The organism is Komagataeibacter xylinus (genome assembly GCF_031081985.1).
GTDB classification, from domain to species: Bacteria; Pseudomonadota; Alphaproteobacteria; order Acetobacterales; family Acetobacteraceae; genus Komagataeibacter; species Komagataeibacter xylinus_E.
The window spans coordinates 1-57671 of record NZ_JARWSK010000009.1 but is presented as its reverse complement, the minus strand read 5'-3'; the positions used below and the strand labels follow the sequence as shown (position 1 = coordinate 57671).

Sequence of the window (57671 nt, the reverse complement as noted above, 5' to 3'; positions counted from 1 at the left end):
GCGGGGGCCAGCAGCCCCGCCCGCGCGCAGGATGCGGCCCGGCTTACCCTCAGATGCCCCGGCAGCACCGTCATGGTCGATGGGCAGGGACAGGCCTCGTGCCCGCCTGCCGCGCCAGCCCCTGCCCCCGTGGCAACCCCCGCAACCGTGGTGGACAGCGTGGAAGACGCCGCCATGAAGCGCAGGCTCGGCCATGACTTCACCTTCGCCACCCCCGTGGCCGATACCCCGGCGGCCACACCTGCTGCGGCCACGGCGGCCACCAAAAGCGACAACCCGCTCCTGACCCGCCTGCAGCCCGAGAGCACGCCTACCACCCATGCCAGCCTGATGCACGGCCAGAACCTGATCGTGGGCAAGGGCACGCTGATCCCGTGCGGCACGATCAACGAGATCAACACCACCCTGCCCGGACTGGTCACCTGCCGGGTCAGCCATGATGTCTATTCCATCAACGGCAAGGTGCGCCTGATCGACAAGGGGGCGGTGGCGGAAGGCGAGGTGACATCCGCCCTGCAATATGGCCAGAAGCGTATTTTCGTGAACTGGCTGCGCCTGCGCAACCCCGAGGGCGTGACCATCGACCTGCTCAGCCCCGGCACCACGCCGCTTGGCGGCAGCGGGGTAAAGGGCAAGGTCAACACGCATTTCTGGGCGCGCTTTGGCGATGCGATCATGGTGTCGATCATCACCAATGTGGGGCAGATGATGGTGCAGGCCATCACCAACCTCGCCTCCAAACCGGGCACAACCAGCATCACCACCAGCAGCGACAACACCAATTCAGTCGTAAGCGAGGTGGAAAAGGTCATCCTGGCCCAGACCAGCAACGTGCCACCCAGCCTGTATGTGCAGCAGGGCAACATGGTGCAGATCTATGTGGCGCGCGACCTTGACTTCAGCAGCGTCTATACGCTGGCCGAGCAGTAGCCATGCACGCTGGCGGTGAACCATGCCCCTGCCCCGCGTGTTGTCTGCGCATGGCCCACCCGGCCCCCAACACGACACGAAAGGCAGGCCCATGCCGCGCTCAATGAATGATGATGACCGCCCCGGTGATGATGGCGGAAACAAGCACGCAGCCGCCCGCCATCTGGCCGAGGCGGGCCTGCGCGCCGAACGCGCGGGCGATCAGGCCCGTGCCGATGAACTGTTTGATGAAGCCGAACGCACCGACCCCGAGGCGCTGGCCACCGTGCTGGCGGAAAACCCCGCCCCCCGCCGCCGTGTGTCGGGCCAGGGGTTTGGCGATGATGCCGGTGTTGCCCGCATGAGCCGCACGATGGAACCCGGCGCGGATGCCCCCTCACGCGCGGGCATTACCGATGAGGGTAGCGGCGCGGATTCGGAGCGCCGCTGAAAGGCCGCCCCTGCGTGGGTGGAAAGGCAGGGTGCGGGCGTTGCGATACGCCGTGCAAAGCGGGTGGAAATACCCCCGCCATGCGTTACCCTGCCCTTGCGGCGCGCCCTTCAGCCGGGGCGCAGGCAGGCTTTCAGAACAGCTTTTAAGGAGAAGCCAGACACATGTATATCGCCATGAACCGTTTCCGTATCCCGCCCGAGAACGAGGCCGAATTCCGTGAGCGCTGGCTGGGCCGCGAGGTGCACCTGCGCACCGTGCCCGGCTTTGTCAGCTTCCAGTTCCTCAAGGGCCCCGCGCACGAGGACTACATCCTCTACGCCTCCCATACCGTATGGGACTCCTATGAAGCCTTTGTAGGCTGGACCCAGTCGGAGCAGTTTCGCGCAGCCCACGCGCATGCAGGCAACCGCAAGCCGCTCATGGCAGGGCCGCCGGTGTTTGAAGGCTTTGAAGTGCTGCAGGATATCCAGAACTGAAAACCGTCTTTTTTTTAAAACTTCGACCTATATTTTCACGATCGCCTTTCATGCGGCGTCACTTGGCCCCTGCAGGGGCCGGATTGTCCTGTCGTGATCCATCATCATCAGAGGGAGGCTTCCATGCCGCCAGTCATCCATCCGTTCAATCCTGGCCGACGGGCCATGCTTGCCGGAGGGCTGGCCACGGAAGGACTATGGAGCATCGGCCGACGCGCCCGGGCCGCCAGCCCTGATGGCCTGCCCCAGCCGCCCAGCGTGGTGTCGAACCCGCCGCGGCAATGGGGTGCTGATGCGCCTGTCACACCCCTGCCCGACCCCGATATTCTGGTGCTCGACCCCAGCTTTGGCAATCTGGCCTATGCCAATGCCAGCCTGAAACTGACATGGCGCGGCGGCGGCTGGCTGGAAGGCCCGGCCTGGTGCAGCGAGGGGCGCTTCCTGCTGCTGAGCGATACAATCCGCGCCGTGCAGTACCGCTATCTGTGGGAGAACGGGGCTGTCTCCATCTTCCGCAGCCCGTCCTATCACAGCAATGGCAACATCTTTGACAATGAAGGCCGCCTGGTCAGTTGCGAGCACGGCCTGCGCCGCGTAGTGCGCTGGGAGCATGACGGCTCGTGCCGCGTGCTGGCCGACCGCTACAATAACGCCCCGCTCAACTCGCCCAACGACCTTGCCGTGCACCCTGATGGCAGCATCTGGTTTACCGATCCCGGCTATGGCGACACGATCGTGGAAGGCCACCCCGATGCGCCGGGCAACCCGGCCAACCGCGCGGGCGTGGAACGCTGGAACCTTGATGGCGAGGTCATGACCGAGTTTGGCGGCAGCAGGCGGCAGGAGGACCATGTCTTCCGCATCGACCCGACCACGGGCGAGGTCAAGGCCGTGCTGACCGAAAAGCAGCTGCCCGACCCCAACGGCATTGCGTTCTCGCCCGATGGCAAGATCGTCTATGTCATTTCCGACGGGCCGGGACCGGGGCAGAACGGACAGGGCGGCGACGGGCGCATCCATGCCGCTGACGTGGCAGGCGGCGAAGTGCGCAACCTCCACCCGTTTGCCGACATGATGCTGAACGGGCACGCGATGATTCCCGATGGCATGCGCACCGACATTTTCGGCAACCTGTGGTGCGGGGCCAACGGGCCGCTGGGGCTGTGCGGCGTGGTGGTGTACAACCCCCACGGCCACATGATCGGCCGCATCCGCCTGCCGCGCGGGGTGTCGAACCTGACCTTCGGCGGCCCCAAGCGCGATGTGGTGTTCATGTGCGCGGGCGATACGCTGTTCACGCTACAGGTCAACACGCAGGGCGCAGCACCTTCGTAAATGAGACAGGTTTATCCCTGCGTGTGCGGGGAACACTCTTTGTGGAACCCATTGATTCCACATCCTTATTTTACTGTTAAAGAAACTACCAACCAAAGCGTCCTTTTCACCTCCCCCTTTTCATGCCCACGGGAAAGGATCATCGTCAGGGTTCGCGCCACAGCGCAGGCAGGCATCATCCGGGTGCGGCTTTTTTCAACAGGCTTCGAGGAAAGCCGCCTTTTTGAAAAAAGGCGGCACCCGGAAATGTTTATCCTGTCAGGCCCCGCCTACGCCCTTGCCCACCATGTCGAGCGGGCGGACGAGGCGGTCGAAAGTTGCGCCATCGACAAAGCCGGAGGCCAATGCGGCCTCGCGCAGGCTGATGTCGTGTTCCATGGCCTGATGGGCGATGGCCGAGGCCCGGTCGTAGCCGATTTCGGGGCTGAGGGCCGTGACCAGCATGACCGAGCCCGCCACGTAAGACTCAATGCGCTTGCGGTTGAGTGTGGCGCCTGCCACCGAAAACACACGGAAGTTGTGGCAGCCATCGGCCAGGATGCGGATGGCATGCAGCACATTGGCCACGATCACCGGGCGCATCACGTTCAGGTCAAGCTGGCCCTGGCTGCCCGCAAACGCCACCGTGGCGTCATTGCCAAGCACCTGCGTGCAGATCATCACCATCGCCTCGCACTGGGTCGGGTTGACCTTTCCGGGCATGATGGAGGAGCCGGGTTCGTTTTCCGGCAGGTGTAGCTCACCCAACCCGCAGCGCGGGCCGGAGCCGAGCAGGCGCATGTCATTGGCAATCTTGAGCAGGGTTACCGCAACCCCGCGCAGCCCCGCCGAGGCCCGGACCATGGCATCCAGCCCGCCAAGGGCCGCGAATTTGTTGGGTGCGGTCACAAAGGGCTTGCCCGTCAGCGCGGCAATGCGCCCCGCAATGGCCCGGCTGAAGCCCGGCGGGGCGTTCAGCCCGGTGCCCACCGCCGTGCCGCCCGCCGCAAGCTGCAACAGGCCGGGGCGCGCGGCCTCGACCGCCTCCAAAGCATCTTCCAGCTGCTGCGCCCAGCCCGACCATTCCTGCCCCACCGTAAGCGGCACGGCATCCTGCAGATGGGTGCGGCCTATCTTGACCACCTGCATCCATTCCTCCGCCTTGCTGCGCAGGCATTCGATCAGTTCACGCACGCGCGGCAGCAGGCGGCTGTCGATTTCAAGCAATGTCGCCACATGCATGGCTGTGGGGAACGAGTCATTGCTCGACTGGCCCATGTTCACGTCATCATTGGGGTGAACCGGGCTTTTGGAGCCAATGGTGCCTCCAAGAAGCTGGATGGCGCGGTTGGCGATCACCTCGTTCACGTTCATGTTCGTCTGCGTGCCCGAGCCGGTCTGCCAGACAAAAAGCGGGAATTCGGAATCCAGCCTGCCCGCAATCACCTCATCGGCCACGCGACTGATGGCGTCGGCCTTCCATTGTGGCATGCGCCCGTCAGCGGCATTCACCTGGGCCGCCGCTTTTTTCACGATGCCATAGGCATGGCATACCTCGATGGGCATATGGTCGCGCCCGATCGAGAAATGCACGAGGCTGCGCTGGGTCTGGGCACCCCAGTAATGGCTGGCGGGCACGTCAATCTCGCCCATCGAGTCCTTCTCGCGCCGCGTGCCGGTGGCGTCGAGCCCGATGGGGCAGTCAGTCAATGTCGGGGGTGTGGGTTCGGTCATGGTGGCGTTCCTTCCCTTATGGTTGCAGGGAATATGGGCACACCACCCGCCTTTCGCGCCCCTGCCCGCCATCACAAGCGGGTGCGCGGCACTTCATAAAAAAATGCCGCCTTTTTGAAAAAAGGCGGCACCCAGAAACGTGTACTGTTTTTTGAACGGCGTTTTTAGAAATCAGCTTCCAGCGTGAAGTGGAAGGCACGCGGCATGCCGGCATAGGCGGCGCTGCCACTGTTGAGCGACGTGGCCGTGGCATCCTTGGTCGTGACACCCGCACTCGACACCGTGCCATTATAGACCGAGGACCAGTAGCGCTCATTGGCCACATTGGTCACGCCAAAGCGGGCCATCCACGGATGCTTGGCCGCACGGAACGGATAACGCACGCCCAGATCCAGCGTAACGTAGGAGCCGGCATAGGTCGTGTTTTCAATATCGGCAGCCCTGCGGCCGGTGTAATGTACGTTGGCATTGACCGCCAGGCCATTGAGCGCGAAGCCACGCGGGAACGGAATGCGGTAGTCCATCAGCGCATTGGCCTGCAGCGGGGCCACACCCACAACTTCCTTGTTGTTGAGGGCGGCAAAGGCTGCATGCGTCACCTCCGCATCGATCCACGTCATGCCACCGATAACCGACAGGCGCGGCGTGATGTGACCCATGGCCTGGAACTCAACGCCATAATTGCGCTGCGTGCCGAAATTGCCATACAGCGTGTTGCTGCCTTCATAGAAAGCATAGCTGCGCGTGGCGCGGAAACCCGCCACGTTGAACTGCATCTGGCGCCACTGCATCTTGTAGCCCACCTCATATTCCTCGCTATGCACGGGGGATGTGAGACCATTGGCATTGAGCGCATCGGCCGGGGCGGTCGTGCCCGCCTGCAGCGAACGGCCATAGGTGAAATAGGCGGTCTGGTTGTCGGTCGGCTTGTAGACCAGGCTGGCCATGGGGCTGAAGGCCGCATTGGCACGGCTGTTGGTGGTGGCACCCTTGGCCAGATGGGTAGTGGTGACGGTATAGCCGTTTTCGATGCTCGTGGTGTTCTTGGCCGCCGTGGTGGTGCTCGTGGCGTCCTGATCCAGCCAGCTCCAAGCCAGCGTGCCCATGACCGACCAGTGCTTGTTGAAGTGCACCGTGTCACCCAGGATCATCGACTGGTAGCGCACGTACTGCGATTCATACTTGCCGCTGTAATAGGGCTGCGGGCCATTGGCCGCAACCGTGGGGTTATTCAGCGTGCCCGCCTTGATATCGGTATAGCTCTGCCCACTCAGCGGGTTGTAGCCGCCTTCCATGTAGCCATTGGTGCCAATGACCAGATCATGCCTGATAAAGCCGGTGCGCACATGGCCGTTGACATAGGCCATATTACTGCCGACCTTGAAGTCATTGACCGTGGTGGCAGCCGAGAGAGACTGGGTGTAGCCACCGGAATTGTTGATCAGCGAGTCCGCTGATTCAAACACCTGCCGCCCGGAATCCTGGTACAGCCCGCCGATGACGAAGCTCCAGTTATCGTTGATGCGATGCTTGAGCTTGGCGAGGAAGACGTTGTTCTCGGAATTGTAGCCCGAATAGTCCTGCCCCATATGGGGCTTGCTCAGGTCAGGGGCCGAAGGCAGGCTGTAGCCCTTGAGGTTGACGCCCGCAGGCATGCCGCGCTCATCAAAAGTGTAATGGCTGGCATCGAGTTCCAGCACGGTATCGCGGTCGAAATGGATATCGAAATCGGCGCTGACCATGTTACGGCGCACCCAGCTATCCTGCACATAGGACGTGCCATCGCCATGCAGCAGGTTGATGCGGTAGCCAAACCAGCCATGCTTGCCCGCGCGGCCCGATGCATCGACGTTTTCCATCAGCGTGCCAACGGAATCCACACCCACCACAAGGCGGTTGATGCGCTCGTCGGTCGGGCGCTTGAGGCCGTATTCAAACGTGCCCGCCGGGTTCTGGGGTCCATACATGGCGCCTGCTAGGCCGTTGAGCACCTGCACGTTGTCGAACTGCTCGGCAGCATATGGCGTGACCGTAAAGGCGTTCAGCCCGTCGATGCGGCTGTTGGAGATCACATCCGCCTCGAACCCGCGCGACTGCGGGCGGCTGGTGCCGGGGTCGGCGCGCGTTTCAAGCTGCACCGAGGGGATGTACTGCATCAGGTCGTTGATGTTGCGCGCCTGCTGGTTGACGATCACGTCATGCGGCACGGTCATGATCGACATGGGCGTATCAAGCGTGCGGCGCGTGCCCAGCGGGCCGAGATTGGCCATCTTCTTGTTATAGTTGGCCGCAGCGCCCGCCACCATGCGATGGTGGCCGATCACGGTCATTTCCTCCGCATTGGCGGAGCCTACAGCGTCATCTGCAGCGGGGGTGCTTTTGGCGGTGGACAGGGCTTTTTTGCCCTTGTCCGCATCCGTGCCGGTGCCCTGTGCGTAAGCGGAGGGGATGAGCAATGCGCCAAGACTGGCCGAAAGCATCCACGCCATACCTGCGGTCATTCTGGCCATGCTGATTCCATTTCGTTAGCCATTTTGAACATGCATGGCCGTATATAACCCACCTGCCGCAGCGTCTATATCAGCATAAATATATTAATCACGTAATCGTCATATACTGCATGACTGTGTCCTTATAGATACAGATGTCTATATATGACTGTATATAGATGCACCTACTTTACCAACCACCCCTGATGACCCGGCTTTTGCAGCCAGCATAAACCGATGCAGCACAACTATATGGAATCGATAATAAAAAACACATGCCGCCTGCGGCGTTTCCAGATGTATACGCCGTAATACTGTGCGCAGGCGGAAACAGGCGCCGTCATTGCCGGATTCCATGCCTTTGGGGTGCGCAACGTGGACCATGCCCAGCCGGGCCGGACGCCATCAGTAGAAAGTTTCTGGCGACGCTTTTTTCAAACAGGTTCCCTAAACCCGCGCCAGCAGCAGCATGGCCCCGAACCCCATGAACACCAGCCCGGTCACGATGCCAAACACCCGCCGCACCACCGGCGTGCGCAGCCAGGCCGACAGCATGCGCCCGCCGCCCGCGTAAACCAGGTACCAGAACGCCTCGACAAGCACGAAGGTGGTGACGAGCAGGACATATTGCGGCATGTGCGGGGCTGCCGGGTTGACGAACTGCGGCAGGAAGGCTGCGGCAAACAGCAGCAGCTTGGGGTTGCTGATACCGGTCAGGAATCCATCACGGAACAGTTCACGCCACGGCGCGGCTGTTTGCGGGTCCGCCGCCTGCGCATCCTCGCCTTCCGTGTCGCGCGCCATCCACACGCGCACGCCCAGAAACACCAGATAGGCTGCTCCCACCACGCGCAGCCCCGCAAACAGCCGGGGCGAGGCCGCCAGCACGCCCGCCATGCCCGCAAGGGAGGCGCACACCACCAGCACGATGGCCAGCATGCACCCCGCCATGACCCCCGTGCTGCGCAGCAGGCCGTGCCGCACGCTGATGGACATGACATGCATCATGTTCGGCCCCGGCATGGCCGAGAGCAGGAAGGCGGTGGCGGCGAACAGCAGCCATGTATGAAAGCTCACCCGTTTCACCCCGATCATGCCGTGCGCATGACGTAACAATGCAGCCTTCGCTTGACGGATGGCAAGCCCGTGCTGTAGACGAATGTTATATTATAACACTTTGGGCGTTCCCATGCCATTCCCCTCAGCCACCCGTCACGCCCTGCAGGACCACAACACGACAATGCCCCACCCTGCCCCCAAGGCGGCAACGCCCCTGCCGCTGACATGGATGGCCCGCGCAGGCTGGCAGCGCCTGGTGTGCATGGCACTGCCCTGTGGCCTGTTATGGGGGCTGGTGGCCTGGGCCGTGGCCCAGCCATGAGCCATGGCGCCATCGGGCTGGATGATGCGGGTGTCGTACTCAACGGCACGCCGGTGTGGCAGCATGTAACCGGCAGCTTCGCGCCCGGCAGCATGACCGCCATCGCAGGGGCCAATGGCGCGGGCAAGTCCACCCTGCTGCGCGCCATACTGGGCGAAGTACCGCTGAGCGCGGGCAGGATCACCCTCGGGGGGTTGCGCGCGCAGGATTTTGGCTACCTGCCGCAGGCCCGCATCATTGACCGCGCCTTTCCCATCAGCGTAACCGACATGGTGCTCGGTGGCGCATGGCGCCAGACCGGGGCTTTTGGCGCGGCCAGCCGGGCCGTGCGCCAGCGCGCGGCCGATGCGCTGTGCCGCGTGGGGCTGGAAAAACAGGCCGGGCGCATGATCGATGCGCTCTCGGCAGGGCAGTTCCAGCGCCTGCTGTTCGCGCGCCTGCTCATGACCGATGCCACCGTCATCATGCTCGATGAACCGTTCACCGCACTTGATGCCCCCACCACGCAGGACCTGCTGGCACTGGTGCGCGAATGGCACGCGCAGGGCCGCACCATCATTGCCGTGCTGCATGACATGCACCAGATCCGCACCTGCTTTCCGCATGTGGTGCTGCTCTCGGGCGGGCAGGCCATCTGGGGCGAGACCGCGCGCATCCTTACGCCGGGCACGCTGCAACGTGCGTATGACACGCCTCAGGCCACCCCGTGGGCAGGCGGCCCGGCATGAGCATGCTTGTCGGGTTATGGGAGCCGTTCGCCACCTTTGGCTTCATGCGTCGCGCGCTGGTCGCCTCCATCACGCTGGGCATGGGGGCGGGGCCGGTGGGCGTACTGCTGCAACTGCGCCGCATGAGCCTGATTGGCGATGCGATGAGCCACGCCATCCTGCCCGGTGCCGCCATAGGCTTTCTGGCGGCGGGCGGGCTGTCGCTTACGGCCATGGGGCTGGGGGGCATCGCGGCGGGGCTGGGGGTGGCGCTGCTGGCGGGGCTGGTGAGCCGCCGCACGCATCTGGCGGAAGATGCGAGCTTTGCCAGTTTCTACCTCACATCACTGGCGCTGGGCGTGCTGATCGTCTCGGCGCGGGGATCGAACATCGACCTGCTGCACGTGCTGTTCGGCACCATTCTCGCCATTGACGGGCCTGCCCTGTACCTGATGGCGGGCATCACCACGCTCAGCCTGTTCCTGCTGTCCTTCATCTGGCGGCCGCTGGTCATGGAATGCGTGGACCCCGGCTTCATGCGCATGACCGGCAGCCGGGGCGCGCTGTACCACATGGTGTTCCTGTTCCTTGTGGTCATCAACCTCGTGGCCGGGTTTGAAGCCCTGGGCACGCTCATGTCGGTGGGCATGATGATGGTGCCCGCCGCCACCGCGCGGCTGTGGACGCGCCGCCTTGTGCCGATGATGGCGCTCTCGGCCACGGTGGGCATGCTGGCGGGCTATACGGGGCTGCTCGTGTCCTACCATTTCAGGCTGGCGGCGGGGCCGTGCATCATCCTCACCTGTTCGGCAGCTTACCTGTTCTCCCTTCTTGCCTCCCCCGCCGGCATCCGCGCGGGGGGTGGTTCATCCCCCTTCCGGAGTCACTGACATGCGCCGCCTCACCTGCCTTCTGGGCTTCTGCGGTTTCCTGTCCATCCAGCCTGCCCATGCAGCCCCCGCGCCGCATGTGGTGCATGCCGTTGCCAGCTTTACCGTGCTGGCCGATGTGGTGTCGCATGTGGGCGGCGCGCATGTCGCGGTCACATCACTGGTGCCACCCGATGGCGACCCGCATGAATTCGAACCCGCCCCCGATGATGCCCGCGCCCTGCGGCAGGCCGATGTCGTATTCATGAGTGGCGAGGGGCTGGAAAGCTGGTTTGCCCGCCTTGCCCATGCGGCGGGCTATCAGGGCAGGCCCGTCATCGTCTCGGACGGGATCGACATCCACACCGAACACGATGGCCAGCAGGTGGAAACCGACCCGCATGTGTGGAACAGCGTGCCCAACGTGATTGTATGGACCAACAACATCCGCGATGCGCTGATCGCCGCCGACCCGGCGGATGCCGATGACTTCCGTGCCTCGGCGGCGGCCTATACCGCGCAGTTGCAGGCCCTTGACCATGACATCCGCACCGCGATCGACACCATCCCGCCCGCGCGGCGGCGCGTGCTGACAAGCCATGATGCCTTTGGCTATTTTGGCCGCGCCTATGGCGTGACCTTCATGGCGCCGCAGGGCCTTTCCACCGAGACCGAAGCCTCCGCCGCCGATGTAGGCAGGCTGATCGCGCAGATCCGCGAAAGCGGCATGACCACCTATTTCCTTGAAAACGCGACCGACCCGCGCCTTGTGCAGCAGGTCGCCCGCGCCACCGGGGCACAGCCCGGCGGCGAGCTTTATGCCGAGGCCCTCTCCACCGCGGGCGGCCCCGCGCCTGACTACATCAGCATGATGCGCCACAATACCGAGCTGATGGTCAGGGCGATGCGTCCGCACTGACCATGTCGGTCGCACCCACGGCAAAGGGGGTGAGGTCAATGGCATTTTCATGCATGCCCACCACTGACTGCCGGTGCGTGATCGACACCACCGTCATGCCCGGGCAGGCCTCGGCCAGCAGGGCATAAAGGGCGGCCTCGGACGCGGCATCGAGGTTCGAGGTCGATTCATCGAGAAAGACCCAGCCCGGCCGCGCCAGCACGATGCGCGCGAAGGCCAGGCGCTGGAGTTCGCCAGGCGAGAGGATCTGCCCCCACGGCTCCTCGTTTTCAAGGCGCGGCACCAGCGCGCCAAGGCCCACCTGCTGCAGCGCCTGCGCCACCTGCGTTGCGGCATAGGCCGTGCTGTCCGCCGGATAGGCCACGGCCCGGCGCAGCGTGCCAGTGGGCATGTAGGGGCGCTGGGGCACGAACATCATCGGCACGTCAGGGCGCGTGATCGTGCCTTTGGCAAACGGCCAGATACCCGCCAGCACCCGGAACAGCGTGGACTTGCCGGTGCCCGAGGGGCCGGTCACCACCGTCATCTGCCCATGCGGCAGCGTAAGGTTCACATCCCTGAGCAGGGCCGTGCCATCGGGGCGGAACACGTCCAGCCCGCTGACCTGCATGGCCGCCCCGGCGGGGGCTGCAATGAGGCTGACCTCGCTCTTCATGGCCTGCGCGCGGTCCATCACGCGCTGGAAGGTGGCCAGACGCGCCACCTCCGCATGCCATGTGGTCAGCGCGGCATAGGAATTGGACAGCCAGCCCAATGCCCCCTGCACGCGCGAGAACGCCATGACCAACTGCATGAGCGTGCCGAAGCTCATCTTGCCCGCGAAATAGCGGATCGAGCCGATCAGCAGCGCAAAGTTGCCCGACACCACATCCAGCCCCGTGGTGAGCAGGCCCAGCCATTTGGTGCGGCGCATGATGGAAAGGAAATTGCCGTAAACAGAGGCGAAGGAGCGGTCGAGCCCAGCCTGTTCCTCCGCCTCGCCCCGATAGAGCGCGATGCCTTCAGCATTGTTGCGCACATGGACGAGGCTGTAGCGGAAATCGGCCTCGGCGCGCTGCTGGAAGAACTGCAGCCCCGCCAGTTTATGACCGGCAAGATGCGTAACCCACGTCGCCACCACGGAATAGATGAGTGCGGCCCAGAAGAAATAGCCCGGTATGGACATGCCCCATATTTCCAGCGGGCCGGACAGCACCCACAAAAGCCCGACATAGCTGAACAGCGTCACGATATTGGACAGCAGGTTGATGAACTGCGTCAGCGTATCGGTCACAAAGCTGTTCAGGTCCTCCTGTATGCGCTGGTCGGGGTTGTCGGCCCCGGCCTCAATGCCCGACGTGGTGATGGCGATGCGGAAATAGGTCTGGTTTTCCATCCACTGCCGCGTCATGCGCGCGGTCAGCCACCGCCGCCAGCGCAGGCCGAGCATCTGCTGCAGGTAGGTGGCATAGACGCTGAACAGGATGGCCGGAATGGTGATGATGAAGAAGCCGGGCACGTACCCGCTCTCATTATGCACATACCAGAACAGCCCGCGCAGGAAGGTAGTGGCGTCACGCTGCTGCAGCGCGGTGTAATACACATTGCGCGAGAATGACTGGAGCAGGTCCATCCCCACGATGGAGAAGGTCAGCACCAGAACGGCCACGAGCAGGCCCCAGGCCCATTTCTTGTCCTCCGACACGAAATAGGGGCGGGTCAGGTACCAGACATCTTTCAGGAGAAGGCGCAAATGCTGCATGTTGATCCCGTGCAGTGGGGTGAAAGGCAGGAACCCACAGCATTCCCACGAAGTGGGGGCGGACTCAATCATGATTGCGCCACACGCCCGTTTTGCGCGCAAAAAGCCGGGGACATTAAGCATTATCACAACTTATTGACCACATGCGCCATTTGCGCGCGCCCGGCACCCGGCAGCCAATACCGGCTGACAACAGGGGTTTATGGCGCATAAAGCGCATGACAAGAGCGCTATATATCGAAAAGACGAATGCCTGACATATCCGCCGCAGGGGTGCGGCGCGCGCCCATCGTGTTATGCCTGACACATAGATTCACAATTGAGTGGGCCGTGATCGGCCTGCCAGATGAACATGCAAGGAATAATGAATATGGTGTCGTTCGGTCGCGTCCTGTCCGCCAGTGCCTTCGCAACCGTGCTGGCCGCAGCACCGCTTGCGGCCCATGCCGCTGAAGTCTCGCCGCCCACGGGCGCAGGCGTTGCCAACCAGGTCGAGCAGATCAAGCCGGGTTCGCTCTCGGCTGATACGGTGTATTCCGCCGTTGCCTCCGCCAAGCCTGCTGATCTTGGCGGCATCATGAACTACTGCATCCAGTCCAACTACCTGACCGCGTCTGAAGCCTGGCCGGTGCTCGCCGCCTTCAACAAGAAGACCAACGACGTGCCGTCCAACCAGAAGGGCAACATGTCCTACGCCGATGGCTCGACCGGGCTGCTGAAGGTGGGCGGCAAGGCCCCCATCTCGCTCGAGGATGCTTCAGCCGACATCCGCAAGCAGGCCTGCGCCAAGGTGGAAGCCCGCGCGAAGTCCATGCTCTGATTACGGCGGCCTAACGCCCCGTTTTACAGACCCCGCCAGTTAAACTGGCGGGGTTTTTTATTTTAAAGAAGTTTTTGGTGAAGATTTTTTCAAAAAGCTTCGTAAGGAACGCCACCTTTTTGAAAAAAGGCGACACCCAAAAACTTTTGTTCCGTATCTTCCTTACTGCACCCACACGCGTGAAAAGGCCATGTGGTACAGGCTGGTTACAAAATAATGGCCCAGCCGGGGCGAGACGAGATCGACATACCGCGTGCTGATCATGGGGGCGGCGGGGGCGAGGCGGGTGATGCGGTCATCCACCTGCCCCCAGAGCGCCAGGGCCGCCTCCGGGTCGGGTTCGCTGCGGATGCGCGCCACGAGCGCCTGCACCACCGGGTCGCACAGGCCGGACATGTTGATGGAACTGTCGGAACCGGGATGGAAGTTCTCGCAGCCAAACAACGTGTCAAGAAAGTTGGAGGGCGAGGCGTAATCCGCATACCACCCCAGCAGGCTGATCTGCACATGATTGACGGTATTGGCCGCGTAATTGCCCTCCATGGCGGGCGAGAGCGGATGCAGGCGCGCGTGGTAGCCGATCGCCTCGAGCATGTCGCGCAGATAGGTGCCCATGCTCACATACATGGCGGTGGCAGGCACGATCAGGGTCACGTCCATGCCCTCCGTGCCGCTTTCATGCACAAGCTGGCGGGCGCGTTGCAGGTCCGGGTGCGCCCAGGGCGTTGCCGGGTGGTCGGGGTCGGCGCCGCGCGTCCAGGCACACGCGCCATCACCGGGCAGCAGGCCGGGCGGCACCATGCGGCAAAGCGGGGTGGCAATGCCCGACCCGCCATACAGGATGGTCATGGCGCGGCGGTCGAGCGCGTAGTTGACCGCCTCACGCGCCTTGAGCTGGTCAAAGGGCGGGATGTTGACGTTCATCGGCAGGAAGATCAGGCCATAGAGCGGTGATACATGCACCTGCGCCGTGTAGCGGCTGCCGATCTCGCCCAGCCGGTCAAGCGGCTTGAGCCCCGCCATCCAGTCATACTGCCCGCGCTCGACGGCGGTGACCGCATCTTCTTCCGACAGGCCGAAATCATAAACGATGCGGTCCACATACCCGTCGGGCTGGGCCGCCTCGCTCCATTCATGAAAATAGGGGTTACGCTCCAGCACCAGCCCGCGCTCGGGGTCGGAGGACACGATATGATATGGCCCCGTGCCGGGTGCGGCCACATTGCCCAGATCATGCGCGGGCGTGGAAGCGGGCAGGATGGAGGCATGGCCAAAAGCCAGCTTTTGCGGAAATTCGGAATCCGGCCCGGTCAGGTTGATGGTGATGCGGCGGGTGGCGAGGTCGGTTTCCACCCCGCCCTGCAGCGTGCAGTGCGCACTATCGCGCAGGCAGGCATCCGCCCCTACTATGGCGCCGTAAAACGAGCCCGCCGTGGGCGTGCCCACCTTGAAGATGCGCCGCAGCGAGGCTGCCACATCCTCCACCGTAACCGGCGTGCCATCTGAAAAACGGATGCCTTCACGCAGGGTGAATACCCATGTGCGCCCGCCATCACGCGGCGCGGGCATGGCCTCGGCCAGGTCAGGCACCACCTGGTTGCCTGCTGGCCCTTCAAGCTTGGGGTAGGTGAGCAGCCCGTCATACATGACCGTGGCAAGCTGCATGTACTGGCTGGTGTAGCTGATCTGCGGGTCAAGCGTGCCGGAAGCACTCGCCGCCGTCAGCCGCAGGGTGCCACCCCGATGGGGACTGCCCTGCGTGCCTTGTGCAAAGCCCGTGGCAGGCAGCGCGTGCAGGCCGCCGAGCATGAGCACGACAATGCCCAGCCGATGACACAATGCCCGCATGCGCTGGCCCGCCCGGTTCAGTTATGCGCCGCGGGTGACATGAGTTCCGTCATGCGGGCCGTGATGTCGGCTGCCGTGGCGGTGGCGGGCAGGCTGCCCTCATAGCGCCCGGTGGGCGACATGATCACGATCTGGCTGGCAGGCTCCATGCTGTAATCCCCATTGGCGCCATCACGCCGCACGTAAGGAGCATGATACTCCTTGGCCACGGCCTGGATCATCTTGGGCGAGCCGGTCATGACCGTGACATGCGAGCCATAGCGCAGGGCATAGGTGCGCAGCACGTCGGAGTTGTCGCGCATGGGGTCGAGCGTGATGAAGATGGGCACCACCAGCCGCACGCGGTCATGGCCCAGCGCTTCCACGCCCTCGGCCATGGCCTTGACGGTCGCGCCGCATACATCATCAGGGCAGTGGGTATCGCCAAAATAGATCAGCATCCACCGGCCACGGAAGTCGGTGTCGAGCACCGAGCCATCTGCCCCGTTGATCAGCCTGAACGACCCGCCAACCGGGTTGCCATAAGTGGTCAGCGGCACGGGCGCGCTGTCGGAATAACGGTAGCCGAAATACCCCGCAATCGAGGAGACCACCAGTATGGCAAACCCGACCAGCATGAAAAACCGGTCCCGTTCATTTCGCATCATCAGTGTGCATCCGCCCAGTTCGTTCCGGTCCCGGTTTCCACGACCAAGGGCACAGACAGGGCCGCCGCGGATTCCATGACCTGTTTGACGAGGGCTGCCAGACGATCGGCATCATCCTTGCGCACCTCGAACACAAGTTCGTCATGGACCTGAAGGAGCATGCGTCCGTCAAGCCCCGCATCGGACAGGGCAGCAGGAATTCGCACCATGGCGCGTTTGATGATGTCGGCAGCCCCCCCCTGCAGCGGGGCATTGATGGCCTGGCGCTCGGCATAGTTGCGGCGCACCGCACTCTTCTCGGCAATGCCCGGCACAAAGCAGCGGCGGCCAAAGGGTGTCGTGACATAGCCGTTCTTGCGCGCCTCCGCCTTCACGCGCTCCATGTAGTCGCGGATGCCGGGATAACGGGCGAAATAGGCATCAATGTAACCCCGTGCCTCACCGGGGGAAATGCCAAGCTGGCGGCTCAGGCCAAAGGCGCTGATGCCGTAGATGATGCCGAAATTGATCGCCTTGGCGCGCCTGCGCGTGAGCGGGTCCATGCCCTCAAGCGGAATGCCGAACACTTCGGAGGCCGTGCGGGCATGAATGTCCTGCCGTAGTTCGAACGCCTCGCGCAATGCGGGAATATCCGCCACATCGGCCAGCAGCCGCAGTTCGATCTGCGAATAATCCGCCGAGACCAGCACATGGCCCGGTTCGGCCACAAAGGCGCGGCGGATGCGCCCGCCCTCTTCCGTGCGGATGGGGATGTTCTGCAGGTTGGGGTCGTTCGATGACAGGCGGCCCGTTGTCGTCACCGCCATCTGGAAGGATGTGTGCACGCGGCCCGTGGCGGGGTTGATCTGGTTGAGCAGCGCATCGGCATAGGTGCTCTTGAGCTTGGCGAGCTGCCGCCAGGCCAGAATCCGCGCGGGCAGGTCGTGGCCCTGATCGGCCAGGTCCTGCAACACCGCCGAATCCGTGCCCCATGCGCCCGCCTTGGTGCGCTTGCCGCCGGGCAGGCCCATCTCGTCAAACAGGATCTCGCCAAGCTGCTTGGGGGAGCCGACATTGAAGTCGCGCCCGGCCAGCTTGTGAATCTCGGCCTCGATCACCCCCATGCGCTGCGCAAACTCGGTGGACATGGCGCGCAGGTCATCAGCATCGACCTTAATGCCCGCCCGCTCCATATCCGCCAGAATGGGCACCAGCGGGCGCTCCATTTCCTCATACAGCGCCAGTGCCTTATTGGTACGGAGCTGGGGCCTGAGCACCTGCCACAGGCGAAGGGTCACATCCGCATCTTCCGCCGCATACGGCGTGGCGCGGTCAATCGCCACCTGCGAGAACACGACCCGCTTGCGGCCCGTGCCGGTCACTTCATCATAGGGGATGGGCGTATGGTCGAGCGTGAGGCGCGAAAGCTCGTCCATGCCCTGCCCGTGCTGGCCTGCTGACTGCGCGTAGGAGATCAGCATGGTGTCATCAATGGGCGCGGGCTGGACGCTACCTGCCTGTGTCAGCACCAGCAGGTCGAACTTGGCGTTCTGGAATACCTTGAGCACGGACGGGTCGGCAAAAAGCGGCTCGAGGATTTCAAGCGCGGTTTTTACCGGCATCTGGGGCGTGCCCGCGCTGTCCATCAGGTCAACCTGATGGCCTAGCGGAATGTAGCATGCCCGCCCGCAGCGCGGCGCAAGCGAGATGCCCACCAGCGGGGCCGTAAGCGGGTCCAGCCCGTCGGTTTCGGTATCGACCGCGCACACGCCGCTCGTGCGGGCCTCGCTGACCCATTCCCGCAATGCCTCGGGATCGGTTACGGTGATGTAGGGACCATACGGCTCGGGCGGAAAAGGCGGGCGTGGCGCCACCGGCGCTGCTGCCAACGTGTCATGCGCCGAGAGGCGCGGGCGCGGCTTTGCCTTGAGCCCCATGCGCTGCAACAGCGATGAAAACCCCATATCCGACAGCCATGCGCCCAGCCGCTCCATGTCCACATCGCAGCAGCCCAGATCGGCCAGTGGTTCGGGGCAGGGCGCATCCTCGCACAGCGTGACGAGTTTGTAAGACAGGCGGGCCATGTCGGCATGGGCCAGCAGGTTCTCGCGCCGCTTGGACGGCTTCATGCCCTCCGCACCCGCGAGGATGGCATCGAGCGAGCCATATTCCGCCATCAGGGCGGAGGCGGTCTTGGGGCCGATTCCGGGCACGCCGGGCACGTTGTCCACCGGGTCGCCAATCAGGGCCTGCACCTGCGCCACGCGGTCCGGGGTGACGCCAAATTTCGCTTCAACTTCCTTCGGTCCGATCGGGCGGTTCTTGATCGGGTCCATCATCATCACGCCGGGGCGGATGAGCTGCATCAGGTCCTTGTCGGATGAATAGATGGTGCACTGCCCGCCCGCATCGGTGGCCTTGCGGGCGTAGGCTGCGATCAGGTCATCGGCTTCCCAGCCCGCCTGCTCGATGGCGGGCACGCCAAAGGCTGCCGTGGCGTCGCGCACGAGGCTGAACTGCGGGCGCAGTTCCTCGGGTGGTTCGGGGCGGTGGGCCTTGTATTCGCCATACAGGTCATTGCGGAAGGTATGGCGGCCTGCATCGAATATGACCGCAAGGTGGGTGCCCGCATGCTCGCGCAAAAGCCGCGACAGCATGTTGGTGAAACCATAGACCGCGTTGACGGGCGTGCCATCGGGGCTGGTCATGGGAGGCAGGGCGTGGAAGGCGCGGAAGATATACCCCGAGCCATCCACCAGGATCAGGTGAAGCGGCGTGTCGCTGGACATGGATGTAGAGGCTGTCAGTGCGCGTCACCCGCCGATGCATCGGGGTTGAGCACGAACAGGCGGGAGCAGTAGGGGCAGAAGGTCTGGTGATGGCCGATGCGCAGGAACACGCGCGGGTGGCCGAGCGCGCCGAGGCCACCATCACAGGACAGGGTGCGCGAATCGACCACGATGGTTTCAATCGTGCCCAGGCGGGGGTGCGGTGCGGGATCGTGGGACAGGGCTTGCATTCTGATCGGCCTCGGGTTGTTGTCCGGCTTGGATTTGCATGGCGCGCCCCATGGGTGGGCCATGCGCTGGCCCATGATGATACGCAGGATTGCCGTGCTTTCAAACATTCGCCTGTCACGCCTGCTTTATCCAGCGCTTTTTGTGATGTTGACCGCCTGCGCCACCCATGAGGCCCCGGCCCCCACGCCGCCCGCGCGGCATGCCGAACTCGCCCGCCTCATACCGCCTGACCGCGTGGTGGAGATTGCGGGCGTGGGCGCCGTGCCCCTGCGCCTCTGGCCCGCCCATGGGCCGGAACGCGCGGTAATCCTGGCGCTGCACGGCTTCAATGACAGCCGCGATGCATGGGAGCGCCCGGCCCCGACACTCAATGCCGCCGGGCTGAGCGTGGTCGCCCCCGACCTGCCCGGCTTTGGCCAGACACAGGCACGCGGCGGCTGGGTGGGCACGGACGCGCTGCGCCGCACGGTCAGCACTCTGGTCACCACCATCGGGCGTGAACACCCCGGCGTGCCGCTCTACATCATGGGCGAGAGCATGGGCGGCGCACTTGCCGCCGTAATGGCGGCCCAGCCGGACGCGCCGCCGGTAGCGGGCACGATCCTGCTGGCTCCGGCGTTGTGGGATCTGGACGCAGGCGCGCGCCTGACCACCCACCTGATGGCGGCCATGGCCCCGCGCTGGCGACTGAGCGGGCGCGAACTGCCCGTGCATGTGACCGCAGCCGATGACCAGTTGGCCCTGGCCCGCCTGTATTATGACCCGCTGACCCTGCGCGACACCTCAACCACGGCGCTCGCCGGGCTGACCGACCTCATGCATCAGGCCGCCCATGCCAGCGCCCACATGCATGGCCCCGTGCTGGTGGTGTATGGCGGGTGCGACCAGATCGTGCCCGCTGCCGCCATGGCGCGGGCGTGGCGGCACATGCCAGATGGCACAAGGCTGGATTACATACCCGACGGCTACCACCTGCTGACCCGCGGGCGGGCGGGTGAAAAGGTGACGGCGGACCTGACAGGCTGGATCCTGCACCCCACGCTTTTTCTGCCCTCGGGCGGGGATGCGGCGACGGCGGCATGGATGGCCGAACCCGCTGGCCACGACGCGCCGCTGCCCATCCTGCCCGGACGGATGGACGCAATCGCGCCGCGATGATTTTTGCCAATTGGGGCTGGCATTCCGCCTTGTGGCGATGTATGCAGGCGTGAGTGGACTCGTAGCTCAGCTGGATAGAGCGTCGCCCTCCGAAGGCGAAGGTCGAAGGTTCGAATCCTTTCGAGTCCGCCATTCCAAGACAAAATATGATAATGTCATTTATTTAGATGGTAGTTCACCATCAGATAAAAGTTTTTGGGTGTCGCCTTTTTTTAAAAAGGTGACGTTTTTCAAGGATTTTTGATAAAAGCTTTCCTAAAAACTTTTATATTTTCAAGGCATTATTGGTTCAGCCCTTTCAAACAGCCTCTTACCGCCGCAACGTGGCAAAAGGCCGAACGGGCTGCGGGGCAGGCGCGCAGTCATCCGCGCGCCATGACTGGATCAGCCCGTTGGTAATGTGCCGCAAGGCGTCGCGCCCGGCCAGCAGGCGCGTGGCCTCGGCGTGGCGTATGGCGTCGTTCTGGCCAAGCAGGGTGGTTTCATAAGTCGCCTGCCGCGCCATTTCCACATCCGGCATGGAGGAAAGCGGTGCGTAGGAGACCGGCAGGCTGACCTGCTGGCTGGTGGTCCGGCTGGCATCCGCCGCGATGCCAAAGGTGGGCGCGGTTGTCAGCGCGCCCACGCTAAACTGCCCCCCATGCGTAAAACTGCCTGATAGCTGGAGCGCCACATCCCCCACGATCGCGCCAATAACAGGGTCTGCCACGTTCTGGCGACATTGGGCAGCACGGATGGCGGCCGCAAAGCCCGCGGCCTGCGCCTGTGACCAGTCAGCAGGGTGCGAGACGGACACAATGCCCGCCTGCCCCAGCGTGGTTTCGAGCCCGGCCATGGCGGCGGGGATGGTGGTCTGCACGGGCCCGCCCTGCGCGCAGCCCCACAGGCACACCGCAAGAAGCAGTAATGACAGAAGTAATTTCATGATTTATTGCAAATTCCCGCAATCACTTTGAAAAAAACAGACGTTTCCGGGTGCTGCCTTTTTTCAAAAAAGCAACATGATTCCGAAGCTTTTTGAAAAAAGCTTCACCAAAAACTTGTTCCGTTCACACCGCCTCCGGCCCCGCCAGATAGGCTTCATTGGCGCTGACCAGGGCTTCCCAGTCCTGATGGGTGGGGCTGAGCGTGCCCGCGGGCAGCAACTGCCGCCACGCCAGGCCATGCGCTTCCATAAGGCGTGAGCGCACCCAGCGCCATGTCGCCTTCTGTCGCGTGCCCCATGTCAGAAGCGTCACCACATCCGTGTCGGCTGTGCCGGTGTAATCCCACAACAGCAGGCAGTGGCCACCCGCGCTACCAGGGGTGGGATCGCCACGCGCGGCGGGTGCTGGCGTATCCCATAACGGCGGCGGGTTGCCGGCAGCGTCGGTCCACATATCCGCCACGGCAAGCTGCACGCCCAGATAGGCCGCCGACAGCCCTGCTGTTACGTTACGGACTGCATTGAGGTCCGCAGGCTCCAGCGTGCCCCAGAGCGGGAACAGGGTCTGCCGGGCCAGCGCGTAGCCCCGTTGCGCGGCGGTGGTCAGCACATCCACCTCCACGCCACCATGATCCGTGGCCGGGTTGCCGGGCACATAACCGGTGGAAAGCGCGTAGAACCGCACGGCATCAGGCGTATCCACCGCCACCTGGTAGCCCGCAAGTGCGGCGGTGGCGCGGATATGGTTGCCTATGCCCGCCGCCGTGCAGTCACCCAGCACATCATTGCCCAGCATGAGCGGGGCGGGGTCGATGCCATCGCGGATCAGGCACGGCGGCGCGCGGCGGGCCATGAAGCCCCGCATGGTTGTGAGCATGGGCTGGCGCGCACGCCTTTGGGCAGGGCAGCAGCCCAGTTTACGCAGCATCATTTTCGCCCTGCTATTTGTTAAAAAGGCAGTTTTCTTCAGAATCTTTTGAAAAAACCTTCGTCCGAAACCTCTTTACGGCTTCTTATCCGTCGTATCGCCCTTCCTGTCGGAGGGCCGGTTCCAGCCACGCAGTTGCGCCATGGCGGTAACAACGGTCCACACGACCACCCATTTCGACCCGGCTGCGGGCGGCCGCCAGAAGCGCGCGACGAGCGCACAGCCGGAAATGAGGAAGGAGAAGATGACAACCGCATCCGCGGCATATTGAGCTGGCAGGAGAGAGAGGATGGTCTGGGTCGTGAGCATGGTGTCCATGACGCAGGGTTCCGGCAGGGAGACCGCCCTGCAGGGCGGCCTCCCCAATGGCTGGTGTCAGGTGGCGGGGCGCGGGTCGGGCTGGGCGCTTGCGGCCCATTCGTCAAAGGCGAAGATCTGCCCGTAATCATGCACCTCGGTCAGGAAGGTGCGGTCATCCTCCAGAACTATGCGCACGGTGGGGGCAAGCGTGCCGCCAATGCGGTAGGTTGCAGGGTTCTGCGGGTCGGTGCCAGGGGCTGGCAGCGTGTCGATGAAGGACTGCACGTAGCCCATCGGGTCAACAAAGTGGCTGTAGGTCTCGTAGGGCGCGGCAGACGGATTGCCCAGTACCAGCCCCGAACTGTTCAGCGGCGTGTAGGGGCCAAAAATGCCGTGGCGCGACACGAACCCGTACACCCCGTCCGGCCCTTCCAGCCCGCCGGTATAGGTGGAGTGGTGGCTGATGGTGAACAGGTAGGTCAGCCCGTTGCGGAACACCACATGCGGCCGTTCGGTCTGGTCGTTCACCCCCAGGGCGGTGACCAGGGCGGGCAGCATTTCCCAGCGTGAGAAATCACCCTGCGCATAGGACGAAACCAGCCGCGCGATGCCGATGGCGGCGGCGCCATAGCCTGCCCCTTCGCCCACGGTGTAGCCCGGCGGCAGGTGGCCCGCCTCGCGGTCGGTGATGACAAAGTCGCCGCGCATGCCGGGCACGTTGCCTTCAAACAGGCAGTAAACCTGCCCGTCAGCGGGGTTGATGAACGGATGCGGATCCCGGAAGTCGAAATACGGGTCCTGGGATGCATTGGCGTAATGCAGCCCGTCGGCCGAGAACATCTCGGTCGTGGCCGTGAAGCCCTCGAACCACACACCGCTGTCATCGGCATGGATCGTGCCGGAGGAAACGGACGGCACGCTCTGGTTCACATCCGTGTTGACGGAGGTGTAGAACATGTCCACCACGTTCTCGCTGCCGTGGCGCATGACCAGGCTGCCCGACCATTCATCGGGCCGCAGGTCGGCGCTGGTGTTGAGCAGGCGGCCGCCAAAGGTCCAGTCAATGCCGTTGCGGCTGTAGTAATAGCCAATAAAGGCGAAGGCGTTGCGGTTGTGCCAGCCAGCCGCATCATCACCTGTTGCGGCGCGTTCGGCCACGAGTGACCACATGACGTACCAGCCCTTGAAGGTCACTGTCTCGCCGGTGATGCGGCGCAAGGCGCCCGTGTCCCACTGCCACAGGGCATCATCAATAACAGGAAAATCCTGGGCAATGACGGGCATGGTGGTGGTGGGGTCATCGGCATGCACTTTCAGTGCATCGGCGATGGTCCAGGCGGACGGAAGGCGTGCATTGGAGGAAACCATGATCTGATCCTCTCGACAGGGCACGATGACGGCCCTGATCTATTTATATGCAGGTATCTGTTCTGTATAATGCATGAATTATGCCATTATACTTGCGATGTCAGGGTAATCGCGTTGCTTTGTCGCTCCTGACATGATGAAATATAGGGCGCGCCCATGCAGGCAGCAAAAGAAAGCATGCGGCCGCCCGTAAAATGTCATGGCTGGATGATACCTGCCGTCGCGCACCGGCTTGACCCGATCAGGCCATTGTCCCGCCGCAACGCGCAGTCCTGCGGCAGGCGGAACCCCGGCTGCAGGCCACAAGCACGCTGGGCGGGAATCGTGGCCGAACAGATGCATTTCGGGATAAGGGTGCGCGCCCCATGGCACAAAAAGCCAGACTGCGCGGGCGGCCACCAGGCAGGCGGGGAACCCGCAGCTTTTATGGAAGTGTCTGTTAATGCGAGATTTTACAGTCTCCTGCACAGGTGCAGGCAGCGACAATGGTGGCAGTTTAATTAAAAGTGATTGACAGCAGATCGTGTTATTTTTAAGGCAGGATTGTGGTGTTGCTCCACAATTGGGGGTGCTTTTTCCCCTTTCCTTCAGTTTCTAAGGCCCTAAGCGCATGTCGTTTGATGGTATCGCCCTGACACAGACGGTTTCCCAGCCTGCTGCGCAGCAAGTGACTGCCCCTGCCCGCCGCCGGTATTCCGCCGCGAGTGGCATTTTCTTCAGCCTGCTCATGGCCCTGCCCCTGTGGGCGCTGGTGGCTTTCTTCCTGCGCTAGGCCACGCCCGGCTCGGGCCGGGATGGACAGCCATGCCAAAAGCACGATAACGCTTGCCGCGACACGGGCCCCGGCCCGTGAACGCATCTTGGCAGGACGGACTTGAATTATAGACACAGCTATCATGCCGGCAACTTCGCCGATGTCATGAAACACGCCCTGCTTGTGGCCCTGATCAAGGCACTGTGCCGCAAGCCCTCGGCTTTTTCCGTGCTCGATACGCATGCCGGTATCGGCCTGTATGACCTGTCCGGCCCGCAGGCCCAGGCCACGGGCGAGTGGCGCGAGGGCATCGGCCGCCTGCTCGAAGCCCCGCTGAGCGTTGCGCAACAGGCCGCCCTTGGCCCCTGGCTGGACATCGTGCGCGACGTGATGCGCGCACATGAGGGGCGGCTGTTCTATCCCGGCTCGCCCGAAATCATCGCCCGCCTGCTGCGCCCCGATGATGCGCTGACCTGTTGCGAACACCACCCCGAGGACCAGCACGACCTGCGGCGGCTGTTTCGCCATAACCCACAGGTAGCGGTGCATGGCCGCGATGGCTACGGGGCCATTACCGCGCTGCTGCCGCCCCGGCAGGCAAAGCGCGGGCTGGTGCTGATGGACCCGCCTTTTGAGGACAGGGATGAATTTGCCCGCCTGGCCCAGGCCATCATGACCGCACGCAGGCGTTTCCCCGCCGGGATCGTGGCGGCGTGGTATCCCATCAAGCACCGCGCGCCGGTGCGGGCCTTCATGAACGGGCTGAAGGATGCGGGCCAGCGCAAGCTGCTGGCGGTTGAACTGACCCTGCGCCCTCCGCTCGACCCGACCCGCCTCAACGGCAGCGGTCTGCTCATCGCCAACCCGCCTTTCCGCTTCGAGGATGAGGCACAGGCCATTCTCGCAGCCCTGTGCCCGCATCTGGGTGATGGGCAGGCAGAGGGCAACGTGGAATGGGTTGTGGGGGAATAAGCGGCTCGGCGGCACGGCATCATACCATGCGGTCGAAATCCCGCCCGCATGACAGGACAGGCATCATGTTGCCTGCCTGCCGCACTGACCTGACATGATCCTGCGCTTTTTACGCAAACGATGGCATTGGCTGCCTTTTATCATCATCATCGCATACTACGTGATCGTGACCGTTGCGCACAAACTTGGCCCGTTTGTCATTTCCCACAGGGACATGGCACATCAGAGCGGGCCGGATATCGTGGCGGAACATTCATGCTTTGACGGGCAGCGCGTGCCCGAAAGCGAGCGCGTGGCGCTTGAAGCCACCCTGTACCTTTACGTGTCCACCCCCGGTAACAGGAACGACGTCAGTGGATCGGGCATTGTCCTGCGCAACAGCCGCACGCCCCAAGGGCATAACCGCATCCTGACAATACGGCACGTAACACAGCATGCCCTACGCAAGCATCGCAGAATTTATGTTCTTGACCGGTTTGGCAACATACTTGGCGAAGCACGGCAGACGCCGGCCACCATCCTTTCAGAAAGCCGCCTGGCGCAGGAGCCTGACTCCGCCGTGCGCGGCGAGCCGGGCGATAACGCGGTCCTGCTCGACATGCAGCCACGCACGCCCGCGTATGACCAGATCAGCGGCGTTGATGTCGCGCCGCGGCTCTACAGGGGTATCATGTACGCGTGGTTTACCGATCCTGGCGCCCTGATGCCGGGCGTCTCCGGCGCGGCGCTGCTCAATGAGCACAACCAGGTCATCGGAATTGCCGAGGGCACAGGCGGCGGCGACAACCTGCACAGCCATGCCTTCGTAACACAGGTCTCCGCCCATGATATCCAGAAAGTATTTGAGCGGCAGGACAGCGGCGAGAACACCATAGGGTCCGCAACCTTCTTTCACGGCTCCATAGCCGCTTTCATGCCGGTGGCAGGTCCTGGCGTACAGGAGATCCTGCACCTGCAGCCAACCTTTGCCCCACCGGAAAACCGGGTCCATGTTCATGTTTTCGGATACCCTGAAGAATTGTGCATCGCCTATCACGGGCAGATCCAGACCAGCGATCCCGGCCCCATGCAGGAGATGGTGCGGATCATGCACGATCTGAGTGGCCTGTAAGGGCGCCTCCTCCACCACGCAATAAGATATATGTATAAAATTGCATACACGCATAAAATATCATGTATACGCATAAAATATATTGTCATTACATAGTCATTTTCTACAATATAAAATATCATACTCTGGCATATTCGCCTTTTTACCGACGCATATTATGCGCCGCCCGTTCAAGGACATGTCTCTTGCCCATAGCGTTGCTCGCCCTTGCCATCGGGGCCTTTGGCCTTGGCACGACGGAAACCATCGTCATGGGGCTTCTGCCGCAACTCTCGGGGGGGCTGCATGTCTCCATCGCGCAGGCGGGGCTGCTGGTCTCGGGCTATGCCATCGGGGTCACGATCGCCTCCCCCGTGGTGGCCATCCTGACCAACAGCCTCTCGCGGCGCGACACGCTGCTGCTGACCATGGGCATCTTTGTTGCGGGCAATGCATGCAGCGCGCTCGCGCCGGGTTACTGGAGCCTGATGTTGGCGCGCGTGCTGACATCGTTCTCGCATGGCACCTTTTATGGCGCGGCCTCCATCATGGCGTGCCAGATCGTGCCACCGCAAAAACGTGCCGAAGCGCTCTCGCTCGTCTATATCGGGCTGACGCTGGCCATGATCCTGGGCGTGCCAATGGGCACCGTGGTGGCGCAGCTTACCTCATGGCGCATGGCATTCTGGCTGATCTGCGCGATAGGCGTGGTGGCATGGGGCGCGATGTGGCTGTGCATTCCGCGTGACAGGGCAGGTGGGGCCACCATTCCCCTGACTGCCCAGTTCCGGGCCATGTTGCACCCACTGGTGGTGACCATGATGCTGGTTTCCATGTGCACGTCAGCCAGCATGTTCACGCTGTTTACCTATATCTCGCCCTTTCTGCAGGTGCGCACGGGGCTGGGCATGCATGCGATCGATGCCGTGCTGCTCATGATCGGGGGCGGGCTGTGCCTGGGCAACCTGCTGGGCGGCCGGCTGGCTGACTGGAAGATGCTGCCCTCCTGCGCGGGGCTGATGGCGGCGGTGGCGGTGGTGCAACTGCTGCTTGTGCCGGGCAGCCTCATGAGCTGGAGCTGCCTTGCGCTGCTGTTCGCGTGGGGGGTGTTCATCTATGCGCCCATGGCGCCGCTCCAGACCTATGTGGTGGCGTGCGCAGGCTCCGCCCCCAATATCGCGGCAGCGATGAACCAGAGTTCCTTCAACTTCGGCAACGCCATCGGCGCGTGGGCGGGCAGCCATATGGTGGTGACCCGCTGGTCCTATGCCGGGCTGCCGGTGCTGTCAGCGTGTTTTGCCCTGATCGGGCTGGGGCTGGTGGGTCTTGCCATCCATTTCCAGCACCGCATGGCCCACAAGCCCGTGCCTGCTGCCGTTGTAACCCACCCCGCCTCTGCCCGGCCCTGACAACGCGCGATGCGCCTGCCCTGCATGCGTGCTGTCAGGGCACCATCACCCGCACTGTCCCTGTCATTTTTATCTGCCCTGACAATATTATACCATAATGAACAATATATTGCCGGAGGCCGTTTTACACGATGATCATTGCTGAAAACGATCCGCGTATTGCCGCTGGGCAGGATCGCGTGCAGGCTTACTGGAAAACAATCGGCGCGGTTGATGATGATGTGATCAGCTACATGATCAACCCCATGTTCTCCGGCGCGCCAGCGTGGCCCAATACACGGCAGGCGTATCGTGTCATCCGCACGGCAGGCAGCCTGATCGTGGCATCGGATGGACTGTCAGACCCGTTTGTGGGTACCGACATGACCGATACCAGCGGTTTTGGCCTTGAGGTCTATCTTGAAATCATGGGCGCCGAGCTCATGGCCCTTTGACCAGATCCAGCACAGCGCGGAATTCAGGCTGATTGAAAACGTGGCCCAGAACGTGGCCCATTTCGGCACGATTGCTGAAATGCTGGCACAGTATGGTGTCATTTCACTGACGGTTCCGATGCCACAGCCGCTTGCGGCAGGCTGGCAGGACGAGAACAATAATGTGGGCGTGCTGCTCGGCATGCCCGTTGCGGACCGCCCTGCACAGATTGACCTGCCCTTTGGCCCGTGCCGTTTCGTGCCCGTGACCCCCATCCCCCCGGCATCCCTGCCCCTGATCAGTTCATCGCGGCAGGCACGTAACGATCTGGCCCGGCACCTTGCGGCCTCGCCCGCAGGCTGGCGGTTTGATCCCTGCCTGACGGCGTGGAGCGGAGTTGAAAAAGAATAAACGTTTCGGTATCTCGCCCTTTGTCAAAAAGGCGATGATCTTTTGAAGCTTTTATACTTCATCAGTGTTTGTATTAGCTGATTTTCTCAAAGCCTCATTATCCCATACGTTTTCATAATCTGGCGTAACCAGAAACGTCCATCCCGGCGCCAGGCCAAGATAGGGAACAACCATTTTGCACCAGTGCAGGATGTGGTGCGTGTGCAGCGGCACGAAGAAATCATCATCCTGCGACATCTCCTCGCCCGCCCATATGTACCACCCGCTCGTGCCGTTTTCAGGCTGAAGGCGTAGTCCATTGACCGGCAGCAGGCCGGTTTGCACATTGCGGGCAATGCCCAGTTTCAGATCCCACCCGCAATCCAGGTAAGGTGCGTGGAATTTATTACAAATATCCATTTGTATATTTTTATAATTATTATAGTTCATAAATATACACCTTTATCATATGATTAAAAATAAAAGTTCCGGGTACCGCCTTTTTGAAAAAAGGCGGTACCCAAAAACCTTTATCATTACATTGATTATTATCTTGACTGACACCGGAAGTGACTCAGGCACGACACCGCCGGTCCCTGCCAGCCCCAGGCGCGCTATATGCTGATCAGACCCAGTGACAGCGCCTTGATGACCGTGGTGACACGATTGGTGCATTCCAGCTTGCGCTGCGCGTTCTTGAGGTGGAATTTGATCGTGTTGTCATTCACGTTCAGTATATCCGCCACCTCGGATGTGGTGCGCCCATTGGCCACCCAGGCCAGGCATTCGCGCTCGCGCGTGGTCAGGATATCGGGCTGGATCACCTTTGGTGCCATCAACTGCTGGTAACGCTGATGGTACTGCATGGTCAGCATTGACAGGGCTATCTGCGTGCGCAGGGGCATCGTGCGCCCGGCCTGGCCAAAACTGGCAAAGAAAACCGATGCACCCGGACCATGAATGGGCAGGACAAAACCATCCTGCACGCCGATTTCGTAAATATCGGCGGCCAAAGCCCATTCCTTCTTGTTCATCATGGCATCGCAGGTGTTCCATTCAAACCCGACCGTGGTCTGCATCGCACGGGGCAAAAGCGGGTCAACCTTCCCGTAATTGTTACCGATGTAATGGGTAATCCATTCCTTGGGGTAGCTGGACAGGGTCGGCCGTATGGCGCCAGGCTGGAATTTGTTCACGTTCGCGAGCAGGCAATAAAACTCTCCTATGGCGCCGACAGCTTTCTGGAACTGCTGGGCCAGTTCCTCGATGGTGCGCGTGCGGAGCATGGCCTCAAGCGTGTCGAGGGTGCTGTTATCCATAAGGTCGCGGTTCAAAACACACAGTCCTGTATCAGCAGCGTTATAAAAGCTTTATTTTAGGTACCCTATCATATAATCGCGAAGATATTCCATATGCTACAGAAGCCCCGCGCGGCCTCGGCCAGCCACAGGGCGGAATAACCAAACAACGTGCCCAGTTCACGAATGGTCGGGCGCGCGAGGATGCGCGCCAGGATGTTCAGGAACGGCCCCGTCTCCGGCCCGAGGGGGCGCATGGCAGAGGTCAAGAACCGGCTGATCCTGTCATCCCTGCCCGTCCTCCTTCAGGGCCCGAAAGGGCGCGCTTCAGGCCTGGCCCAGCGCGCGGGCGGTTTCATCAAGCAGGGAAGCGATCTTTTCCTCGGCCTGCGGGTCAAGGCCGCCGTTGCGCAACCGCAGGCGCAGGGCTGTCTTGAGGTTTTCCATAGCCCGCATGACGGGCACCGGCGCATTGCGGCCACCGCCACGCCCCTGCGGCCCGGCCGTTGCCGCGCGGGCAAGGATCGCCTCCAGCGCCGCGCGGTTTGCGGCAACGAACGCCTCGCCTTCGGGGGTGATGTGGTAGTTCTTGCGGCCTTCTTCCGCGCCGGGGCGGATGTAGCCCGCTTCATCAAGCCAGGTGAGCGTGGGGTAGATCACGCCGGGGCTGGGCGTGTAGCTGCCACCGAATTTTTCCTCGATGGTCTTGATCAGTTCATAACCATAGGTCGGTTTTTCAGCGATCAGGCTGAGCACCAGCAGGCGCATCTCGCCATAATCGAACAGCCGGTTGCGCGGGCCGCCCCGATGGCCTCCGCCGTGGCCGCCGCGACCATGATGGCCCCGGCCTTCGCGACCCTCACGGCCCTCACGACCTTCGCCGCGCCCGCCATGGCGGCCTGCGCCCTGCGCCAGCCCTTCGGGGGAGAAAACATGGCGGTGACGACCGCCTGCGTGTCTGTTTGCGTGTTTCATGAGTCCGATATAATTCCCGATATATCGTATGTCAAGATATATCTAGATATGTTTTTATTCTTCTGCGCCCACATCGCTGATGGCCGCGTCCGCCTGCCCCTTTACCCAGTAGCCCGCGGCCCTGATCCACGCGGCAGGCACCTTCTTTTCCGCAATCAGGCACTGCCGCACGGCACGCGCCACGCCTGCCTCGGCCCCGACCCACACGAAACTCCGCCTGACAAGGGGAACCTGCCGCAATACCGCCAGCAGGCCGTGCGCCTGCGCCGCCTCGGCCAGCGGGCGGTGCACCCAATGGGCGGCATGGGCGGCGCATGACGTAAAGACCTGCTCATCTTCCGGGCCGGGCACGGCAATGATCGTGGTGACCAGCGCCTCGGCGGGCAGGGCCTCCACGCGTCGGCCAATGGCGGGCAGCGCCGTCTCATCGCCAATGAGCAGCCAGTGGTCGATCCTGCCCCGGATGATGCGCGAGCCACGCGGGCCGCCAATCTCCAGCACATCACCGGGCTTTGCCGCCCGCGCCCATGCGGCGGCGGGGCCGCCTTCATGGTTGACGAAATCCAGCACCAGCGTGCCCGCCGCCGCATCGTAATGCCGCGGCGTGTAGTCGCGTCGCGTCAGTTCCCCCGCATGGTCAGGCAGGAAAATCCTGATATGATCATCCGGCGCGGGGCTGGTGAACCCGGCCAGTTCCGGGCCTGAAAGCGTGACCCGGATCATATGCGGGCTCAGGCGCTCGGTGCCCGCAACCCACAGGCGGCGGCGGCGCAGTTCGTGCCGCACGCGCTCGATCACCGGCGCGCCATCAGGGTGGGCAATGGGGGGAAGGATCGTCATGCGTGTCTCTCCTCATCATGCCAGCAGACCGGTGAGGGTGGATACACACACACGCACAGCCCGCCAGCATGTCTGCTGTCAGTTTCTGTGCGTTGTTTCACGTTAACGCCTACGGGCCACGGCGCATGCGCCGGACCTCAACTGCAACAAGCCAGACGCTTTTTCACTGCACCTGTCAAGAGTATTGCCAGACCGCCACGACCGGGCAGACAGCGGGCCAGAAACAGGTTAAATGTACCATATAGTTTTAAATCAGATGCCACACAGGACACAATGAAGCCCAATCACCCTATCGCCGCCGCGTTGCTCCTGGCCGTGACTGGCTGGGCCAGCCTTCCGCGCACTGCCATCGCAGGTAACCCGACAGATAATATACAGGTCACCGTGACCTCGCCTTATGGTCCCGCTTTCAACCGTAAAATCGGCAATGCGATTTACAAGTTCAGATATTACCCTGAAGAATCTTTCAGGTTTGGGGAACAGGGTATCGCTTCCGTCCATGTCGTTGTGCGCAATAGCGATGGCGTAGTGACACGCTACCGGCTGACCAGAACGAGCGGCTTTTATCATCTGGATAGCATATCATGCATCACGGTCGCCAAGAACGCACATCTGCCAACCAACCCGCGCCTCAAAACCGATTATTATGAAGCGGATGTGGACTTTCATTACATACTGGCCAGCACGCCATAAACGCTGTTCAGGCCTCAGGCCGCGACATCCGCAAGCAGCACCACGGCGGCTTCATCAGCCGTGACCGTAATGTCGGTCAGTTCGCTGATGGCTGCTGCATCGCCCGCATGCAGCCCCTGCGTGCCGATCCGCACGGCACCCGATACCACGAGCAGGTAGAGCACCCGCCCCGGCGCGGTGCCGTAAGCCGCCCCCTCCCCTGCCGGAAGGGCCGCATGCAGCAGGCGCGCCCGTGAGGTCAGCGTAACGGGAGCGCCATCATCCACGCTTTCGCCTTCCTCGGGGTCATCCTCTGGGAAGCCCGAGGCAAGGATGCGAAAGCCGCCATCTTCGAGTTCCGGCAAGGCCGGGCGCATCTCCTGCGCAGGGACCATGCCCTGCGTGTCAGCGAGGAACCAGAACTGGATGAAGCTGGCCCCCTGCCCGCCCGCGCGCCATGCCATTTGCGCACAGCCGCTGCCGGTGCTGGCCAGATGCAGCCCGCCCGTGCCGAGCGCATCAGGTTCAAAGCCCGCCATGTCTGTCGCCAGCGTGCCGTCTGCCACCCATGTCACGATATCTACTGCTGCTTCGGGGCCAATGCGGTAGGCCGCGCCCGCAGGCAGCGTGCAGGCATTGACCGCGCGCAGGCGGCCCTCATGACCATGCGTCGGATCGGCATAATCGGCAAAGGCAAAATGGCAGCGCAGCACCTGCCCGCCATCATGGGCCGTGCCAAGGCTGGCTGCGTGCCGGATCGTGATCATGTGCGCCCCTTAGAGACTGTTTTAAAACAACTCATTTGATAAAAAATAATAAAAGTTTTTGGGTACCGCCTTTTTTCAAAAAGGCGGCGTTCCCCGAAGCTTTTTAAAAAAAGCTTCACCAAAAACTTCCTTATGATTGCTGAATATTTTCTGTGCTAACGCTTCAGATAATCCCTCAGCCATGCTTGCGGGTCTTCTTCTGTTTTTCAGGGTAGAGGTTCTCCCACCCGCCGCCAACCGCGCGGTACAGATTGGTCACCGACAGCGCCACATGGGCGGTGGCATCCGCTTCCGTGCTCTGTGAGGACAAAAGCGCGTTCTGCAACGTCAGCACGTTGAGAAAATCGGATGATCCCTGCACGTACTGCGCCCTGGCGGTATCCACCGCGATTTCGTTCTCGTGCACGGCTTCGACCAGTTCATCGCGGCGGCGCTGGGCTGCGGTGAAATCGGCCATGGCGTCATCAATCTCCTGCCACGCCTTGAGCACCGTGCGCTGGAACATGGTGGCCGCCTCCTTCTGCTGGGCGCGGCGCAGGTGCAACTGCCCGGTCAGGCGGCCCCCTTCAAAGATGGGCAGTGTTGCCGTAGGGCCAAAGCCATACTGGCGCGAGGCCCATGACCCCAGCCCGCTGAACTGCAGGGCCTGCACGTCAAGGCTGCCCGAAAGGGTGACGCGGGGGAAGAAATCGGCAATTGCCACCCCGATACTGGCCGTGGCCGCATGCAGCCGGTCGGCGGCCATGCGGATATCGGGCCTGCGCTCGGCAAGCTGGGAGGGCAGCCCCACGGGAATGGTGGCGGGCACGACGGGAATGAGGCCCGGCGGCCCGAGTTCGGCATCGAGCGCGCCGGGTTCGCGCGCCACGAGAAAGCTCAGCGCATTGAGCCGGTGCGTGACCTGCGCCCGGAGCGGGGCGAGGCGGGAGGTGAAGGTATGGAGCTGGCCGGTCGCCTCCGCCACGTCCAGTCGGGTTGCGGCCCCCTGCTCAAAGCGCAGGGTGGTCAGCCGCACGCTGTTATCAGCCACCGCGATGTTGTGTTCAAGAATGCCAAGCTGCACCTGTGTGGCGCGCAGGTCGATATAGTCCTGCGCGGTCTCGGCCATGAGCGAGACCAGCGTGTCACGCCGCATTTCCTCGGTGGCGTGCATGGCCGCCGTCGCGGCTTCCACCTGCCTGCGCACATGCCCCCACAAATCCACCTCCCACGAGGCGTTCATGCCATATTGCGGCAGGTTGAAGGATGGGTTGCCCACGCTGCCGGGCAGCGCCGTGGGGCCAAAACCCTGCGTGCCCGAGGCCACCGAGCCCGTGCCCTCGCGCTCCATGGTGCCCAGCAGCCCCAGCACGCCATTGGTGGAGGCCCGCTCGCGCCCGTAGGAGGCATTGGCCTCGGCATGCGGCAGTTGGGCGGCGCTGGCAATGCGCCGCTCGGCCACACTCTGCATCAGCCGCAGGCTGGCAGCCTTGAGGTCAAGGTTGGCGCTGGCTACCTCGTTCTCCAGCCGGGTCAGGATGGGATCGTTGAACAGCGTCCACCACTGCGGGTCGGTCGTGGCCATGGTGACCTGACTTTCCGCCGGTGGCTGGGTCGTGCGCCACTGCGCAGGCGCCTTGACCTGGGGCTTGTGGTAGTTGGGGCCGACCGTGCAGCCTGCCACCACAAGCGCCGAAAGCCCTGCAAGAAGGAAGCGCTTCATGGCCTTACTGCCAGACATAACGGGCATCATTGGCATGCGGGCCTTCGGGGGCGGAAGACGTATCGATACTGGCTTCAACCGACATCCCAACGCGCACCCTGTCGGCCAGTGGCTGGCCAGGATCAAAGGTCAGCTTGACCGGAATGCGCTGCACCACCTTGGTGAAGTTGCCGGTGGCGTTATCGGGCTGGATGGGCGCAAACGCAACACCCGTGGCGGGCGCAAGTGAGTCAACATGCGCCTTGAGCGGATGGCCGGGAAACGTATCGACCCAGATGGTCGCGCGCTGGCCGGTCTGCACCTTTGTCAGTTGCGTTTCCTGAAAATTGGCCAGCACGTAGGCCGCATGCACGGGCACCACGGCCAGAATGCCCGTGCCCGGATGCACATAGTTACCCACGCGCACGCCACGCTCGCCCACCACGCCATCCATAGGGGCTGGAATGGTGCAGTAGGACAGGTTGAGTTCGGCCTGCTTCTCATCGCCCTGCGTGCGCACCAGCACGCCGCGCGCGCGTTCAAGCTGGCCCTGCAGCACGGCCACCTGCCGTATGGCCGCATCCACCCCGGCCTGATCGCGGGCAATGGCGGCCTCGGCTTCCTTTTCCTGCGCCTCGGAATGCTGTTTCTGCTCGATCGTGCCCGCCCCTCCGGATGACAGGTTGCGGTACCGCGTGGCATTCTGGCGCGCGAACATCAGGTCCGCCTGATCGGCCAGCACGGCGGCGCGGGCTTGGGCTATGACGGAATCCTGACGCGCGATTTCGGCTTCAAGGTTGGCCACATCACCCTGTGCCGCCTGCCTGTTGCCGCGTGCCACCTCAAGGGCGGCGCGGTAGTCGTCATCCTCGATATGGGCGAGTTCCTCGCCTGCATGCACCTGCTCGTTATCCTGCGCGATCACCCGGTCGATGCGGCCCGGCACCTTGGGTGCGACGGTGGGGAAGTCCGCCGTCACGTAAGCATCGTTGGTGTACTGGTTGATGCCATCGCCATTGACCAGGCGCGTGCCCCCCCAGGCCACAAGGGCCAGCACGACGGCGGCGCAGCCTGCGTAAAGCAGCGGTTTCTTGTAAATCATGATCGGTAATTCCGGATTAACGGGCAGGAGTATCGGGTGAAGGGGCCTGCGGTGGATAGACGCGGCGCGGCAGGATGAGATTCATGACCGCGTAGCCCAGGCAGACCCAGATCAGGATGTAGTAGATATCGTTCAGCGCCAGCACGAGCGCCTGCTCATGCACGTAGGTATGGAAGACCTGCAACGTGTTGCGGGCCACATGCGCGCTGTCGGGCGAGGTGGCGGCAAGCTGGCCGCCAATGGGATCGCCCATGCCCTGCAGGGCCAGTTGATGCGTGCCATGGTGGTCGAGCAGCATGGTGGAATGGTACTGCTCGCGCCGTCGGGACAGCGCGCCAAACAGGGCAAAGGCCACGGCGTTGGCCAGCCCCTTGAGCATGTTGACCATGCCAGAGATGAACGGGCCATCGGCCGGCCCCATGGCCATGGTGGCCAGCATGAGCGTGGGGATGACGGTCATGGGCTGGCCAAAGACCTGCAGGATCTGGATCAGGTAGAAATTGTCGCGCACCCAGTCCACCGTCAGCCATGTGCCCAGCCATGCGGCGGCGGCAAGGCACAGCATGCCGCCTGCCAGCACGAAGCGGCAGTCCACCTTGCGGCTGTTGCAGATGGCTGCGATGAGCGGCAGCATGATGAGTTGCGGCAGGGCAACCACCAGCGCGACCGGGGCCGCCTGGATGGGCCGGTAGCCGCGCACGGCCTCAAGGTAGGTGGCGGGAATGTTGCCCATGATGGAGCAGATGGCCAGAATGCCCACCAGCGACAGAAGCGAGGCCTGGATGTTGCGCGAGCGCCAGTACTGAATCCTGAAATACGGGCTGGGGTGGTAGGCCTCGTTGATGACGAACACAATGAATGCCGCCCCGCCCCAGAAGGCGAGATCGGTAATGACAGGCGAGCGGAACCAGTCCAGCCGGTCGCCCTGGTACAGCACAATGACCAGCGAGCAGATGGCGGGCAGCCCCACAAGGATGCCAAGCCAGTTGAATTTCTCGAAGCGCTCGAAATGCATCGGGTCGCGCGGTAGGCCATAGGCCATCATGGCGATGGCCAGGGCGGCGGTGGGAATGATCTCCCAGTACAGCCAGTGCCAGCCCACATGCTCGAACCAGAATGCCTCGAGCGGCAGGCCGAGATTGGGGCCGAAAGTTGCACTCATGGCGTACCCCCCGATGCCGAACACACGGATCTGGGGCGGCAGGTATTTGAGCATGACGGTCATGAGCACCGGCGGCAGGCAGCCCCCCGCCAGCCCCTGGAAGGCCCGCAGGATGCACAGCGATGTGACATCGGGCATGAAGGGTGCCGGGATGGAAAACAGGGCGAGCGCCGCCGTCATGAAAATGGAAAAGCGGTAGATCGAGAACGTCATGTAGAACCACGGCGTAAAGGCCATGGCGGCAATGTTGAACGCCTCGTAGATGGCGATGACCCACGTGCCCTCATCGTGACCGATATGCATGGCCCCGCGGATATCGGACAGGCCGATCTCGGTCACATGCTCGTTGAACCCCGCCACATGCACGGCAAGCAGCATGCCAAGGCAGCCAATGACCGTGCGCAGGCCAAAAGGCGGAATATAGGAAGGCCGTGGCGGCGCGGCATGGATAACCGGCCCACCCGCCGCCTGTGCAGGAGCGACAGTGTTCATGCGCCACATGATCCTCAGACACACGTGGCGGACAACCCTCATTTCCCGCAGGTAATGACTTCGATTTGCGGAAGGGACGGGTCTGGGGGTTTTCATGGCCGCCCTCTTGTCGTGCAGCCATGAGGCAGGCACTTTGATAACAGGACAGGAGTTTCCGGGTGCCACCTTTTTGCCAAAAGTGGTGTTCTTCCGAAGCTTTTTGAAAAAGCTTCGCCAAAAACTTTTGATGGTTTCTTTACGGAGCGCAGGGGACAGGATGAAGACTGGATCATGGATAGCAGGCGGCCTGTTCTGGGCCGCATTGCCTGCCCTTGCGCACGGCGCGCCATTGCCTTCCGCCCCGCCTGCCACGCAAAACGCCCAGCCCGCCAGCCAAACGGGTGCAGCGGTGGACGCCGCCCGGTCTTTCCTCGACAGCTTCGATCCGCAGGCGCGCAAGGACGTGCAGTTTCCTTTCGTAGCACAGAAAGCAGGCACGCTGGCCCGCTTCCGCCGCAGCGCGCCCGACCAGCCCGCCCTGCCCGTTACCGGTGCGCAGGCCAACACACCCATGAAACAGGGTCCGGGCATGGGGCCGCCGGGCGGCTTTGTGGGCGAGCGTTACGGGCAGTCGATCTGGTCCAACTTTCCCGTAAGCGACGTGCCGCGGCCCGGCGTACAGATGGGCCACCTGACCCCGCAACAGCGCAGCGCCGCCCTGCACCTGCTCCAGACCCTGCTGAGTGCGAAGGGCTACCAGAAGGTGCGCGACATCATGGGCGCCGATCAGGCGCTTGCCGATAGCGGCACGCAATTTGCGTCGGGCGAGGCGGTCTATACCATTGCGATTTTTGGCGAACCCTCCCAAACCAGACCGTGGATGGTGCAGTTTGGGGGCCATCATCTGGGCCTGAACCTGGTCATTGACGGCCCGCATGGCGTCATGACCCCCACCCTGACCGGCGCGCAGCCCGCGCTTTACCAGCGCGATGGGCAGATGGTGCGCGTGCTGGCAGGCGAAAGCGACAAGGCCTTCGCCCTGCTGGACTCGCTCGATGAAACGCAACGCAAGCAGGCCATCCTGCCTTACAAGGTGGAGGATCTGGTGCAGGGGCCGGGCCATGACGGGGAAACTCTCGTGCCCGAAGGCATCAGGGGGGATGCGCTCAATGCCAGACAAAAGCAGGCCTTGATGGACATCATCGCCGAATGGGCCGGGATCATCAACGACACCTATGCCGCCCCGCGCCTGGCGGAAATCAGGGCCGGGCTGGACCAGACATGGTTTGCCTGGAGTGGCCCGACCACCCATGAACCAGACCGCAATGGGTCTTCGTATTACCGCATTCAGGGGCCGCGGCTGCTGATCGAATTTTCGCCCCAGGGCGTTGGCGGTGACCCGACACTGCATGTCCACACCGTCTACCGCGACCCGACCAATCGGTATGGCAGCCGATTTACCCACCCATGAGCCGGGCCGGACAGGCGTGTCTTGCGGCCATTGCCCTGCTGGCCCTGCCCGCTGCGGCTCAGGCGCACCGGCTGGATGAATATCTGCAGGCCACGACATTCAGCCTTGCGCGTGATCATATCGCCTTACATCTGCGCCTTACGCCGGGCGTGGATGTAGCGGCAGGGCTCATTGGCCAGATTGACCGCAACGGTGATGGCAGCCTGTCAGTCAGCGAGCAGCACGCTTATGTGACCCACGTCATGCACACCCTGTCGCTTTCCCTCAATGGGCAGCCGGGTCACCTGCGTGTACAGACCGTGACGTTTCCCTCCCTTGCAGCAATGCAGGGCGGCACTGGCGTCATTGATCTTGAGCTGACAATGCCCGCCCGCCTGCGGCAGGGCGACAATCATCTGGCCTACCGTAATCAGGGTGATGGCCCCGACACGGTATGGCTGGCGAACTGCCTGCTGCCGCCAGATCCTGCCATTCATGTCATCGGGCAGCGCCGCGCGGCCGATCAGTCATCCTATGAGCTGGATTTTTCTGTCAGCCGAGCGGGAAATGATAAAAGTTTTTAGTAAAGCTTTTTCCCAAAAACTTCGGAAGACATCGTCTTTTTGAACACAGGCGATACAAGGACATTTTTACATCCTTGCAGGATGTATTTGTAAATCCGGTTTTGCCTGAGCGCACTGACAGGGGTTTATTTAAAATACCACCCGCCATGTTGATCTGGCACGGGCACGTCGAGGCCATCGCGCTCATAAAGCTGTTGCATTGAATGCGCGATCACATCTCCCTGCGGGTCAGCAGGTAATCCCCCCATTTTGAGTGGGGGGTTGAATGAGAATTCAGGCAGCATCCCCAGTAACAGGCAATACATCCCGTCAGGGGACACCGTTTTTAAAAGCGCCCGCCCCGGTCGCGATATGACCGGGAAAGGCTGTATTGTACATTCGCATCTGGCGCTCCATTGCCAACCATGCGCGCCACCTGGCTATCAGTGATTGACCAGGTCGCGGCTGCGCGCATATGCGGCTCTCTGACCGACCTGGCGCATCTGCGCCCGCAGTCCCTTTTTGCCGTGAACTGCCTCGGCTGGCTGATGACTGCCGCGATGGAAATCGGGATTGAAGGCAAGCCAGTTCATGTCCTGCTCCACCACCTGCATCGCGCGCTCCACCGCCTGCGGAATGGACGGATCGTTACCCATTTCCCACGCGGGATGTTCGTGCCCGATCACCACATGCACATCCACTTCGGCCTCATGGCCATATTCATCGCGGCCAATAAGGGCCAGATCGATGGAACCGGTGGCCTCATCTGGCGCGACCATGGAAAAGCAGCGGCGATCCGCATCGAACGAGACCCAGTCCGGCAACGGCGCGCCACCGGCCTGGCGTGCCGTAATGGTCAGGTTGAGGTCCGTGCCATCCGAACTGATGAAGGCGCCAGCAGGCACATCAACATCATATTGCTGGTTGGTTGTCACAAACCGGTAGAGCGACGTGCCGCGTATCCATGTCTGGTGCGCAACACCAAAGCCACGCTGGAACTCGTTCTCGAACCCGTCCTCCACCGATGTCTTGAGCAGGTCGGAGGAACTGAGGTCATTGTTGAGGGTCGAACCCGAAAGGGCGGGATTGCCCTCCTGCTGTGTCACGTTCGTGTTCAGTGCCACGGTGGTCTGCGAGACATGGCTGGTCTCATCAGCCATCAGCGCCGAGACATCGGCCACCTGTGCCGCCGTGCCCGTGGCCAGCGTGCTGTTGGTCTCGACCAGTGCGGCAGACAGCCCGCCCGGCGTGCCGGTAAAGCCGGTTACGGGCGCAAAATGCAGTTCCGCGCTGGCAGGCAGCACAAGGGCGGCGGTAGTGGAAACCGAGGTGCTGACATTCTGCCATGTCCGGCCCCCATCGGTTGAATACTGCCATGTGCCCTGCGTTGCCGGGTTGGCCGTATTGCCCACAATGGCAACGCCCTGCAGATGGTCGGCCACCGAGCCATCGGGGTTGGAGGCACTGCGCTGCTGATCGGTCTGATCGGAGAACGTTGGCCCGAACAGGGAGGATACGCTATCGCCCCTGACCTGCTGGTTGCTGGTATCGGCCGAAGGCAGTGTGGCGCTGCCGCTGGCTACCGGCGCGTCGTTGACCGGTGCCACACTGGTGCTCACCTGCACCGGCACCACGTCGAGCGCGGTGCCCCCGCCGGTGTTGCTGACATCAACCCCTGTGGTCACGCCGGTTATGGCATTACCCGCCACGGCCCTGCCATCCGCCCCCGTGAAGGCGGTGGCGGTCGTATTATCGATCACCGTTGCCGTAAACGAGATGTTGGACGGGTCGCCATTGAAGTTGGGCGCAGGCTGGAACCAGACCTGCGCATCATTGGGCAGGACCACGGCGCTGGTCGCAGAAAGATCGGTCGGGAGCGCCTGCGCCGCGCCACCGGGCACGGAATACATCCATGTCCCTTCGCTGGCGGGCGTGGCATTGCCGGTAATGGCAACGCCACCCACGCCATTGGGGTCGGTGGTGGTGAACAGTTGCGAGACCGTTTCCTTCGTGCCCGGCTGGTCTTCCGTGCCCGGGGGAATGGTTACAGCCGTGTGCGCATCCGGATTAACCTTGACATCCAGCGGCTGGCTGTTGGTGCTGACCGACCCGTTGGGGTGGTCCTGCTGCATCTGGGTTATGTTCACGCCCGTCAGGGCCGTGGCGGTGCCATCAAGCGCCTGCCCGGTCACGCTGGTGGCAACGCCATCGCTGGTGCCGGTCAGGGGCACGTCGGCCGAGGTCTCGACAACCTGCGTGGTCAGCCCGCCCGGCGTGCCGGTAAAGTTGGGCACGGGGTCAAAGCGCACCTTGGCCTGGTCGCCCAGTACCACGGCATTGCTGCCTGAAACATTGGCGGGCACGTCCGTCCATGTCTTGCCGCCATCGGTGGAATACTGCCACGTGCCCTCGGTTGCGGGGTTGGCCGTGTTGCCGGTAATGGCCACGCCGGCCAGATGGTCGGCAGTGGACCCGGTGGGATCGGCCGCGCCCTGCTGCGCATCGGACCCATCCTGCACGGCATTGGAGTACAGGTCTGCAACCGTGGTGCCCGTATTGGCGCTGTCAGCACTGTTGGAGGTCACATCAGGCAGCGTGTAGGCGCCACCCGAAGGGCCAGCCGCCATTGTCGGCGGGTCATTGACCGGCGTCACGGTGGTGGACAGGTCAACCGTGCCCTTGCTGAGCGCGGTCTGCCCGCCACGGGTCGAGACATCGGCCCCGGCTATCGCCATCGTGCCCGAATCAAGCGCGGCACCGGTCAGCGACGTGCCATCAGCCGTGGTCAGGGCCTGCCCGTTCGCTCCCACAAGGGCCGGGCTGCCTGATGCGGCGCCCGAATTGTCGATCAGCACGACCTTGAGGTCATCGCCACTGACAGGCTGGCCGTTATAGTTGGCCGCAGGCGTAAACTGCAGTTGCGCATCCTTGGACAGCACAAGGGCATTCGTGGTCGAGACGGCGGCCGAAAGCTGCGTCCATGTCTTGCCGCCATCGGTGGAATACGACCATGTGCCCGCAGCCGAGGGCGTGTAACCCACCACGGCCACGCCCGCCATGGTGTTGGCTGTGGAGCCATCGGGGTTGGTCGCACTGTGCTGCTGGTCGGTCTGGTCGGAGAAGTAGCTGCCAAACAGCCCCTGCACGCTTGTGGCCTGCGGCGTATCTTCCGTCACCTTCCACGAGGCGGGCTGGTCCCCCGTGACCGGGGTTGCGCCGGGGGTGGTGTTATCGGCCACCACGTTCGGGGCGTCGTTCACGTTGTCATCCATCAGCACAACGCTATCCGTGGCTGCCGAATAGGCGGAACCCGGCGTGTTGGTGCCCGTGCCCAGCCCTGCGGTGGCAGGCAGGGCGGAAATGCTGCCATTGGCCGCGCCATCAAACTGGTCCCATGCGCGGAAGGTCAGGGCATCATTGACCTTGCCGTTCCAGTTCGGGTCGGTGGACTGGAAATAGACCCGTGCCTGCCCGTTATCGATCAGGTGCAGGGCATTGCCACTGCCAACTGCATTGCTTGCACCGCTGCCGGCGAATTCGGTCCATGTCTTGCCGTTATCGGTGCTGTACCACCATGTGCCGTGTGTGGTATCGGCGCTGGTAATGGCAATGCCGGGCAGCGACGTGGCGCCTGCGGCACCCTGGCCGGTCAGGCCCGCGCCATCGGGGTCGGTCACGTTGCCTGCGCCACCTGTTGCCCCTGCATAGCCCACAAGCTGCGAAACTGCCGTGCCCACCGCGCCCTGCGGCGGCGCGGAGTCCTCCTGCGCATCGTTGAGGGAAACCGGGACCGAGGGATCAAGCACCGGGGAGTCATTGGCAGCCGTAACTGCAATGGTGCCATTGGTGACGATGGGCGTGTTCGCCCCGTTTTCATAAACCGATATGCTCACATTGCGCGTGCCCTCGATGGGCGTATCAGAACTGTCGTAATATTTCAGGCTGGCCAGCGTGGCCTGCCAGTTCTTGAGCGTGGTAGCGGTGCCCGCAGTCAGGGTCAGGGTACCAGTTGCGCTGTCGAGGCTCGCGGTAATGCCGCCCGCCGTGGTGGCGGCCAGCACGTCCTCCGCCGTGGCGGAACCGATCTGCACCGTTACTTTCTGGATCGACCCCGCACCCGTGCCCGATGCATCCTCCACCGAGACATAGGAGCCAAGCGCGGTTGCCGATGCCGCGGCCGGGGTGTCATTGGGTTCGGTAAAGGTGGTGGCAAAGGTGCTGCCGCCAACACTCACATGCGTGAACATGGGCGCGCTGGTCTGCACGCCCCCCGTACCCTGTGCGCCCGTGGTGGCCTGCTGGCCCGCAAGGTCGGTATTGCCATCCGAGAACGTGGCTCCGAGCGTGACATCAAGCTGCGTTGCCGGATCGCTCGCGGTGGGCGTGTAGGTATAGGTCAGGTCCTGCGCCAGTGTGGCGATGCTGGTCTTGGTGGCGGAGGCATTGAACGTGAACTGCAGCACGCCGCCCGTGTCGGTATAGGTGCCGATTACGGTGTTGTTCACGCTCACCTGTCCGCCCGCCATGCTCACGTCGGTGCCCGTCGCGCCAAAGCTATCGGTGCCCGAGGGGGCGGCCTTGCCATCAACATAGCGCTGCACCGTCAGCATGGTACCGGCATAGCTGTAGGTGCCGCTTTCCTTCGTGGTCAGCGTATCGAGTTCGTGGTCATCCACCGTGATCCCGCCATCACCAATTGCCGTGGCGGTGCCGGTAGTGGTGACGTGGGGCGTGGTATCCTGCCAGCCTGTTATGGTGGGCGCGGTATCGGGCAGTTCATAAGCCAGGTCGGCATGGGTTGCGCTCATGCCACTGGCTGAATCCGCATCGGGGCTGACAGCGGTCGTGGCAGATGTTACCGCGCCATCATGGTTGTAGACCTCCGTCTCGCTGGCGGGCACGCCATCCGTGCCCCCCGTGGTCGGCACGGTAATTTCCGCAATGGAGGATGTGGGCGTGCCATAAACCGGCACAAGCGCTGCATAGTCGCCGCTGGCATCGGTCGTAATGCCGGTCTGCACAAGGCCGGTGGCATAGGTGCCATCCTGCCCGCGCGCGGTCACCGTAACGCCTACGCCCTTCAGCGCGGTATCGATGGTACTGTCATAAGTGCCCGGCGTATTGCCCAGCGCCTGCCAGATCTGGCCCGACAGCGTGCCAAGACCCATCGTGACCGAGCGCTCATAGGTATCGGCGGAGTTGGTGCCTGCCTTGCCATCCTGCCCGGCCGAGCCATCGCGGCTCTGGTCCGTTGCGCCTGAAGTGGCGGGCGTGGCTCCGGCCAGTGATTCCCACGTTACATTGGTCGTGGTCTGCGCCAGCCCCTGCGTCAGGTCGGACAGCTTGACCGTATAGGTTACGGTCTCGCTGGCACCGGCGGCCAGTGTCAGACCGTTGGTGGTCACGCCTTTCGCATCGGCAGCCGCCACGCTGCCGCTGGCATTGATCGTGGTGTCCACCGTGCCTGCACCCGTAGCCACGACAGCGCCGTCAACGGTTTCCTGCCCTGCCACCAGCGGGTCATTGAGGGCGACATCATAGGCCGTGGCATCGCCAGTATTGGTCAGGGTATCGGTAAAGGTGACGGTATCATCAGTGTAGTTGATCGCGGTGACCGCCTTGCCCAGCGAGACGGTGGGTTCCCTGACCGTTTCGGTGATGGTGGATGCGGGGGTGGACGTGGTTGATGTGGGCGTTGGTGACGTACTGGCCGTCAGGCTCTCGCTCAGGGCGGTGCCATCCTTGTTGGCCGTGGTATTGAGCACCGTGCCCGCCACCTGGATGATGGCATAGTTGGGAACGGATGACGTATCGTTGTTGGTGACCGTGCCGAGATTGATGGTGAGCACGGTCTGGCCGGCGGAATCCGTTGTCACGCCGGTTATGGCCGCGCCACTGCTGTTGAGCGCGGCCTCCGCCGCACTCGAAAGCGTGAAGGTCTTGCCGTCCACCTGCACGGCCGATGTTGTCCCTTCCGCAAGCTGCGTGGCACTGCCAAAACCGGATGATATGACTTCCCCGTTCGGGCTGGCCAGCAGCAGGCGCAGCGATGTGGGGTCAAGCTGCACGTTGTCCGGCACCTTGAGGGTCAGCGTCACATCCTGGTTCTGCCCTTCAGGGATCGAGACCTCGCCCTGCAGGGTCACCTGGTCGCCAGGCACGGCATTGGCCGCCGTAACGGACTTAGTGGGGGAAATGCCGCTGCTGGTGCCGTTGCTTTCACCAACAATGTCGAGCACGGAAGTGAAGTTGCCAACCGCTGGCGCGTCGCTGACCGTGCCCTTGAACGCTTCAGGCACGTCCTGCGGTGTAACAGGCGCCCCCCCCGACCCGGACGGGGTGCCCGAGGGCGGTGTGAATTCGTTGCTCTTGGGTGCCGAATGCCAGGTGTAGTTGTCCGTTACCGCAAGCTTCGTGCCTGCAGGCAGGTCGGAGGCGACCGTGCCGGTAATGGTGTAGGTGACCGGGGCATCGGTAGGGGCGAGAGAGGCAAGCTGGGACAGGGCGACGGATGTCTGCCCGGCAGCGACGGTGATGGTCTGCCCCCCGCCGGTGATGGTGACGTCCTTCAGATCCGAGGGCAGCGTGATGGCATGATCGACGTCATAGGCCGTGACATCACCATTGTTGCTCAGCTTCAGGGTATAGGTGACCTGCTGGCCGCTGTACAGCGGCTGGCCGTTGGTGTCATCGGTAATGGTTTCGGTCAGGGAGGGCTTGCGCTCGGTTACGGTCACGTCGGCAGGGCCGGCCTGCTCGGCCACGGTGCTCGTGTCATCATGCGCGCTGTAGTTCAGCACCGCCGATGACGTGATCGTGGCGGCATTGGCTGGCGCATTGTTCTCGCCATAATAGCCGTTATAGGCCAGCGTTATGGTGCCGGGCGTGGAACTGGAATTGGTGACCGTCTTGCCAAGGTCAAAGGTAAGGGTGGTGGTGCCATCGGCGTTCCTGACCGCCGTGGGCGCAGGCAGGTTGCCGCTGGCATCGGCGCCTGATGCGGTCGCGCCGGTCAGGGTAGCGGTAAAGCCCCCGGCATAGTCCATGCCAGCGGGCAGGGTTTCCACCACCGTCACATCACCCGCGCCATTGCTGAGCGTACCCTCGGGCACGGTTACGGTAATGGTGGTGGTGCGCGTCTCGCCGCTGACAATGGTGCCGCTGGAGGTGGCTGTATCCACGCCATCATTTTCAGGCAGGTTTGAGGGGCCGATGGTCTTGCTGATGGTGGGCGTCTGCAGGGTGATGCTTGCCGGGTCGGTCAGGTCAGATGCCTGCCCGCCAAGCGGCACGCCATTGGTCACGAACCCGTCGCCCTGCGCAACCGCGCCGGGGCTGTTGCCAAAGTTCACCACGTTTGCGCTGGCCACCAGCGTATCGCCCAGGTTCTGGCCGGTGGGCAGGGCCAGGTCATAGGTAATGGTCAGGTCCTGCCCCTTGGCCAGGACTGCAGCGGTGGCCGAGGTGGCCGGTATGGTCAGGCCGCCGGTGGTGAAATAGCTGCTGGCCGCAGTCGTGGCATCCGCCGCCGAGGAATAGACCACCGTGCCATCGGGGCGCGTGATCTGGAAATTCTTTACATTCGCCGTAGAGAACCCGGCAGGCAGGGTGCCCGATACCGTCAGGTCGTACATGCCGGCCGAGCCGGTATTTTCCACCGTGGAGGCAATGCGCACCGTGTCGCCGCCCTCGGCCCCCGTGGCATTGAGGTCATTGACCGCGCCAAGGCCGCTCACGCCACCTGCGGGAACCGATGTATAGGCCCCCCCATCCGATCCCGCCGCGTTGAAGGTGGTGGTGGGATTGGTATCCGTCCCTTCACCCGTTGTCTGGGGCGTGTAGGTGACGGATTTGTCCGCACTGGCGCCGTTCATGACTGATACCACGCCCGTCTTGATCTCGGCCGCAGGCTCGGCAACGGTAACCGACTGCAGGGTGGACTGGGCGGTCTGGGCATTCTGCCCATTGGTCAGGGTGGACTGCTCCTGGCTGGTCAGGCTCAGGCCATCGGCAAAGGGGCTTGAGGTTGCATTGAGGGTAAACAGCACGGCGACCTGCTTGCCAGCATCACTCGTGGCAAGCGTGTTGCTGTTGCCCATATCAAAGCTGATGCTGTTATTCGCGGACTGCGTCGAGACCGTGACCTTGCCCGGATCGACACCGTTTGGCACGCTCACCACGCTGTAGGTGCCAGCCGCCTGTTGGGTCGGGTCCGTGCTGTCGGAAGCCGTGAAAGCAGAATCACCGGTGCCCGTGGGGTTGCTCGTGTCATAAAGCGGCAGAGGCAGGTAAGACGAGAGGTTGAGGTCAGTATAGGTGCCGGTCTGGAGGGTATAGGTTGCCTCGTAAGTCACCTTGTCACCCGCATGGATGACAGGCGTAGTCGTGTCATCCACGGCAACGCCATTGATGGCCACGATCTTCAGCCCCGTCGTGCCCTCGGGCACGGAAAGCGTATTGCTTGAACCATCCTGCACCTGAGAGGTGGTGCCATCGGGACCTGTTGCCTGCGCGCTGACACTCACGCTGCTGCTGATCGTATCGCCTTCGGTCACCGGGGTATTTGTGGCCGTATAGTTCTCGTTTACCGTGCTGGCATAGCTGATCGTGCCCTGCTTGCCCGCCCCCATGGCTGGCAGCTTATTATCGGCCAGATACTGGGCGATGTTCATTTGCACCACGGTCTGCCCGTTATCGCCCGGCGTGGCCGACCAGTAGGCGCTGCCCAGTTGCACGGTATGGGACGTGCCGGTGGCATCGGTATAGGTAAAGGTGGGGCTGGTGCCCGGCTTCAGGGTCTGGCCATCGCTCAGCGTGGTGGTGACCACCATGCCGGTGCTGGAATAGTAGTCCGAATTCTCGATATGGATATCATGCGTGATGGTATCGCCGGGCATGACCTGCCCGGCGGCCAGGCCGGTGGCGCTGCCATCCGCATTCGTGATCGTATCCGTCTCCTGCACCGCGAAGGCCTTGGCGTTGAACGTGGTGGGGACCGTGTCCACCGTCTGGTCCAGCGCAACGGGCGTGGCGGTCTGACCCTCTGCCACGGGCGGGGTCCAGGTGCCGGTATAGGATATGGTCGCACCCGAAATGGTGGTGGGCGATGTGATGCCGCCAGAAGCATTGAGGATTGAATTCCCGGCCGCATCCGTCTGGCCCACATAGACCGGAATATCAATCTTGTAGGGCGCATTTGCGCTGTAGGCCACGCTATCGAGCGTAATCTTGACCGATCCGCCTTCCTTTGAGCCATCAGCGGGCGGCACATAGGTGGCCGTGCCGCTGATGGTCGAGCCATCGGCCCCGGTCAGGGTAATGGGGCTGTTGTTGTAATTGACGCTGTCAGGCAGGGTGACATTGAGCGTCATGTCCTTGATGGCGTTGGCCTGCGTTGCTTCGGCAGGGGTGACGGTCACCTCGTAGGTAGCGGGATAATCCGGGCCAGTGGGCACCTCATCCTCGCCACGCGGCGAGGTCAGGATACCGGCGGTCACCTGCACGAGGTTCTGGGCAACGGTATTGGTTGCGACAGCCCCCTGGATGGTCGGGTCAGTGCCGGGGTCATTGAGCGCATCGGCGCCATACTGGTAACCACCGGCGGCAGCGATGGTAATGGGGGTGCCAGTACCTGTAGGCGCATCGACGGACTCGGTCGTGTTATTGGCAAAACTGGCCGTAAGGGTGAGGGTTGGCTGCTTGGGCGTGTAACTGCCGAACGGCAGGGAAACCACATACATGGTATCGCCCGCCTTGAAACCCGCAGGCGCCGTAACAAACTGCGGCTTGCCATCCGTGCCGCTGCTGTAGGGATTATAGGCTCCGACCTTGCCATCGACATCCACCAGCGTGACAGCCTTGGCGGACAGGCTCTGGCCCAGATAGGTTACAGAGGTAAGCGGGGTATCCTGTGTTGCGTTGGTTGGCGCGAATATCTCGACAAAAGGCGCATAGCCCACGCCATTGGACGCATTGTTGGAAAAGGTGATGGTCTGGGAAAAGGTATTGCCCAGCAGGTTGCTGGTATCGGTGGGGCTTGAAATGGTGACGGTAGCCGTCGGGCTGTCGAGCACGCTGTCATAACCGGCCTCGGCCGCAGCCGAGAAGGGTGCATCCACGGCATTGCCATCCAGCCCGGCCGTGCGCTCCAGTGTCCAGTCACCCCCCAGCACGCCAAGGCCCGTGGCATCGGTCGAGGCGGCGACACCCGCGCCGGTCAGGGTGTGCAGGTCCTCGACCAGCGCCTGACCGGCAGCCCCCTGCCCCACATCGCAGCCCCAGAACAGGATCTGCCCCTTCGCCCCCAGCGCATCGCCCCACTGCGCCACCTGCGTGCTGTCCGCCATGAGGGTGGCGGCATTGATGGTGGTGCTGCCAAGCTCGATCTGGCCTGCCTGCCCGTAGGTGAGGAAGCTGACACTGTTGAGGTTGTGCTGGTGCGACAGCACGCGCGAGACGACGGACATGCCATCACGCGTATTGTCCACCACCACCACGCCCACGTTATTGCCAAGCGAGGCCGTGAGTTCGCGCCAGTCGCTGACCCGGGAATCTACAAAGACGATATCGGTAAAACTGTCTTTTTTTCCACCATTGCGATCATGCACTGACTTATCTGTACCAGTGGTTGCAGGTAAATCCGGCAGGGAACCGACGGCTTCATCCACAACAGGGGCATCATGAGCATTTTCCCCCTGATTCTCGTGATGGTGCCTGTCCGCCCCATGGTGATGGGAGACATGCGCCACGCTGCCATCAAAGAGATATCTCTGCTCAAGAATCAGACGCATGAAAAAACCATTTTTATCAACAATTTGTTTAGGAATACCAGGTTATGGTTTCCATGAGATGAATCATTTCCACCCAGCAGGGCGCTACGACTGCATTTTCAATTCCCGCATTCCATCTACAATTTTTTTTCTCGTGTTACAACGAATGAAGTTGACAAAAATGTGTGCGCCCCATAACTACCATGCCGTGCCCGGTATCGAGCGCAGAGTAACTGCAAAATAGGCGGAATTACCAAGCCGTACCTATATATAGATCTATACAGTTCTATATGATCAGGTAACCATAATACTGTTCCCGCCATCTTGCGTTGAAATTTTTCTTGACGACCTGAATACAACCCGGAAATTCATGGTAAATCCTGTGACGCATCAGCTTACCCGTGGTAAAATACGTCTGGTCTCCTGCGCCGCGCTTTCGACAGTCATGCTGCTGGCAGGGTGCGGCATGCGGCCCAAGCCCATGCCCCTGGCCGATCATATCAAACGTGCCGATGCCGATCACGCCACGATCGAGGCGCGTTACCTGCCGCTCGATGGTGAACTGACACTGGGCACCGCCATCGCGCGCGCGCTCAAGTTCAACTATGACTCACAGGTCGCCAAGCTTGAGATCAACCAGCAGGAAAAGCAGCTTGATCTGGCCCTGATGCAGATGCTGCCGCACCTTGCGGCCGATGCGGGCTATACCGACAGAAGCAACAACAATGCTGCTGAAAGTATTGATGAATTCAGCAACCAGCGCTCGCTGGATTATTCCTATTCCGAAATGCCCAGCCATGGCAGCGGCGATATCAGCTTTTCATGGAACGCGATGGATGCGGGGATCAGCTATTTCTCCGCCCGCCAGCAGGCTTTCCGCGCCCTGATTGCCGTCGAGCGCCGCAGGCGCGCCATCAATGATCTGGTCAAGGCCGTAACCACCAATTACTGGGAGGCTGCCGCAGCCCAGGTCATGCTGCCCCGCCTTGATCCCATCATCCACGATGCGGAGACCATGCTGGCGGCATCGCAGGATGCCGGCAACGCGCACCTGCAGTCTCCCCTTACGCTGCTTGATTACCAGCAGAACATCATCCAGATCTTGGGTGAGATGCGGCGCATCAAGGATGAGCTGGTTGGCGCGCAGATCCAGCTCGCCTCGCTCATCAACGTGCCGCAGGATGAAAAGCTCAACCTCGCCACCCACCCGCAGGACGTGCAGCCACTGGGCAACCTCGACATTCCCACGCTGGAGCGCATGGGGCTGGTCATGCGCCCCGAACTGCGCATGGAAGTGTACCAGCAGAAGGTTGACCGGCAGGATGTCTATAAGGAAATCCTGAAGATGATGCCCGGTATCGGCGCCATCGGGAACGGCAACTTTGATTCGAATGCGCTGCTTTACCACCACATCTGGGGGCAGATCGGGGTGCGGGCGACCGTCAACCTGATCAACATGATCCAGGGGCCGCGCGCCATCGCGGTGGCCAAGGGCAATGTCAAGCTCTCGGAAATGCGTCGCCTGGCGCTGAGTGTCGCCATTCTGGCCCAGATCAACCTGAGCGCGCAGAAATACGTCACGGCGGTGGATTTCCTCAAATCCTCGCGGCAGATCAACGATGTGAGCCTGCAGATGGAGCAGCTTGCCGTCTCCGCCTCCGCCGCAGGCGCGCAGTCCGAGGCCAATCGCGTGCGCCACCAGATGGCGGCCCTGCTCGGCCAGCTTGAATACAGCCGCAGCCTTGCCCATACACATCAGGCGCTGGCCAACCTGTATGCTTCCATCGGCGTGGATCTTGTGCCTGCCAATGCCGATATTCAGGATCTCAAGCACCTGACGGCGCAGGTCAAGCATTCCATTGCCCTGTGGGAAAACGGCCGCCTGCCTGACCTGACGCTGCCCGATAATGTCAGGAAACCGGATGCGGGCAACAGCACGGCACCCGTCGCGGTGCCGGTGCCGCAGGCTGCACCGCCTTCCACCCCTGTCGCGCAGACGGATACGGCACAGCCTGCCGCTACACCCGGCTGATCTGCCATTTTGAATATTATTACTAATAAGTAATGTTTAAGGCCCCGTCGCCCCGGGCGGTCATGGTGCCTTATTATTCCGGAAGGCCGGTTGCATATATGCGTATATATTCGTTTATCTCGGCACTGTTGCTTGGCCTTGCACCCGGCACGGTCCTGGCCCAGACAGCACGCCCGGTCGCTCCCGCTGACACGACACCGACCGCCACGGTACCTGTCGCGCAACCTGATATGCCCCCCACATCGGAGCCGGACAGCACGGCGGTCCATGCCCCGAGCGTACAGGTCACCGCGCCCATGAGTGCGCAGATCAGCGCCAGCATGTCGGGCCAGCTTGAAAAATTTCCCTTGCGCGACGGTGACCATTTTCACAAGGGCGATGTCCTTGCCGAGTTCCGCTGCGGCCAGCAGAAGGCAACCCTTGCCCACGCCCATGCCGAATACATCAAGCGTCGTGGCCTGCTTGATGTGCAGAACAAGATGAAGGCGCTCGGGCAATGGAGCGTATCGGACCTGCGCTCGGCGGCAGCCGATGAACAGGCAGCCAATGCCGATCTGGAAATGGCCAACGCCGTTGTGGCCCAGTGCGTGATCCAGGCTCCGTTTGACGGGCGTGTCTCCAACACCATGGTGCATAATTACCAGTATCTTTCAGCCGGAACCCCCATGCTGGAAATACTGGATGATACCTCGCTTGAACTGTCCATGATCGTCTCATCCATGGAACTGCGCCATCTGCAGCCCGGCACGCCGTTCAAGGTTCATATACTGGAGACGGATGCCACCTACCCGGCAACCGTCAGCCGCATTTCGGGCAAGGTGGACCCTGTCAGCAAGACCATCAAGGTCTATGGCAAACTGACCCGCCCCGCCCCTGACCTGCTACCGGGCATGACGGGAGAAGCCCAGTTCGGTCAATGATAACGGATGGCTGACGGATCATGACCTCCTCCCCGCCTGATCCCGCACGCCTGCAGCAGGGCCGGCAGGCTGCATTGCTGCGGCTGTCAGCCCTTGTGCATCTGTGCGAGCGCCTGCGGACCTGCCCGCCTGATGAACTGGATTTCGTGCTGGTCAACGAAAGCCATAATCTCCTTCCCTACCAGCAGGCCGCCCTTTACCGCACGGACAAGGCGGGGATAGCCGCCATCTCCGGCACGGCGGTGTTCGATTCTGCCGCCCCCTATGTGCGCTGGCTGGGCCGCGTGTTCGAGAGCATTACGCCACAGGCGCAGGCCAGGGTGCTTGATGTCGCGACCCTGCCGGCCACGCTGCGCGATGAATGGGCGCAATGGATGGCCCCTCATGCCGTGCTCATTCCGCTGCTGGGGCGGCATGGCCAGGTGGGCACGCTGCTTGTCGCGCGGGCAGATGCATGGACACCGCCCGATATTCAGGCCCTGGGCATGATTGGCGGCGAATATGCGGAAAGTCGGCAGCTTATCGCCTCCCAACCGCCCAGGCCACGCGATACACGAATGCGCAGGCGCATTGGCGCCATGCTGGCGGCTGCCGTGCTGGTGGCGTGCTACCCGGTCCATTCATGGATTCTGGCTCCGGCTGAAGTCGTGCCGGTTGCCCCCACTTTCGTGCGCGCGCCCTTTGCCGGTATCGTCCACCAGCTTGATGTCGCTCCCAATACAGCCGTGCAGGCCGGTACACCGGTCGTGGAACTGGAGCGTGCCCAGCTTGAAAGCCAGTACCTTGTTGCCCGCAAGGCGCTGGAAGTGGCCCGCACCCAGTATGATGAAGCCATTCAGGCAGGCATGCTTGATGCCAAGGCCCGCGCGCAGGCGGGTGAACTCAAGGGCCGCATTGATGAGGAAGCGGCCCAGATGCGCTACCAGAGCGAATTGCTGCATCGCGCCACCCTGACCGCCCCGATAGACGGGCTGGCGCTTTATAACGACCCTTCCGAATGGATAGGCCGCCCGGTGGAAGCTGGCGAGCGCATTCTCATGGTTGCGCCCGCCCTGTCGCGCCGGATCGAGATCCGCCTGCCCGCAACCGAGGCCGCACATTTCGCCCCCGATGCGCGCGTACGTTTTTTTGACAATGTGCACCCCAATCATCCGGCGGAGGGGCATCTGGTCTTTACCTCCTATGCCAGCACATCGACCCCTGCGGGCACGCTGGCCTATACCTTGCGTGCCGATCTGGATAGCGACATCCGCCTTGGCCTGCGCGGCACTGCGCGCATCTACGGCCCACGGCACATGCTGGTGCTCTGGGCTTTGCGCAAACCACTGGGCGTGGTCCGACAATGGCTTTCCTTCTAGCTGGCCCGGCAGAAGACGCATGAGCGCCCCTGCCCTCTGGCCTGCCCTGCGTGATGACCTTGAACTGTTACGGGGCCCCGTCGTAACCGGCGCGCCAACATGGAGCCTCTATGACCCCGCCCGCCACCGTTACGTGCGCCTTGGCAGCATGGAAATGGAAATCCTGCAACGCTGGGACCTGGCTGACCCGGACACCATTGCCCGCATTGTGCGTGAACAGACCACGTTTGATACGCAGTCAGCCGATGTCATGGCCTTTGCCGCCTTCGTGCAACAGGCCGGACTGACTACGGCGCAGACCAGCGCAGACACCGCCTTGCTGGCCCGGCAGGCGCGCAAGCCGCCATTGCTGTCATGGATCCTGCATCATTATCTTTTCCTACGGGTACGGCTATGCAATCCCGATCCCGTTCTTAAACGCTGCGTGCCGCTAACGGACTGGCTTTTTACCCGCAGGTTCTGCATCGGGCTGGCACTGGCAGTGGTGTTGGCGGTCATTCTGGTCGTGCAGCAATGGAGCCTTTACGCCGCGGGGTTCATGCATCTCATCACGCCGCAGGGCGCAATCGGCATTGCCCTGGCGCTGGCATGCAGCAAGATGGTGCATGAACTGGGCCACGGCATTGCGGCACGACATTTTGGCTGCCGGGTACCCGCCATGGGGGTGGCCTTTCTGGTGCTGTGCCCTGTTTTATGGACCGATACCACCGATGCATGGCGACTGGTCCGCGCACGCGACCGACTGGTGATCGACTGTGCCGGCATGGTGGCCGAAATCATGCTGGCCACGCTGGCCACCATTATCTGGAGCATTGTACCCGACGGGCCGCTGCGTGATGGCCTGTTCACGTTAAGCAGTTCAACATGGATTTTGACCCTATCGGTCAATCTCAGCCCGCTGATGCGGTTTGACGGGTATTATATCCTCTCCGACCTGATGGGTATTCCCAACCTGCAGGAACGTGCATTTGCATGGACACGCTGGCGCACCCGCAGGTTCCTGTTTGGCAAGGACACGCCTCCACCTGAGGTCTTTCCCGCACGCAGGGGCATCATGCTGGTGGGCTACAGCCTTGCCACATGGCTTTACCGTTTCTTTCTGTTCACCGGCATTGCGCTGGTTGTCTATCATGCGGTTTTTCCCGCGCTGGGCGTGGTTCTGATGGGCATTGAAATCTGGTTCTTTGTTGCACGCCCCATCATGGGAGAGCTGGCGGAATGGGCACGCCAGGCCCTGCATGCCCCCGGCAGCCGCCGCGTGCACGTTACCGGTGCGGCGTTTGCCATATTGATTGCCCTTCTTGTACTGCCATGGAGCCACACTGTCCGCGCACCTGCCGTATTGCGGGCGCAAGGGCAGAGCATGCTTTACACGCAGGACCCGGGACAGGTGGTGCACCTGCTGCCCACAGGCAGCCTGGTACGGGCAGGCGAGACCGTGGCCGAACTCCGCTCCCCCCAGCTTGACCATGACCGTGCCGTGTCAATGGCACGACTGGCAACGCTGGAAGCCACATTGTCGGAGCGGATGTTTGGCGTGGAAGATACGGCCTCGCTTGATGATACGCGTGACAGGATCGAGCAGGAAACAGCCGAGCGCCTGCGGGCGGAAGCCGCGATAAGGCAGTTGACCCTCACCGCGCCCTTTGACGGCATGCTGGTGGATGTTCCACCGGAAATCCATGTTGGCGATACATTGAAACAGCATGATTATATTGGCTCAATCATAACCGAAGACCACGCCGCCGTTGAAGCATATGTGTATGAAACGGACATCAGCTTCATACAGTCCGGCGCAAAGGCCAGTTTTATGGCCGACAGCCCTGGTGCCAAGCAGATTACGGGGCATGTACAGTCGATTTCGGTAGCATCAGTTCCTGAAATCGATGCGCTGGAACAGGCCTCCCTTTATGGCGGGCATATCAAGGCACACCGGGACGAGACCAGCCACAGGATCGTGCCGGAGGAAGCGGTTTATCAGGTTATGATCCTGCCTGATGGGCCGCTGCCACCAATCAGGCGGCGCATCAGGGGAATGGTCCGCATACACGCCACCGCCACCAGCTTCATACAACGGACCTATCGCAAGATTGTCTCGGTCTTTATGGGAGAAGCCGGTCTGTAGCAGCAATATGCAGGATCTATTATTAGATTGATGCATATGCTGAGTTCTGGCGGTTATCGGCGCATTCCTGTGCGGAGAAGCATTTGATGAGTGAGCCGATGCATTTCGATACTGAGTCCGTCGCTTGCGCGCAACGTCAGGCCGATCCTGCCCGGAGGGCATTACGCTTTTTTGGGAGCTGATCCCTTCGGCTTGAAATAAGCGCGACAGCATTCCCATGTCGGCCTGAACGCCACGCTCGTCGCGCAGTCGGATCGACAGCGCTGCGAGGTGCATGTCAGATTTGGCATCAATGATGGCCGGCAGCCAAGCTCGTTCAGGCCTGGTTTTTGACGGACGGTGCCCACCGGCTTACCTTTCCGTCTGTTTCCTATATGTTTCCTACGGTAGATTTCGGGCACAAAAAAAGCCACCCTTATGGGGTGGCTTTTCTGTTGTCTTATCAGACACGTATATATGGTTGCGGGGGCA

At 62.4% G+C, this 57671-nt stretch carries 45 protein-coding genes, 1 tRNA gene and 1 pseudogene (1 of these 47 running past the window's edge); 25 read left to right on the top strand and 22 right to left on the bottom strand.

All coding sequences use genetic code 11. The features are described from left to right. The 4 genes from QEG70_RS15140 to QEG70_RS15125 all read left to right on the top strand — a co-directional run. Positions 1-930, top strand: the 3' portion of a protein-coding gene (locus QEG70_RS15140; protein ID WP_308721371.1) for a TrbI/VirB10 family protein. Its footprint begins 42 nt before the window's first position; only the last 930 of its 972 coding nucleotides appear in the window; its start codon lies off the left edge, out of view; the stop codon is at positions 928-930. Between the two features lie 91 nt (positions 931-1021). Next, positions 1022-1360, top strand: coding sequence for a hypothetical protein (locus QEG70_RS15135; RefSeq protein ID WP_308721370.1), 339 nt, complete (start codon positions 1022-1024; stop codon positions 1358-1360). A gap of 164 nt (positions 1361-1524) precedes the next feature. Continuing rightward, positions 1525-1839: a heme-degrading protein HmuQ gene (hmuQ, locus tag QEG70_RS15130; RefSeq protein WP_308721369.1), complete on the top strand. Its 315-nt coding sequence runs from the start codon at positions 1525-1527 to the stop codon at positions 1837-1839. A 123-nt stretch (positions 1840-1962) separates the two neighbouring features. Next, positions 1963-3174: an SMP-30/gluconolactonase/LRE family protein gene (locus tag QEG70_RS15125; RefSeq protein WP_308721368.1), complete on the top strand. Its 1212-nt coding sequence runs from the start codon at positions 1963-1965 to the stop codon at positions 3172-3174. Positions 3175-3432: 258 nt separating this feature from the next. Here the strand turns inward: QEG70_RS15125 and fumC are convergent, their stop codons facing one another. From fumC to QEG70_RS15110, 3 genes are all read right to left on the bottom strand, one after another. Beyond that, complete coding sequence (fumC, locus tag QEG70_RS15120; protein ID WP_308721367.1) at positions 3433-4887, bottom strand: class II fumarate hydratase; 1455 nt, start codon at positions 4885-4887, stop codon at positions 3433-3435. Between the two features lie 164 nt (positions 4888-5051). Beyond that, a complete protein-coding gene (locus QEG70_RS15115; protein ID WP_308721366.1) occupies positions 5052-7397 on the bottom strand; it encodes a TonB-dependent receptor in 2346 nt (781 codons plus the stop codon). Between the two features lie 426 nt (positions 7398-7823). Continuing rightward, positions 7824-8453 (bottom strand): LysE family translocator, encoded by a 630-nt coding sequence (locus QEG70_RS15110; RefSeq protein WP_308721486.1) that lies wholly within the window; start codon positions 8451-8453, stop codon positions 7824-7826. Between the two features lie 112 nt (positions 8454-8565). On the opposite strand from QEG70_RS15110, the gene QEG70_RS15105 reads away from it, so the two are divergent. From QEG70_RS15105 to QEG70_RS15090, 4 genes are read left to right on the top strand one after another with little or no spacing between them, the layout of a single operon-like run. Next, positions 8566-8757 (top strand): hypothetical protein, encoded by a 192-nt coding sequence (locus tag QEG70_RS15105; protein ID WP_308721365.1) that lies wholly within the window; start codon positions 8566-8568, stop codon positions 8755-8757. Next, on the top strand, positions 8754-9485 hold the full coding sequence (locus QEG70_RS15100; RefSeq protein WP_374762615.1) for a metal ABC transporter ATP-binding protein: 732 nt from the start codon (positions 8754-8756) through the stop codon (positions 9483-9485). Before QEG70_RS15105 ends, QEG70_RS15100 begins: the two co-directional genes overlap by 4 nt. Further along, positions 9482-10354, top strand: a complete 873-nt coding sequence (locus tag QEG70_RS15095) for a metal ABC transporter permease (protein WP_308721363.1) — start codon at positions 9482-9484, stop codon at positions 10352-10354. Before QEG70_RS15100 ends, QEG70_RS15095 begins: the two co-directional genes overlap by 4 nt. Position 10355: 1 nt before the next feature. Continuing rightward, complete coding sequence (locus QEG70_RS15090; protein ID WP_308721362.1) at positions 10356-11252, top strand: metal ABC transporter solute-binding protein, Zn/Mn family; 897 nt, start codon at positions 10356-10358, stop codon at positions 11250-11252. Here the strand turns inward: QEG70_RS15090 and QEG70_RS15085 are convergent. Next, the gene (locus QEG70_RS15085) at positions 11230-12993 is read right to left on the bottom strand and encodes an ABC transporter ATP-binding protein/permease (RefSeq protein WP_308721485.1); all 1764 of its coding nucleotides are present in this window, start codon (positions 12991-12993) and stop codon (positions 11230-11232) included. The genes QEG70_RS15090 and QEG70_RS15085 overlap by 23 nt on opposite strands. Positions 12994-13363: 370 nt before the next feature. On the opposite strand from QEG70_RS15085, the gene QEG70_RS15080 reads away from it, so the two are divergent. Further along, positions 13364-13813: a DUF2501 domain-containing protein gene (locus tag QEG70_RS15080; RefSeq protein ID WP_308721361.1), complete on the top strand. Its 450-nt coding sequence runs from the start codon at positions 13364-13366 to the stop codon at positions 13811-13813. A 162-nt stretch (positions 13814-13975) separates the two neighbouring features. Here QEG70_RS15080 and QEG70_RS15075 read toward each other — a convergent pair whose 3' ends face one another. From QEG70_RS15075 to QEG70_RS15060, 4 genes are read right to left on the bottom strand one after another with little or no spacing between them, the layout of a single operon-like run. Continuing rightward, on the bottom strand, positions 13976-15661 hold the full coding sequence (locus QEG70_RS15075; RefSeq protein WP_308721360.1) for an ABC transporter substrate-binding protein: 1686 nt from the start codon (positions 15659-15661) through the stop codon (positions 13976-13978). A gap of 17 nt (positions 15662-15678) precedes the next feature. Continuing rightward, complete coding sequence (locus QEG70_RS15070) at positions 15679-16308, bottom strand: SCO family protein (protein WP_308721359.1); 630 nt, start codon at positions 16306-16308, stop codon at positions 15679-15681. Next, the gene (gene polA / locus QEG70_RS15065; protein ID WP_308721358.1) at positions 16308-19076 is read right to left on the bottom strand and encodes a DNA polymerase I; all 2769 of its coding nucleotides are present in this window, start codon (positions 19074-19076) and stop codon (positions 16308-16310) included. Before polA ends, QEG70_RS15070 begins: the two co-directional genes overlap by 1 nt. Positions 19077-19090: 14 nt before the next feature. Continuing rightward, entirely contained in the window at positions 19091-19306 is a 216-nt protein-coding gene (locus tag QEG70_RS15060) for a zinc-finger domain-containing protein (protein WP_308721357.1), read from the bottom strand. Between the two features lie 76 nt (positions 19307-19382). Here QEG70_RS15060 and QEG70_RS15055 point away from each other — a divergent pair, with 76 nt between their 5' ends. Further along, complete coding sequence (locus tag QEG70_RS15055; protein ID WP_374762621.1) at positions 19383-20465, top strand: alpha/beta fold hydrolase; 1083 nt, start codon at positions 19383-19385, stop codon at positions 20463-20465. A gap of 55 nt (positions 20466-20520) precedes the next feature. Beyond that, a tRNA-Arg gene (locus QEG70_RS15050) sits at positions 20521-20597 on the top strand. A 178-nt stretch (positions 20598-20775) separates the two neighbouring features. Here the strand turns inward: QEG70_RS15050 and QEG70_RS15045 are convergent. The 4 genes from QEG70_RS15045 to QEG70_RS15030 all read right to left on the bottom strand — a co-directional run bounded on the left by QEG70_RS15045 (position 20776) and on the right by QEG70_RS15030 (position 23986). Continuing rightward, positions 20776-21390, bottom strand: coding sequence for a hypothetical protein (locus QEG70_RS15045; protein WP_308721355.1), 615 nt, complete (start codon positions 21388-21390; stop codon positions 20776-20778). 124 nt (positions 21391-21514) lie between these two features. Beyond that, complete coding sequence (locus tag QEG70_RS15040) at positions 21515-22321, bottom strand: hypothetical protein (protein ID WP_308721354.1); 807 nt, start codon at positions 22319-22321, stop codon at positions 21515-21517. Between the two features lie 72 nt (positions 22322-22393). Continuing rightward, positions 22394-22636: a hypothetical protein gene (locus QEG70_RS15035; protein ID WP_308721353.1), complete on the bottom strand. Its 243-nt coding sequence runs from the start codon at positions 22634-22636 to the stop codon at positions 22394-22396. Positions 22637-22693: 57 nt separating this feature from the next. Then, the gene (locus tag QEG70_RS15030) at positions 22694-23986 is read right to left on the bottom strand and encodes a glycoside hydrolase family 68 protein (RefSeq protein ID WP_308721352.1); all 1293 of its coding nucleotides are present in this window, start codon (positions 23984-23986) and stop codon (positions 22694-22696) included. A 610-nt stretch (positions 23987-24596) separates the two neighbouring features. On the opposite strand from QEG70_RS15030, the gene QEG70_RS15025 reads away from it, so the two are divergent. The 6 genes from QEG70_RS15025 (at position 24597) to QEG70_RS15000 (ending at position 29036) form a co-directional block, all read left to right on the top strand. Continuing rightward, a complete protein-coding gene (locus QEG70_RS15025; RefSeq protein WP_308721351.1) occupies positions 24597-24758 on the top strand; it encodes a hypothetical protein in 162 nt (53 codons plus the stop codon). Between the two features lie 102 nt (positions 24759-24860). Continuing rightward, the gene (locus tag QEG70_RS15020; RefSeq protein ID WP_308721350.1) at positions 24861-25712 is read left to right on the top strand and encodes a 23S rRNA (adenine(2030)-N(6))-methyltransferase RlmJ; all 852 of its coding nucleotides are present in this window, start codon (positions 24861-24863) and stop codon (positions 25710-25712) included. A 214-nt stretch (positions 25713-25926) separates the two neighbouring features. Beyond that, a complete protein-coding gene (locus QEG70_RS15015; protein WP_308721349.1) occupies positions 25927-26823 on the top strand; it encodes a serine protease family protein in 897 nt (298 codons plus the stop codon). A 185-nt stretch (positions 26824-27008) separates the two neighbouring features. Next, positions 27009-28211 carry an MFS transporter gene (locus QEG70_RS15010; protein ID WP_308721348.1) on the top strand — a complete coding sequence of 401 codons (1203 nt, stop codon included), beginning with the start codon at positions 27009-27011 and terminating at the stop codon, positions 28209-28211. A 131-nt stretch (positions 28212-28342) separates the two neighbouring features. Beyond that, positions 28343-28645: a hypothetical protein gene (locus tag QEG70_RS15005; RefSeq protein ID WP_308721347.1), complete on the top strand. Its 303-nt coding sequence runs from the start codon at positions 28343-28345 to the stop codon at positions 28643-28645. After that, entirely contained in the window at positions 28611-29036 is a 426-nt protein-coding gene (locus QEG70_RS15000; protein WP_308721346.1) for a hypothetical protein, read from the top strand. The genes QEG70_RS15005 and QEG70_RS15000 overlap by 35 nt, the downstream gene beginning before the upstream one ends. A gap of 51 nt (positions 29037-29087) precedes the next feature. Here QEG70_RS15000 and QEG70_RS14995 read toward each other — a convergent pair whose 3' ends face one another. The 5 genes and pseudogenes from QEG70_RS14995 to QEG70_RS14975 all read right to left on the bottom strand — a co-directional run bounded on the left by QEG70_RS14995 (position 29088) and on the right by QEG70_RS14975 (position 32128). Continuing rightward, complete coding sequence (locus tag QEG70_RS14995; protein WP_308721345.1) at positions 29088-29465, bottom strand: immunity protein Imm33 domain-containing protein; 378 nt, start codon at positions 29463-29465, stop codon at positions 29088-29090. Between the two features lie 164 nt (positions 29466-29629). Then, complete coding sequence (locus QEG70_RS14990) at positions 29630-30349, bottom strand: LuxR C-terminal-related transcriptional regulator (protein ID WP_308721344.1); 720 nt, start codon at positions 30347-30349, stop codon at positions 29630-29632. Positions 30350-30441: 92 nt separating this feature from the next. Then, positions 30442-30570, bottom strand: a pseudogene (locus tag QEG70_RS14985) (O-methyltransferase); the annotation flags it as partial. Between the two features lie 70 nt (positions 30571-30640). Beyond that, on the bottom strand, positions 30641-31288 hold the full coding sequence (locus QEG70_RS14980; protein WP_308721343.1) for a PadR family transcriptional regulator: 648 nt from the start codon (positions 31286-31288) through the stop codon (positions 30641-30643). Between the two features lie 54 nt (positions 31289-31342). Beyond that, a complete protein-coding gene (locus QEG70_RS14975) occupies positions 31343-32128 on the bottom strand; it encodes a siderophore-interacting protein (protein ID WP_308721342.1) in 786 nt (261 codons plus the stop codon). A 273-nt stretch (positions 32129-32401) separates the two neighbouring features. Here QEG70_RS14975 and QEG70_RS14970 point away from each other — a divergent pair, with 273 nt between their 5' ends. Next, a complete protein-coding gene (locus tag QEG70_RS14970) occupies positions 32402-32821 on the top strand; it encodes an energy transducer TonB (protein WP_308721341.1) in 420 nt (139 codons plus the stop codon). 14 nt (positions 32822-32835) lie between these two features. On the opposite strand, the gene QEG70_RS14965 is transcribed toward QEG70_RS14970, so the two are convergent. The 4 genes from QEG70_RS14965 to QEG70_RS14950 all read right to left on the bottom strand — a co-directional run bounded on the left by QEG70_RS14965 (position 32836) and on the right by QEG70_RS14950 (position 38004). Further along, complete coding sequence (locus QEG70_RS14965) at positions 32836-33567, bottom strand: pirin family protein (RefSeq protein ID WP_308721340.1); 732 nt, start codon at positions 33565-33567, stop codon at positions 32836-32838. Positions 33568-33742: 175 nt separating this feature from the next. After that, complete coding sequence (locus tag QEG70_RS14960) at positions 33743-35269, bottom strand: efflux transporter outer membrane subunit (protein WP_308721339.1); 1527 nt, start codon at positions 35267-35269, stop codon at positions 33743-33745. Positions 35270-35273: 4 nt separating this feature from the next. Next, positions 35274-36350 carry an HlyD family secretion protein gene (locus QEG70_RS14955; protein ID WP_308721338.1) on the bottom strand — a complete coding sequence of 359 codons (1077 nt, stop codon included), beginning with the start codon at positions 36348-36350 and terminating at the stop codon, positions 35274-35276. Between the two features lie 16 nt (positions 36351-36366). Continuing rightward, positions 36367-38004 (bottom strand): MFS transporter, encoded by a 1638-nt coding sequence (locus QEG70_RS14950; protein WP_308721337.1) that lies wholly within the window; start codon positions 38002-38004, stop codon positions 36367-36369. A gap of 256 nt (positions 38005-38260) precedes the next feature. On the opposite strand from QEG70_RS14950, the gene QEG70_RS14945 reads away from it, so the two are divergent. Further along, the gene (locus QEG70_RS14945; RefSeq protein ID WP_308721336.1) at positions 38261-39454 is read left to right on the top strand and encodes a DUF3500 domain-containing protein; all 1194 of its coding nucleotides are present in this window, start codon (positions 38261-38263) and stop codon (positions 39452-39454) included. Next, on the top strand, positions 39451-40017 hold the full coding sequence (locus tag QEG70_RS14940) for a hypothetical protein (protein WP_308721335.1): 567 nt from the start codon (positions 39451-39453) through the stop codon (positions 40015-40017). The genes QEG70_RS14945 and QEG70_RS14940 overlap by 4 nt, the downstream gene beginning before the upstream one ends. Before the next feature lie 422 nt (positions 40018-40439). On the opposite strand, the gene QEG70_RS14935 is transcribed toward QEG70_RS14940, so the two are convergent. Beyond that, complete coding sequence (locus QEG70_RS14935) at positions 40440-50603, bottom strand: DUF4347 domain-containing protein (RefSeq protein ID WP_308721334.1); 10164 nt, start codon at positions 50601-50603, stop codon at positions 40440-40442. 72 nt (positions 50604-50675) lie between these two features. Between QEG70_RS14935 and QEG70_RS14930 the strand changes: the two genes are divergently transcribed. From QEG70_RS14930 to QEG70_RS14910, 5 genes are all read left to right on the top strand, one after another. Continuing rightward, positions 50676-50843, top strand: coding sequence for a hypothetical protein (locus QEG70_RS14930; protein WP_308721333.1), 168 nt, complete (start codon positions 50676-50678; stop codon positions 50841-50843). Between the two features lie 292 nt (positions 50844-51135). After that, on the top strand, positions 51136-52797 hold the full coding sequence (locus QEG70_RS14925; RefSeq protein WP_308721332.1) for a TolC family protein: 1662 nt from the start codon (positions 51136-51138) through the stop codon (positions 52795-52797). A gap of 98 nt (positions 52798-52895) precedes the next feature. Continuing rightward, the gene (locus QEG70_RS14920; RefSeq protein ID WP_308721331.1) at positions 52896-53717 is read left to right on the top strand and encodes an efflux RND transporter periplasmic adaptor subunit; all 822 of its coding nucleotides are present in this window, start codon (positions 52896-52898) and stop codon (positions 53715-53717) included. Between the two features lie 20 nt (positions 53718-53737). Continuing rightward, on the top strand, positions 53738-55075 hold the full coding sequence (locus QEG70_RS14915) for an efflux RND transporter periplasmic adaptor subunit (protein WP_308721330.1): 1338 nt from the start codon (positions 53738-53740) through the stop codon (positions 55073-55075). A 19-nt stretch (positions 55076-55094) separates the two neighbouring features. After that, on the top strand, positions 55095-57200 hold the full coding sequence (locus tag QEG70_RS14910) for an HlyD family efflux transporter periplasmic adaptor subunit (protein ID WP_308721329.1): 2106 nt from the start codon (positions 55095-55097) through the stop codon (positions 57198-57200). Positions 57201-57671 lie beyond the last annotated feature (471 nt).

Bases quoted from the DNA above. Each gene is read 5' to 3' on its own strand.
- QEG70_RS15135 (WP_308721370.1), top strand. From the start codon at position 1,022: ATGCCGCGCTCAATGAATGATGATGACCGCCCCGGTGATGATGGCGGA.
- hmuQ (WP_308721369.1), top strand. From the start codon at position 1,525: ATGTATATCGCCATGAACCGTTTCCGTATCCCGCCCGAGAACGAGGCC.
- QEG70_RS15125 (WP_308721368.1), top strand. From the start codon at position 1,963: ATGCCGCCAGTCATCCATCCGTTCAATCCTGGCCGACGGGCCATGCTT.
- fumC (WP_308721367.1), bottom strand. From the start codon at position 4,887: ATGACCGAACCCACACCCCCGACATTGACTGACTGCCCCATCGGGCTC.
- QEG70_RS15115 (WP_308721366.1), bottom strand. From the start codon at position 7,397: ATGGCCAGAATGACCGCAGGTATGGCGTGGATGCTTTCGGCCAGTCTT.
- QEG70_RS15105 (WP_308721365.1), top strand. From the start codon at position 8,566: ATGCCATTCCCCTCAGCCACCCGTCACGCCCTGCAGGACCACAACACG.
- QEG70_RS15100 (WP_374762615.1), top strand. From the start codon at position 8,754: ATGAGCCATGGCGCCATCGGGCTGGATGATGCGGGTGTCGTACTCAAC.
- QEG70_RS15095 (WP_308721363.1), top strand. From the start codon at position 9,482: ATGAGCATGCTTGTCGGGTTATGGGAGCCGTTCGCCACCTTTGGCTTC.
- QEG70_RS15090 (WP_308721362.1), top strand. From the start codon at position 10,356: ATGCGCCGCCTCACCTGCCTTCTGGGCTTCTGCGGTTTCCTGTCCATC.
- QEG70_RS15085 (WP_308721485.1), bottom strand. From the start codon at position 12,993: ATGCAGCATTTGCGCCTTCTCCTGAAAGATGTCTGGTACCTGACCCGC.
- QEG70_RS15080 (WP_308721361.1), top strand. From the start codon at position 13,364: ATGGTGTCGTTCGGTCGCGTCCTGTCCGCCAGTGCCTTCGCAACCGTG.
- QEG70_RS15075 (WP_308721360.1), bottom strand. From the start codon at position 15,661: ATGCGGGCATTGTGTCATCGGCTGGGCATTGTCGTGCTCATGCTCGGC.
- QEG70_RS15070 (WP_308721359.1), bottom strand. From the start codon at position 16,308: ATGATGCGAAATGAACGGGACCGGTTTTTCATGCTGGTCGGGTTTGCC.
- polA (WP_308721358.1), bottom strand. From the start codon at position 19,076: ATGTCCAGCGACACGCCGCTTCACCTGATCCTGGTGGATGGCTCGGGG.
- QEG70_RS15060 (WP_308721357.1), bottom strand. From the start codon at position 19,306: ATGCAAGCCCTGTCCCACGATCCCGCACCGCACCCCCGCCTGGGCACG.
- QEG70_RS15055 (WP_374762621.1), top strand. From the start codon at position 19,383: ATGATACGCAGGATTGCCGTGCTTTCAAACATTCGCCTGTCACGCCTG.
- QEG70_RS15045 (WP_308721355.1), bottom strand. From the start codon at position 21,390: ATGAAATTACTTCTGTCATTACTGCTTCTTGCGGTGTGCCTGTGGGGC.
- QEG70_RS15040 (WP_308721354.1), bottom strand. From the start codon at position 22,321: ATGATGCTGCGTAAACTGGGCTGCTGCCCTGCCCAAAGGCGTGCGCGC.
- QEG70_RS15035 (WP_308721353.1), bottom strand. From the start codon at position 22,636: ATGGACACCATGCTCACGACCCAGACCATCCTCTCTCTCCTGCCAGCT.
- QEG70_RS15030 (WP_308721352.1), bottom strand. From the start codon at position 23,986: ATGGTTTCCTCCAATGCACGCCTTCCGTCCGCCTGGACCATCGCCGAT.
- QEG70_RS15025 (WP_308721351.1), top strand. From the start codon at position 24,597: ATGTCGTTTGATGGTATCGCCCTGACACAGACGGTTTCCCAGCCTGCT.
- QEG70_RS15015 (WP_308721349.1), top strand. From the start codon at position 25,927: ATGGCACATCAGAGCGGGCCGGATATCGTGGCGGAACATTCATGCTTT.
- QEG70_RS15005 (WP_308721347.1), top strand. From the start codon at position 28,343: ATGATCATTGCTGAAAACGATCCGCGTATTGCCGCTGGGCAGGATCGC.
- QEG70_RS14995 (WP_308721345.1), bottom strand. From the start codon at position 29,465: ATGAACTATAATAATTATAAAAATATACAAATGGATATTTGTAATAAA.
- QEG70_RS14980 (WP_308721343.1), bottom strand. From the start codon at position 31,288: ATGAAACACGCAAACAGACACGCAGGCGGTCGTCACCGCCATGTTTTC.
- QEG70_RS14975 (WP_308721342.1), bottom strand. From the start codon at position 32,128: ATGACGATCCTTCCCCCCATTGCCCACCCTGATGGCGCGCCGGTGATC.
- QEG70_RS14970 (WP_308721341.1), top strand. From the start codon at position 32,402: ATGAAGCCCAATCACCCTATCGCCGCCGCGTTGCTCCTGGCCGTGACT.
- QEG70_RS14965 (WP_308721340.1), bottom strand. From the start codon at position 33,567: ATGATCACGATCCGGCACGCAGCCAGCCTTGGCACGGCCCATGATGGC.
- QEG70_RS14960 (WP_308721339.1), bottom strand. From the start codon at position 35,269: ATGAAGCGCTTCCTTCTTGCAGGGCTTTCGGCGCTTGTGGTGGCAGGC.
- QEG70_RS14955 (WP_308721338.1), bottom strand. From the start codon at position 36,350: ATGATTTACAAGAAACCGCTGCTTTACGCAGGCTGCGCCGCCGTCGTG.
- QEG70_RS14950 (WP_308721337.1), bottom strand. From the start codon at position 38,004: ATGAACACTGTCGCTCCTGCACAGGCGGCGGGTGGGCCGGTTATCCAT.
- QEG70_RS14945 (WP_308721336.1), top strand. From the start codon at position 38,261: ATGAAGACTGGATCATGGATAGCAGGCGGCCTGTTCTGGGCCGCATTG.
- QEG70_RS14940 (WP_308721335.1), top strand. From the start codon at position 39,451: ATGAGCCGGGCCGGACAGGCGTGTCTTGCGGCCATTGCCCTGCTGGCC.
- QEG70_RS14930 (WP_308721333.1), top strand. From the start codon at position 50,676: ATGAGCATTTTCCCCCTGATTCTCGTGATGGTGCCTGTCCGCCCCATG.
- QEG70_RS14925 (WP_308721332.1), top strand. From the start codon at position 51,136: ATGGTAAATCCTGTGACGCATCAGCTTACCCGTGGTAAAATACGTCTG.
- QEG70_RS14920 (WP_308721331.1), top strand. From the start codon at position 52,896: ATGCGTATATATTCGTTTATCTCGGCACTGTTGCTTGGCCTTGCACCC.
- QEG70_RS14915 (WP_308721330.1), top strand. From the start codon at position 53,738: ATGACCTCCTCCCCGCCTGATCCCGCACGCCTGCAGCAGGGCCGGCAG.
- QEG70_RS14910 (WP_308721329.1), top strand. From the start codon at position 55,095: ATGAGCGCCCCTGCCCTCTGGCCTGCCCTGCGTGATGACCTTGAACTG.